General features: G+C 72.1%; 68 protein-coding genes and 2 tRNA genes. 9 read left to right on the top strand and 61 right to left on the bottom strand.

Annotated elements, in window-relative coordinates; translation table 11 throughout:
• Together APR03_RS14945 and APR03_RS14940 are read left to right on the top strand one after the other, a co-directional pair.
• Positions 1–1935: polymorphic toxin-type HINT domain-containing protein (locus tag APR03_RS14945; RefSeq protein ID WP_253836845.1), on the top strand; the 1935-nt coding region annotated here is incomplete at its 5' end.
• A gap of 11 nt (positions 1936–1946) precedes the next feature.
• The gene (locus tag APR03_RS14940) at positions 1947–2480 is read left to right on the top strand and encodes a hypothetical protein (protein ID WP_253836844.1); all 534 of its coding nucleotides are present in this window, start codon (positions 1947–1949) and stop codon (positions 2478–2480) included.
• A gap of 62 nt (positions 2481–2542) precedes the next feature.
• Here the strand turns inward: APR03_RS14940 and APR03_RS14935 are convergent, their stop codons facing one another.
• The gene (locus APR03_RS14935) at positions 2543–3187 is read right to left on the bottom strand and encodes a hypothetical protein (protein WP_253836843.1); all 645 of its coding nucleotides are present in this window, start codon (positions 3185–3187) and stop codon (positions 2543–2545) included.
• A 67-nt stretch (positions 3188–3254) separates the two neighbouring features.
• A complete protein-coding gene (locus APR03_RS14930) occupies positions 3255–3557 on the bottom strand; it encodes a hypothetical protein (protein ID WP_253836842.1) in 303 nt (100 codons plus the stop codon).
• Between the two features lie 146 nt (positions 3558–3703).
• On the opposite strand from APR03_RS14930, the gene APR03_RS14925 reads away from it, so the two are divergent.
• Both APR03_RS14925 and dinB read left to right on the top strand, forming a co-directional pair.
• Entirely contained in the window at positions 3704–6250 is a 2547-nt protein-coding gene (locus APR03_RS14925; RefSeq protein WP_253836840.1) for a DUF1963 domain-containing protein, read from the top strand.
• Between the two features lie 47 nt (positions 6251–6297).
• The gene (gene dinB, locus APR03_RS14920) at positions 6298–7554 is read left to right on the top strand and encodes a DNA polymerase IV (protein ID WP_253836838.1); all 1257 of its coding nucleotides are present in this window, start codon (positions 6298–6300) and stop codon (positions 7552–7554) included.
• A 7-nt stretch (positions 7555–7561) separates the two neighbouring features.
• On the opposite strand, the gene recQ is transcribed toward dinB, so the two are convergent.
• Both recQ and APR03_RS14910 read right to left on the bottom strand, forming a co-directional pair.
• Positions 7562–9433 carry a DNA helicase RecQ gene (recQ, locus tag APR03_RS14915; RefSeq protein WP_253836836.1) on the bottom strand — a complete coding sequence of 624 codons (1872 nt, stop codon included), beginning with the start codon at positions 9431–9433 and terminating at the stop codon, positions 7562–7564.
• A 99-nt stretch (positions 9434–9532) separates the two neighbouring features.
• Positions 9533–10696, bottom strand: a complete 1164-nt coding sequence (locus APR03_RS14910; RefSeq protein ID WP_253836834.1) for an aminotransferase class I/II-fold pyridoxal phosphate-dependent enzyme — start codon at positions 10694–10696, stop codon at positions 9533–9535.
• A gap of 251 nt (positions 10697–10947) precedes the next feature.
• On the opposite strand from APR03_RS14910, the gene APR03_RS14905 reads away from it, so the two are divergent.
• Positions 10948–11035: transfer RNA gene (locus APR03_RS14905), tRNA-Leu, on the top strand.
• A 119-nt stretch (positions 11036–11154) separates the two neighbouring features.
• Here the strand turns inward: APR03_RS14905 and APR03_RS14900 are convergent.
• Positions 11155–12387 carry an NsdA family TPR-like regulatory protein gene (locus APR03_RS14900; protein WP_253836832.1) on the bottom strand — a complete coding sequence of 411 codons (1233 nt, stop codon included), beginning with the start codon at positions 12385–12387 and terminating at the stop codon, positions 11155–11157.
• A 104-nt stretch (positions 12388–12491) separates the two neighbouring features.
• Here APR03_RS14900 and APR03_RS14895 point away from each other — a divergent pair, with 104 nt between their 5' ends.
• On the top strand, positions 12492–13274 hold the full coding sequence (locus APR03_RS14895) for an HAD family hydrolase (protein ID WP_253836830.1): 783 nt from the start codon (positions 12492–12494) through the stop codon (positions 13272–13274).
• Here APR03_RS14895 and APR03_RS14890 read toward each other — a convergent pair.
• Positions 13271–13561: a hypothetical protein gene (locus APR03_RS14890; protein ID WP_253836828.1), complete on the bottom strand. Its 291-nt coding sequence runs from the start codon at positions 13559–13561 to the stop codon at positions 13271–13273. The two genes, APR03_RS14895 and APR03_RS14890, sit on opposite strands and share 4 nt — an antisense overlap.
• Positions 13562–13636: 75 nt before the next feature.
• Between APR03_RS14890 and APR03_RS14885 the strand changes: the two genes are divergently transcribed.
• Complete coding sequence (locus tag APR03_RS14885; protein ID WP_253836826.1) at positions 13637–13975, top strand: hypothetical protein; 339 nt, start codon at positions 13637–13639, stop codon at positions 13973–13975.
• A gap of 121 nt (positions 13976–14096) precedes the next feature.
• On the opposite strand, the gene APR03_RS14880 is transcribed toward APR03_RS14885, so the two are convergent.
• The 26 genes from APR03_RS14880 to APR03_RS14755 form a co-directional block, all read right to left on the bottom strand.
• Complete coding sequence (locus APR03_RS14880) at positions 14097–14393, bottom strand: hypothetical protein (protein ID WP_253836824.1); 297 nt, start codon at positions 14391–14393, stop codon at positions 14097–14099.
• Positions 14390–15196: a hypothetical protein gene (locus APR03_RS14875; protein WP_253836822.1), complete on the bottom strand. Its 807-nt coding sequence runs from the start codon at positions 15194–15196 to the stop codon at positions 14390–14392. Before APR03_RS14875 ends, APR03_RS14880 begins: the two co-directional genes overlap by 4 nt.
• Positions 15196–15564, bottom strand: coding sequence for a phage tail fiber protein (locus tag APR03_RS14870; RefSeq protein WP_253836820.1), 369 nt, complete (start codon positions 15562–15564; stop codon positions 15196–15198). The genes APR03_RS14875 and APR03_RS14870 overlap by 1 nt, the downstream gene beginning before the upstream one ends.
• Position 15565: 1 nt before the next feature.
• Positions 15566–15934, bottom strand: a complete 369-nt coding sequence (locus tag APR03_RS14865) for a hypothetical protein (protein WP_253836817.1) — start codon at positions 15932–15934, stop codon at positions 15566–15568.
• Positions 15935–15937: 3 nt separating this feature from the next.
• Positions 15938–16732 (bottom strand): N-acetylmuramoyl-L-alanine amidase, encoded by a 795-nt coding sequence (locus APR03_RS14860; protein WP_253836815.1) that lies wholly within the window; start codon positions 16730–16732, stop codon positions 15938–15940.
• 4 nt (positions 16733–16736) lie between these two features.
• Positions 16737–17030, bottom strand: coding sequence for a hypothetical protein (locus APR03_RS14855; RefSeq protein ID WP_253836813.1), 294 nt, complete (start codon positions 17028–17030; stop codon positions 16737–16739).
• Entirely contained in the window at positions 17027–17431 is a 405-nt protein-coding gene (locus APR03_RS14850; RefSeq protein ID WP_253836811.1) for a hypothetical protein, read from the bottom strand. Before APR03_RS14850 ends, APR03_RS14855 begins: the two co-directional genes overlap by 4 nt.
• A gap of 4 nt (positions 17432–17435) precedes the next feature.
• On the bottom strand, positions 17436–17612 hold the full coding sequence (locus APR03_RS14845; RefSeq protein WP_253836809.1) for a hypothetical protein: 177 nt from the start codon (positions 17610–17612) through the stop codon (positions 17436–17438).
• 110 nt (positions 17613–17722) lie between these two features.
• Positions 17723–21469, bottom strand: coding sequence for a phage tail protein (locus APR03_RS14840; protein ID WP_253836807.1), 3747 nt, complete (start codon positions 21467–21469; stop codon positions 17723–17725).
• Between the two features lie 11 nt (positions 21470–21480).
• Positions 21481–22308, bottom strand: a complete 828-nt coding sequence (locus APR03_RS14835) for a hypothetical protein (RefSeq protein WP_253836805.1) — start codon at positions 22306–22308, stop codon at positions 21481–21483.
• Complete coding sequence (locus APR03_RS14830) at positions 22308–26411, bottom strand: phage tail tape measure protein (protein ID WP_253836803.1); 4104 nt, start codon at positions 26409–26411, stop codon at positions 22308–22310. The genes APR03_RS14835 and APR03_RS14830 overlap by 1 nt, the downstream gene beginning before the upstream one ends.
• 2 nt (positions 26412–26413) lie before the next feature.
• On the bottom strand, positions 26414–26719 hold the full coding sequence (locus APR03_RS14825) for a hypothetical protein (RefSeq protein ID WP_253836801.1): 306 nt from the start codon (positions 26717–26719) through the stop codon (positions 26414–26416).
• Between the two features lie 26 nt (positions 26720–26745).
• A complete protein-coding gene (locus tag APR03_RS14820) occupies positions 26746–27255 on the bottom strand; it encodes a hypothetical protein (protein ID WP_253836799.1) in 510 nt (169 codons plus the stop codon).
• Entirely contained in the window at positions 27252–27749 is a 498-nt protein-coding gene (locus tag APR03_RS14815) for a phage tail tube protein (protein ID WP_253836797.1), read from the bottom strand. The genes APR03_RS14820 and APR03_RS14815 overlap by 4 nt, the downstream gene beginning before the upstream one ends.
• 12 nt (positions 27750–27761) lie before the next feature.
• The gene (locus tag APR03_RS14810) at positions 27762–28055 is read right to left on the bottom strand and encodes a hypothetical protein (RefSeq protein ID WP_253836795.1); all 294 of its coding nucleotides are present in this window, start codon (positions 28053–28055) and stop codon (positions 27762–27764) included.
• Positions 28056–28068: 13 nt separating this feature from the next.
• The gene (locus APR03_RS14805; RefSeq protein ID WP_253836793.1) at positions 28069–28500 is read right to left on the bottom strand and encodes a hypothetical protein; all 432 of its coding nucleotides are present in this window, start codon (positions 28498–28500) and stop codon (positions 28069–28071) included.
• Positions 28497–28952: a hypothetical protein gene (locus APR03_RS14800; RefSeq protein WP_253836791.1), complete on the bottom strand. Its 456-nt coding sequence runs from the start codon at positions 28950–28952 to the stop codon at positions 28497–28499. Before APR03_RS14800 ends, APR03_RS14805 begins: the two co-directional genes overlap by 4 nt.
• Positions 28952–29533 (bottom strand): hypothetical protein, encoded by a 582-nt coding sequence (locus APR03_RS14795; RefSeq protein WP_253836789.1) that lies wholly within the window; start codon positions 29531–29533, stop codon positions 28952–28954. Before APR03_RS14795 ends, APR03_RS14800 begins: the two co-directional genes overlap by 1 nt.
• A 1-nt stretch (position 29534) precedes the next feature.
• Positions 29535–29756, bottom strand: coding sequence for a hypothetical protein (locus APR03_RS14790; protein WP_253836788.1), 222 nt, complete (start codon positions 29754–29756; stop codon positions 29535–29537).
• Between the two features lie 78 nt (positions 29757–29834).
• Positions 29835–31070, bottom strand: coding sequence for a phage major capsid protein (locus tag APR03_RS14785; protein ID WP_253836786.1), 1236 nt, complete (start codon positions 31068–31070; stop codon positions 29835–29837).
• 69 nt (positions 31071–31139) lie between these two features.
• Entirely contained in the window at positions 31140–31961 is an 822-nt protein-coding gene (locus APR03_RS14780; protein ID WP_253836784.1) for an HK97 family phage prohead protease, read from the bottom strand.
• Positions 31948–33189 (bottom strand): phage portal protein, encoded by a 1242-nt coding sequence (locus APR03_RS14775; protein ID WP_253836782.1) that lies wholly within the window; start codon positions 33187–33189, stop codon positions 31948–31950. Before APR03_RS14775 ends, APR03_RS14780 begins: the two co-directional genes overlap by 14 nt.
• Complete coding sequence (locus APR03_RS14770; RefSeq protein WP_253836780.1) at positions 33186–33356, bottom strand: hypothetical protein; 171 nt, start codon at positions 33354–33356, stop codon at positions 33186–33188. Before APR03_RS14770 ends, APR03_RS14775 begins: the two co-directional genes overlap by 4 nt.
• 11 nt (positions 33357–33367) lie before the next feature.
• Positions 33368–34837, bottom strand: coding sequence for a terminase large subunit domain-containing protein (locus APR03_RS14765; RefSeq protein WP_253836778.1), 1470 nt, complete (start codon positions 34835–34837; stop codon positions 33368–33370).
• A 52-nt stretch (positions 34838–34889) separates the two neighbouring features.
• Entirely contained in the window at positions 34890–35417 is a 528-nt protein-coding gene (locus APR03_RS14760; protein ID WP_253836776.1) for a phage terminase small subunit P27 family, read from the bottom strand.
• Between the two features lie 160 nt (positions 35418–35577).
• A complete protein-coding gene (locus APR03_RS14755) occupies positions 35578–35883 on the bottom strand; it encodes a hypothetical protein (RefSeq protein ID WP_253836774.1) in 306 nt (101 codons plus the stop codon).
• Between the two features lie 54 nt (positions 35884–35937).
• Here APR03_RS14755 and APR03_RS14750 point away from each other — a divergent pair, with 54 nt between their 5' ends.
• Positions 35938–36132 carry a hypothetical protein gene (locus APR03_RS14750; RefSeq protein WP_253836772.1) on the top strand — a complete coding sequence of 65 codons (195 nt, stop codon included), beginning with the start codon at positions 35938–35940 and terminating at the stop codon, positions 36130–36132.
• Positions 36133–36135: 3 nt separating this feature from the next.
• Here APR03_RS14750 and APR03_RS14745 read toward each other — a convergent pair.
• The 28 genes from APR03_RS14745 to APR03_RS14610 form a co-directional block, all read right to left on the bottom strand.
• Positions 36136–36212 (bottom strand) — tRNA-Met (locus tag APR03_RS14745).
• 58 nt (positions 36213–36270) lie between these two features.
• Positions 36271–36483, bottom strand: coding sequence for a hypothetical protein (locus APR03_RS14740; protein WP_253836770.1), 213 nt, complete (start codon positions 36481–36483; stop codon positions 36271–36273).
• A complete protein-coding gene (locus APR03_RS14735) occupies positions 36480–37286 on the bottom strand; it encodes a hypothetical protein (protein WP_253836768.1) in 807 nt (268 codons plus the stop codon). The genes APR03_RS14740 and APR03_RS14735 overlap by 4 nt, the downstream gene beginning before the upstream one ends.
• A 122-nt stretch (positions 37287–37408) precedes the next feature.
• Entirely contained in the window at positions 37409–38380 is a 972-nt protein-coding gene (locus APR03_RS14730; RefSeq protein ID WP_253836766.1) for a hypothetical protein, read from the bottom strand.
• A 122-nt stretch (positions 38381–38502) separates the two neighbouring features.
• Positions 38503–38826 carry a hypothetical protein gene (locus APR03_RS14725; RefSeq protein WP_253836764.1) on the bottom strand — a complete coding sequence of 108 codons (324 nt, stop codon included), beginning with the start codon at positions 38824–38826 and terminating at the stop codon, positions 38503–38505.
• Complete coding sequence (locus APR03_RS14720; RefSeq protein WP_253836762.1) at positions 38823–39014, bottom strand: hypothetical protein; 192 nt, start codon at positions 39012–39014, stop codon at positions 38823–38825. Before APR03_RS14720 ends, APR03_RS14725 begins: the two co-directional genes overlap by 4 nt.
• On the bottom strand, positions 39011–39391 hold the full coding sequence (locus APR03_RS14715; protein ID WP_253836760.1) for a hypothetical protein: 381 nt from the start codon (positions 39389–39391) through the stop codon (positions 39011–39013). Before APR03_RS14715 ends, APR03_RS14720 begins: the two co-directional genes overlap by 4 nt.
• Positions 39388–39609, bottom strand: coding sequence for a hypothetical protein (locus tag APR03_RS14710; protein WP_253836758.1), 222 nt, complete (start codon positions 39607–39609; stop codon positions 39388–39390). Before APR03_RS14710 ends, APR03_RS14715 begins: the two co-directional genes overlap by 4 nt.
• Entirely contained in the window at positions 39602–39931 is a 330-nt protein-coding gene (locus APR03_RS14705; RefSeq protein WP_253836757.1) for a hypothetical protein, read from the bottom strand. Before APR03_RS14705 ends, APR03_RS14710 begins: the two co-directional genes overlap by 8 nt.
• On the bottom strand, positions 39924–40328 hold the full coding sequence (locus tag APR03_RS14700) for a hypothetical protein (protein WP_253836756.1): 405 nt from the start codon (positions 40326–40328) through the stop codon (positions 39924–39926). Before APR03_RS14700 ends, APR03_RS14705 begins: the two co-directional genes overlap by 8 nt.
• Complete coding sequence (locus APR03_RS25455) at positions 40328–41380, bottom strand: DNA translocase FtsK (protein WP_372494884.1); 1053 nt, start codon at positions 41378–41380, stop codon at positions 40328–40330. Before APR03_RS25455 ends, APR03_RS14700 begins: the two co-directional genes overlap by 1 nt.
• Entirely contained in the window at positions 41377–42357 is a 981-nt protein-coding gene (locus tag APR03_RS14690; protein ID WP_253836755.1) for a hypothetical protein, read from the bottom strand. The genes APR03_RS25455 and APR03_RS14690 overlap by 4 nt, the downstream gene beginning before the upstream one ends.
• The gene (locus APR03_RS14685; protein WP_253836754.1) at positions 42354–42602 is read right to left on the bottom strand and encodes a hypothetical protein; all 249 of its coding nucleotides are present in this window, start codon (positions 42600–42602) and stop codon (positions 42354–42356) included. The genes APR03_RS14690 and APR03_RS14685 overlap by 4 nt, the downstream gene beginning before the upstream one ends.
• Positions 42602–42805 (bottom strand): hypothetical protein, encoded by a 204-nt coding sequence (locus APR03_RS14680; protein ID WP_253836753.1) that lies wholly within the window; start codon positions 42803–42805, stop codon positions 42602–42604. The genes APR03_RS14685 and APR03_RS14680 overlap by 1 nt, the downstream gene beginning before the upstream one ends.
• Complete coding sequence (locus APR03_RS14675) at positions 42802–43197, bottom strand: DUF4326 domain-containing protein (protein WP_253836752.1); 396 nt, start codon at positions 43195–43197, stop codon at positions 42802–42804. The genes APR03_RS14680 and APR03_RS14675 overlap by 4 nt, the downstream gene beginning before the upstream one ends.
• A 2-nt stretch (positions 43198–43199) precedes the next feature.
• The gene (locus APR03_RS14670) at positions 43200–43559 is read right to left on the bottom strand and encodes a hypothetical protein (protein WP_253836751.1); all 360 of its coding nucleotides are present in this window, start codon (positions 43557–43559) and stop codon (positions 43200–43202) included.
• Positions 43556–45283: a DNA cytosine methyltransferase gene (locus APR03_RS14665; protein WP_253836749.1), complete on the bottom strand. Its 1728-nt coding sequence runs from the start codon at positions 45281–45283 to the stop codon at positions 43556–43558. The genes APR03_RS14670 and APR03_RS14665 overlap by 4 nt, the downstream gene beginning before the upstream one ends.
• Positions 45280–45522 carry a hypothetical protein gene (locus tag APR03_RS14660; protein WP_253836747.1) on the bottom strand — a complete coding sequence of 81 codons (243 nt, stop codon included), beginning with the start codon at positions 45520–45522 and terminating at the stop codon, positions 45280–45282. Before APR03_RS14660 ends, APR03_RS14665 begins: the two co-directional genes overlap by 4 nt.
• Positions 45519–46034, bottom strand: a complete 516-nt coding sequence (locus APR03_RS14655; protein ID WP_253836745.1) for a hypothetical protein — start codon at positions 46032–46034, stop codon at positions 45519–45521. Before APR03_RS14655 ends, APR03_RS14660 begins: the two co-directional genes overlap by 4 nt.
• Complete coding sequence (locus tag APR03_RS14650) at positions 46031–46462, bottom strand: hypothetical protein (RefSeq protein WP_253836743.1); 432 nt, start codon at positions 46460–46462, stop codon at positions 46031–46033. The genes APR03_RS14655 and APR03_RS14650 overlap by 4 nt, the downstream gene beginning before the upstream one ends.
• A gap of 88 nt (positions 46463–46550) precedes the next feature.
• On the bottom strand, positions 46551–46703 hold the full coding sequence (locus APR03_RS14645) for a hypothetical protein (RefSeq protein ID WP_253836742.1): 153 nt from the start codon (positions 46701–46703) through the stop codon (positions 46551–46553).
• Positions 46700–47023: a hypothetical protein gene (locus APR03_RS14640; protein WP_253836741.1), complete on the bottom strand. Its 324-nt coding sequence runs from the start codon at positions 47021–47023 to the stop codon at positions 46700–46702. The genes APR03_RS14645 and APR03_RS14640 overlap by 4 nt, the downstream gene beginning before the upstream one ends.
• Positions 47020–47364 carry a hypothetical protein gene (locus APR03_RS14635; RefSeq protein WP_253836740.1) on the bottom strand — a complete coding sequence of 115 codons (345 nt, stop codon included), beginning with the start codon at positions 47362–47364 and terminating at the stop codon, positions 47020–47022. The genes APR03_RS14640 and APR03_RS14635 overlap by 4 nt, the downstream gene beginning before the upstream one ends.
• Positions 47361–47849 (bottom strand): hypothetical protein, encoded by a 489-nt coding sequence (locus APR03_RS14630; protein WP_253836739.1) that lies wholly within the window; start codon positions 47847–47849, stop codon positions 47361–47363. Before APR03_RS14630 ends, APR03_RS14635 begins: the two co-directional genes overlap by 4 nt.
• Positions 47849–48004, bottom strand: coding sequence for a hypothetical protein (locus APR03_RS14625; protein ID WP_253836738.1), 156 nt, complete (start codon positions 48002–48004; stop codon positions 47849–47851). Before APR03_RS14625 ends, APR03_RS14630 begins: the two co-directional genes overlap by 1 nt.
• Positions 48004–48162, bottom strand: a complete 159-nt coding sequence (locus APR03_RS14620; RefSeq protein WP_253836737.1) for a hypothetical protein — start codon at positions 48160–48162, stop codon at positions 48004–48006. Before APR03_RS14620 ends, APR03_RS14625 begins: the two co-directional genes overlap by 1 nt.
• A 91-nt stretch (positions 48163–48253) precedes the next feature.
• Positions 48254–48529 (bottom strand): hypothetical protein, encoded by a 276-nt coding sequence (locus APR03_RS14615; protein ID WP_253836735.1) that lies wholly within the window; start codon positions 48527–48529, stop codon positions 48254–48256.
• Entirely contained in the window at positions 48526–48759 is a 234-nt protein-coding gene (locus APR03_RS14610) for a hypothetical protein (protein WP_253836733.1), read from the bottom strand. Before APR03_RS14610 ends, APR03_RS14615 begins: the two co-directional genes overlap by 4 nt.
• Positions 48760–48935: 176 nt before the next feature.
• Between APR03_RS14610 and APR03_RS14605 the strand changes: the two genes are divergently transcribed.
• Positions 48936–49208: a helix-turn-helix transcriptional regulator gene (locus tag APR03_RS14605; RefSeq protein ID WP_253836731.1), complete on the top strand. Its 273-nt coding sequence runs from the start codon at positions 48936–48938 to the stop codon at positions 49206–49208.
• Positions 49209–49485: 277 nt separating this feature from the next.
• Here the strand turns inward: APR03_RS14605 and APR03_RS14600 are convergent, their stop codons facing one another.
• On the bottom strand, positions 49486–50751 hold the full coding sequence (locus tag APR03_RS14600) for a tyrosine-type recombinase/integrase (protein ID WP_253836729.1): 1266 nt from the start codon (positions 50749–50751) through the stop codon (positions 49486–49488).
• Positions 50752–50986 lie beyond the last annotated feature (235 nt).

The raw sequence follows: 50986 nt of genomic DNA, 5'->3' as shown, positions 1-50986 counted from the left end.
GTGCTTGCCGGTGGGCAGGAGTACCAGGAGGTGGCGCGTTCGATCGACAACGCTGCAGGGGCGATGAGTCGGTTGGATGTGGCTGGGACGGTGTCCAAGGCGGTGGATGCGTTGATGGGTGCCAAGGAGGACACCATCAGTGATATCCGTAAGGCGCACTCGCGGTATGTGGCTGCGGGTGACGCGTTGGTGGGGTATGCGGGGGCGTTGGAGCGGGTGCAGGGGGAGACTCTGGCGGCGTTGGATCGTGCCCGGGATGCGCAGGATCAGGCCCAGTCGGCGTCGGGGTCGCGCCAGCGGTGGCAGGAGCTGGCTGATTCGGCGAGGGACGAGGCGCAGAAGCAGGAGTATGAGAGCAAGGCGCGTCAGGCCGGTGATGATGCTGATCAGGCGGCGGGTGTGATCGCGGGGGCGAAGTCCACGATCGAGTCTGCGGTGTCGGACCGGGACCGGGCTGCGGGGGCGGCCATGGATCGGATCGAGGAGATTACCTCGTCGGATGATTTGAATGATGGGTGGTGGGATGACTGGGGTTCGAAGCTGGTGGCTGCGATTGCTGATATCGCGGACATGATCTCGACGATCGCGGGGATCTTGGCGATCGTGGTGGCGTTTATCCCGGTGGTGGGTCAGGCGTTGGCGGGTGTGTTGATCGTGATCGCTGCGGTGGCGGCGATCGTGTCGGCGGTTGCGAATATCACTCTTGCTGCGACGGGTGAGCGGTCGTGGGCGGAGGCGGGGATCGCGATCGCGGGTGCGGCGTTGTCTCTGATCGGTCTGGGTGGTGCCGCCAAGGCCGCGATGGGGCTGTCCAAGACGATCGCGAAGGCGGGCGGGTTCCGGCAGGCGTTGGGCAAGGGGTGGTGCAAGTTCGGGTTCGGGAAGTGTTTCGTGGCCGGGACGTTGGTGCATACCCCGGATGGTCCCCGCCGGATCGAGGACATCCGGGTGGGGGACAAGGTCTGGGCGCATGACCTGGTCACCGGGCGTGATGAGCTGCAGGTGGTGGTCGAGACCTTCGTGCGCTCGACCGGCGAGCTGTTCCACCTGACCATCGGCGGGCAGCGGGTCTCTACCACTGCGGAGCACCCGTTCTGGGTCCAGGGCCGTGGGTGGGTGGACGCGGCGTTCCTGCGCGAGGGTGACCTGCTGGTCACCTCCGCGGGGGCCACCACCCCGGTCCAGGGCATCCAGATCGAGCAGCGTGCCGAGCAGGACGTCGAGACGGTCTACAACTTCCACGTCCAGACCCACTCGAACTACTACGTCTACGCCGGCACCACCCCCGTCCTGGTCCACAACGCGGGACACACCGGAGGCATCAAGCTCCCGATCACGCGCAAGGCCGGGGCTCAACGGCCGCGGGGCGACGTGGCCCGCACCGAGGGCAAGGCGACGTACCGGACCGAGAAGGTCGAGTTCGACGGCAAGACGATCGAGCGCCCCTCGGGTGTCAGCACCACTCTCGAGCCGCCCGTCAGCGGCCGCACCGGCGTCCCGGAGCGCATCAAGCCGCTGGGCTACGAGGGTGCGGCGGGCGGCCACAACAAGGGCCACCTGCTCGGGGCGCAGCTCGGCGGTGACACGACGAACAGCATCGACCAGAACTTCGTGACACAGTTCAGGGACTCGAACGACCCCTGGCAGAAGGCGATGGAGAACGAGGTCAAGCGTGTCGTCAACAAGGGAGACCAGACCGTCTCCTACGAGGTGACGCCCGTCTTCGAGGCCGACCCCAAGACGCTGAGCGACGTGGAGATCCCGAAGGAGATCCACGTCAGGGGTGAGGGCAGCGGGGGCTACCAGCTCGACGTCATCCTCAAGAACGAGGCGGACCTCGACCTCTACCGTGATGCCGTGAAGGCCGGGCTGCTGCCCGACGTCAACGGGGTCCGGTTCGGGGAGAGTCCGGTGAACATCCCACGAGGCAGGTGAGCGCGAGAAACATGAACACCGATCTGGAACAGCTGGTCATCCTGGGCAACCTGGAGCCGAGAGACGGCTTCGACTGGGAGCGCGCGCAGCGCGAGCTCGAGATGGTCGTCCCGCAGGACTTCCGCGAGCTGGTGGACGCGGGTGGTGCGGGCGTCTGGTTCGACCACATCGCCCTCTACGCACCCGACCCGCGGTACAAGAACCAGAACCTGCTGCGCTCGCTCGGCAGGTTCGGCGACCTCGAGCAGTTCTGGGAGGACGGGGACGAGATCCCGCCGGAGGACCTCCCGGCGGGGGCACGCCTGATCGCCTGGGCGGACACGCCCGCGGGCGACGTCCTGTACTGGGCGGTCGAGCAGGGCGTGAGTCCGGAGGACTACCCGATCTACGTCGGCCACCCCGACGGCGAGGAATGGCGCCGGTTCGACCTGCGGACCACCGAGCTGCTCGCGGGGATCGCCCGCGGCGAGCTGTCGAACCCGCTGTTCTCGGAGGACGCCTACCTGAAGCGGGACACGCCGTACCAGCCGTACACCTTCGTGTGACGGCGGCGGCGCAGGGCCGGAGGTGTGCGCCTCCGGCCCTGCGCCGTACGTGTCGACGGGCGTCAGCCCGCGGTGTGCTCCGCGACGTCACGCACCCAGGCCGGGCCCTCGGGCCGGAAGCCCACGCCGCGCAGGTATGCCGCGTCGCCGTGCGCGGCGTCGGGCACGACGACGCGCGCGAACCCCTTCGCCGCGAAGATCCCGCTGCGCCGGTACACGAACTCGCCGGGCGTGAGGTCGCGGAACCGCTTGGACACCCAGTCGAGCTCGACCACGGCGGAGCCGTCCCCGCCGTCGCGCACCTCGACGACGCCCACGGTCTCGTCGCCCCGCTGGACCAGGAACGCCGACCGTTCCTCGCCCGGCTCGGGCAGCGCCACGAACCGTGGCGCGAAGGTCGCGATGTCCGCCGCGTGGGTGCGCAGCACGTGCAGCAGGTACGCGTCGTCGGGGGCCACCTCGACCACCTCGTAGACGGCGGCGTCGTGGCGTTCGCGGTTCAGCCGCCACAGCCAGTAGATGTTGATGAGGCTGATCGCGGCGTTCATGGCGACGAAGGGCCAGATGCCGAGGATCGCGTTGTACGTGGTCGCGACGAGCGAGCCGATGAGGTTGAGCCAGCGGAAGCGCAGCACGCGCGCCTGCGTGAGGGACAGCACGACGAGGGCCGAACCGAGCCACCCGCCGATCTCGAGCCAGGGGAACATGCCCCGACCCTAGGCGACCACGGCCGCCGGGGCCGTCAGGGTGGTCCGGGCCGTCACGGGGGAGCAGTCACCAGGACCAGCCGCGCGCGCTGAGCTCCAGCTCCTCCCGGAGCCGTTCGCCCGCGCCGGCGTGCCCACCCGCGCGCAGCGGGGTCGCCTCGGCCGGCAGGTCGGCCAGCCGGCAGGCCTCGCGCAGCAGCGCGTCGTAGGCGCTCTGCACGGCGAGCCAGTGGTGGGCGCGCGCGTACAGGTCGGTGTCCTCCTCGATCCGGCGCAGCTCGGTCGCGAGCTCGCCCAGGCGGATCTGCAGCCGGAGGGTGGCCAGAGGGTCGGGTGCGGGCTTGCGCCGCGCCAGGAAGGGCCAGGTCATGTCATACGCCGCCACGTCGTCGTCGCGGACCCGAGGCCCGGTCCCCGCGTCGAGGCCCTGGTCCCGGAGGCTGTCCCTTCCAGGGTAGGGGCGGGCCCGCCCGGTGGCCACGGGGGCGTGTCAGAGGGTGTCCATAGACTCCCGATATGCACACATTCGAGGGTGAAAGGGCTGGTCAGGACGTCGCCGACGGCGCCATGCCGGGCTGGCCGGACGCGGTACGGGACTGTCTCGCGCCGCTCAAGGTGTCCGAGGTCTACGACGCCGTGGTCGACCACGTGCTGCAGGCTGCCGGACCGGAGGTCCTGGACCTGCTGCGCGATCGGCCTCGCGGCGCGCAGGTGGTGGCTGAGCCGGGCGGTTACCACCCGCCCGACCTGGCGGAGGCCGTCGCCGCAGCGCATCCCGGCTGGACCCGGCGGAGCGCCGACGCCGCCCGGCGGACGGTCTACCGGTCCGCGCCGGCCGACGTGCTCGCCCGGCTCGGCCAGGTGACGCACGCGGCGTCCGGCCGGGCCGCGGACGGCGGCGAGCCGTCCTGGCTGCTGGTGCTCACCGACGACGTCGTGCGGCTGAGCCGCTCCACGGACGCGCCCGGCGCGTCGGACGTGCGGCAGCGGTGGACCGCGGACCTGGTCGAGGAGGTCGCCGTCGCGGGCGGGGTGCCGGCCGGTTCCGCGGCCCGGTTCACGCTGTCGGCCCTGCTGTACGTGGAGCCAGGCCGGTCGATGCGCGGCCGCGACGTGCTGCTGGACGGCGACGCAGGGGCCGCGTTCCTCGCCCGGCACGCCGACGTGCTCGCGGACGTCGTCACGGGGCTGCCGTTCTTCGCCCGGAGGGATGCCGCCGTCCGCTGCGCGCACAGCCCGCAGGCGCACGTGGACCTCCTCGGGCGGCTCGCGGTGGACGTCGACGGAGGCGTGCGGGCGCAGGCGCTGACCGCGCTGTCCGGTCTGGACGGTGCCCGCCAGGTCGAGGTGCTGCGCCCCCACCTGCGGACCGCCCCGGCCGACCGGCTGCCCGACGCCGTCGCCCGGCTGACCGACCTCGACGGCGGCGTCGAGGCGGTCGAGGAGACGCTGACCGGGACGGGGGTGGACGCCGAGGCACCGGACCCGGACCGGGAGCGGCTGCTGCGCCGGGCCGTCGTCCGCGTGCGGGAGCTGCGCCCGGCGGGCGGTGTCGTGGGGCCGACGACCGCGGCGGTGGCCGTGCCCCCGGTCGCGCCGCCCTCGGACCCGGACCTGGCGCGGGAGCTGGACGCCCTGGTGGCGCTGCCGCCGGGCAGCGGACGGGACGCGGACCGCGCCTGGCAGGCGGCCGGGGACCGGCTGTCGGCCCTGCCCGACGTGCGGGCCCTGCGGGACGCGCGCCGCGCCGCCGGAGCGTCGGACGCGGACCGGTGGACGGCCGAGCTGCTGGTCACCCGGATCGGCCACGGGGGCCGGAAGATCGGCGCCCTCCTGACGCCCGCGGACGCCGAACGCTGGTGGCCGCTGTTTGCCGAGCGTCTGGACCTCGCCGACGAGTATCTCGACGGGCCGGACGGGAAGCGGCACCCGGACGAGGACGCCGTGGACGCCACGGCGATGATCCTGATGGTCCTGGAGCGGTTCCCGGCGGCGCCCGAACCCCTCGTCCCGCGTCTGACGGCGCTCGCCCTGGGGGCGAGCCGCCACCGGCTTGCCGCCCGCCGGGTGCTCCGCGACCATCCGGTCGCCCTGACCGCGGCGCGTGCCGCGTGGGCGGGCGAGGACGCGACGGCGCGGTCGTCGGCCGCCGAGTGGCTCGCCGGCCTGGGCGAGCCAGGGGTCGCGGCGCCCGCCCCGGGCTGGGAGTTCGGCGGGGACGCGCTGCCCGCCGCGATCCGGCAGCTGCCCGCCGACGCGCTGGGGGTGCTGGACCGGTTCCGCGAGCAGGCGCTCGACGAGGGCGTCCCGGCCGACGACGTCGACCGCTGGCTCGGGCTCGCGCGACCCGCGCTCCGCACCGCGCCCGGCGGCGACGGCCCGGTCGTCGGCCGGCTCGGCACCCCGCTGCTGCTGCCGCCGGACGCGCCCACCCCCGCCGCGGGGTACGGCCCCGTCCGGTCGGGCGACCAGCAGCTCGTCGTCACGCTCGACCTCGCGACGCTGCCGCCGGGCGCGACCGACCTGCCGCTGCCACCGGACGGTCACCTGCTCCTGTTCGCGAACGTCGAGCTGGAGGACGAGCTGGTGGCCGGCGGCGCCGTGCACGTGCCCGCGGGCACGCCGGTCGAGGAGCGCGTCGTCGCCCCCGACTACGAGCCCTACGGGTACGCCTCCCCGGCGGCGCTCGACGAGGCGCTGCGGCGCAGCGGCGACCTCCGCCTCGTCCCCGCGGTGTCCCTGCCCACGTGCTCGCTCGACCCCGAGGCCGACGACGAGCACCCCTTCGCCGAGACGCTGCAGGAGATCTGGTCCGACCTCACCGAGGACGGCGGCGAGTGGCAGGTCGGCGGCCACGCCGACGACTTCGACGGGTACGGCGACCCCGCCCGCCGCTCCGCCGACCACGGCTCCGGCGAGCACGACACCCGCCCGGAGGACTGGGTGCTCCTGGCGCAGTGGTACGGGGTGCCGATGGGCCTGCTGTACTGGACCATCACCCGCCAGGACCTGCGGGAACGGCGTTTCGACCGGGTCGTCGTGCAGATGTACGCCAATCCCTGACCGACGGCAGCATCCTACTCGAACAGGCGTTCGAGTAGGATGCTGTCATGTCCGCACCCGGCGCCACGATCCTGCACGCCGACCTGGACGCGTTCTACGCGTCGGTCGAGCAGCTGCTGGACCCCGCGCTGCGCGGGCTGCCGGTCGCCGTCGGCGGCGGGCCGCGCGGGGGAGTCGTGCTCGCGGCCTCCTACGAGGCCAAGGCCCGCGGGGTGCAGGGCGGGATGCCGGGCTGGCGCGCGGTGCGGCTCTGCCCCGACCTCGTGTTCGTGCGCGGCCACTTCGGGGAGTACCAGCGGCTGGGCGACGCGGTGATGGGCGTCCTGGCCGACGTCACGCCGGTGGTCGAACGGATCTCGATCGACGAGGCGTTCCTCGACGTGTCCGGGGCGACGCACCTGTTCGGCCCGCCCGCCGCGATCGGGGCGCGGATCCGGGAGCGCGTCCGTGCCGAGGTGGGGCTGCCCATCTCGGTGGGCGCCGCGCGGACCAAGCACCTCGCGAAGATCGCCTCCCAGGTGGCCAAGCCCGACGGCCTGGTCGTCGTCGACCCCGGCGCCGAGCGGGCCTTCCTCGACCCGCTGCCGGTCGGCCTCATCTGGGGTGTGGGGCCCGTGAACGAGCAGCGCCTGGCCGACCTCGGCATCCGCACGATCGGGGAGCTGGCGCGCACGCCCTCGTCCGCGGTCGAGCACATCCTGGGGCACGCCGTCGGGTACAAGCTCAGCGCCATGGCGCAGGACGAGGACCCGCGCCGCGTCGTCACCAGCCGCCGCGCCCGTTCCGTGGGCGCGCAGTCGGCCCTGAGCCGCCGCACCCCCGAGCCCGACGACGTCCGGGCCGTGCTGGCGCACCTGGCCGACCGGGTGTCCCGCCGGCTGCGCGCCAAGGGGCGGGCGGGGCGCACCGTGACGGTCGCGGTCCGGTGCGCGGGCATGCACCGGTCCACACGCTCCCTCACGCTGCCGGTGCCGGTCTCCGCCACCCTGACGCTCACCGAGGTCGCGGTGCGGCTGGCCTGGTCCGCCATCGACGACGCCGCACCGTGCGAGATCACCCTGCTCGGCGTCTCCGTCTCGAACATCGCCGACCAGTCGGCCGTCCAGCTCGAGCTCGACCTCCAGCCGCCCGACCCGTGGCGGCCCGGCTCGGCGCCCGGGGCTGCCCGCAGCGCCGTCGACGAGTCGATGGACGCGATCCGGACGCGGTTCGGCACGGACGCCGTCGGCTACCTCCCCGTGGTGCTGCGCCGCGGCGGCGCCGTCCCCGACGAGTTCCGCGAGCTCGCCGAGCACGACCTGTGAGGTGCGGTCACCCCGTCGCGTGCAGCGCCGCCAGGATCCCCTCGCCGTACCGCTCCAGCTTCGCCTGCCCGACGCCGCTGATCCCGCTCAGCGCGGCCACGTCCGCGGGGCGCTCGGTCGCGACCGCCCGCAGCGTCGCGTCGTGGAACACCACGTAGGCGGGCACACCCTGCTCCTTGGCGGCCGCCGCCCGCCAGGCGCGCAGCCGCTCGAAGACCGCCAGGTCGTCGTCCGACAGCGCCGCCGCCTCGGGACGTGGCCCGGCCGACCGCGCGGGACGGCGCGCGCCGCCCTGCGGACGCGGGTCGTGCCGCATCCGCACCTCCCGCCGCCGGCCCAGCACGTCCCCGCTCGCCTCCGTGAGCAGCAGCGTGCCGTGGTTCGCGTCGACCTCCAGCAGTCCTTGCGCCAGGAGCTGGCGCGCGACCGACCGCCACTCGCCGTCCGACAGGTCCTCGCCCACGCCGAACACCGTCAGCTCGTCGTGCCTCCACTGCGTGATCTTGGGCGTCGCGCGACCCCGCAGGATGTCCACCACGTGCCCGACGCCGAAGCGCTGGTTGCGTTCCCGGTCGAGCCGGTACACCGCGGACAGGAGCTTCTGGGCAGGCACGGTGCCGTCCCAGGCCTGGGGCGGGTTCTGGCACGTGTCGCAGGCGCCGCACGCTCCCTGGTGCTCCTGGCCGAAGTAGCGCAGGAGCTGGGCGCGGCGGCACTCGACGGTCTCGCAGAGCGCGAGCATCGCGTCGAGGTGCGCCGAGAGCCGGCGCCGGTGGGCCAGGTCGCCGTCGGACTCGGCGATCATCTTGCGCTGCTGCACCACGTCGGCCAGCCCGTAGGCGAGCCACGCCGTCGACGGCAGGCCGTCCCGCCCCGCGCGGCCCGTCTCCTGGTAGTAGCCCTCCACGGACTTGGGCAGGTCGAGGTGGGCGACGAACCGGACGTCCGGCTTGTCGATGCCCATGCCGAACGCGATGGTCGCGACCATGACCACGCCCTCCTCGCGCAGGAAGGTCGCCTGGTTCGCGGCGCGCACGGCCGGCGGCAGGCCCGCGTGGTACGGCAGCGCCCGGAACCCCTGCTCCGAGAGCTGCTGCGCGGTCTTCTCGACCGATGCCCGCGACAGGCAGTACACGATGCCCGCGTCGCCCGGGTGCTCCGTGCGCAGCAGGTCCACGAGCTGCCGGAACGGGTTGTCCTTGGGCACCACCCGGTAGGTGATGTTCGGCCGGTCGAAGCTGGCCACGAAGTGCCGGGCCTCGGTCAGGCCCAGGCGCGTGGCGATCTCGTCGTGCGTGTGCCGGGTCGCGGTCGCGGTGAGCGCGATGCGGGGGACGCCCGGCCATCGCTCGGCCAGCTCGCCCAGCCGCAGGTAGTCCGGCCGGAAGTCGTGCCCCCACTGGGACACGCAGTGCGCCTCGTCGATGGCGAACAGCGCGATGGTGCCCTCGTCGAGCAGCCGCGCCGTGGCCGGGACGCCGAGCCGCTCCGGCGCGAGGTAGAGCAGGTCGAGCTCGCCCGACCGGTACGCCCGCTCGACCTCACGCCGCTCGTCCGGGTTCTGCGTGGAGTTGAGGAACCCGGCGCGCACGCCGAGCGCCGCCAGGGCGTCCACCTGGTCCTGCATGAGCGCGATGAGCGGCGAGACGACCACGCCCGTGCCGTGCCGCACGAGCGCCGGGATCTGGTAGCACAGCGACTTGCCGCCGCCCGTCGGCATCAGCACCAGGGCGTCGCCGCCGCGGGCCACGGTCTCGATGATCTCCTGCTGGTCGCCCCGGAACGAGTCGTACCCGAAGACGTCACGGAGCACGTCCAGGGGGGTGGGCGCCACGTCGAGCGCGGCGGCGGCCGGGGTGGTGCCGTCCGGGAGCGTCATGGCGGCCAGTGTGCCAGCAACCACCGACAGTCGCGGCGAGGCCCGGCCGCCGGCCGTGCTGTCAGGGGCTGGCAGTGGCTGGCTGTCAGTGGCTGGCTGTCAGGGGGCGAGCTCCCGCAGGGCCGGCAGCGCCCGCTCCAGCATGTCGCCGGTGGCCGTGAGGCTGATCCGGAAGTGCCCCGGCCGGGCGAACACCGTGCCCGGCAGCACGTGCACCCCGCGCCGGGCGAGCGCGCCCGTGAACGCCGCGGCGTCGCCGCCCGGTGCGGCGCCCCACAGGTAGAACGTGCCCTCGGGCACCGTCAGGTCGTACCCGGCCGCGCCCAGGGCGCCCACCATCAGGTCCCGCCGGCGCGCCAGCTCGGCCACGTCGATCGACACCGTCTCCAGGGCCGGCGCCGAGTACTGCATCACCGCGTCCGGGAACCCCCAGCCCAGGCCCATCTGCAGCGGCAGCAGCGCGGCGCGCAGCTCCGCGCGCTCGGTGTCCGGGACCCGGGGCGACAGGGCGAGGTAGCCCAGCCGCTGGCCCGGCGCCAGCAGCACCTTGCCGTAGCTGTAGTCCACCAGGGTCCACGGGTAGCACTCGGCAGGGCTCGTGAAGCCGATGCCGTCGAACCGGATCCGGCGGTACGGCTCGTCCGACAGCAGCCAGATCCGGCGCCCCGATCGCGCGGAGGCCGCCTCCAGCACCTCGCCGAGCTCGGTGAGGCGGTCGCGGCCGTACACGCGGCCGGTCGGGTTCGCGGGCGAGTTCACGACGACGACGCGGGTGCGCGGCGTGATCGCCCGCGCGACCGCCTCGACGTCCAGGTCGAACGTGTCCTCCGTGAGCGACGCCCGCACGGGCACCAGGTCCGCCGCCCGGAGCATCGGCGCGTAGAACCAGCCGGGCTCCGGCACCACCACCTCGTCACCGGCGTCGGCCACCAGCCGCAGCGCGACGGCGATCGCCCCGAAGGCCCCCTGCGTCATCGCGACGTCCTCCGGCGCGAAGGGCAGCCCCAGCTCGGCGCGCAGGCCCGCCGCCACGGCCTCCTGCGCCGGCGCCAGGCTCGACTTGTAGGCGAACCAGTCCGCGGACCGTGGCTCCACGTTGGTCCGCAGCGCGTCCACCAGCGCGGGCAACGGCATCTCGTGCGGGTCGCCGAACGTCAGGTCGACGACGTCGGGCTGCCCGTCCAGCGCCCGCAGCGACAGGAAGAACGACGTGACGGGCTCGATCGCCTCCTGCGCCGCCTGCGCCCGTCGAGACAGGGACATGCCGTGCTCCTCCCGTGCGATCCGGCCGCCCCCTGCGCTCCTCATGATGCCCCCGGACCGCAGCGCGCGACATCACGGGGCGGCACGATCGCCCGCGGATCAGGCCCGGGGCCGCGGCGGTGTCGGAGGCGCGGAACGGCCCCTGGGTCGAGCGGCCCAGGTCACACGCTTTTCGATTCGGAGCCGACCGCTCTTGCGTGCTATGTTTTTCCACGCACCGGGAGGGCGGAAACGCCCCGAACGGTCCACCTGTCCGGGTGGCGGAATGGCAGACGCGCTAGCTTGAGGTGCTAGTGCCCTTTATCGGGCGTGGGGGTTCAAGTCCCCCTCCGGACACCACCTCTGACCTGCGGAAACGCAAGGTCGGAGCCGCCAGGTACGCACCCCGTGTACGCACGGTCCCCTGGAGGCAGCACACGAAGGCCCCCGCCAGACTAGGCGGGGGCCTTCGTGCGTACTCAGCGGCCGAGGTCTGCCAGGGCGTCGGTGTACTCGCGAGCGCGCGGGTCGTCGGTCATCTTGGCCCGATCGAACTCGCGCGCGAGCTCGTGGGCGACCAGGGTCAGGCTCGGCGCGGAGCGGCGGTCGCCCTCCAGGGCGCGCAGCCCGTAGTCCAACGCGGCGTCGGCGTCGCCGGCGCGGGCTGCCGCCACGGCGAGCGTGATCCGGGCCTCGGCGTTGCGCATCGGGCTGCGCTCGGCGCCGTCGGGCCGTACGCCGGCGCGCAGCACCTCGTCCGCGTACAGCGTGGCCAGGTCGTCGCGGCCCACGTTCCGGTAGACGTCCATCTCGTAGTAGTGCCACTTCGCCGGGTCCACCACGAAGTGGTCGTCGGGGTTGGCCGGCATCGGCAGCGCCTCCAGGACCGCGCGGCCGCGCTCCAGGCTCAGCTCCACCTGCCGGCCGTTGCCCAGACGCGCCCACGCCTTGGCCGCCTGCGCGGCCAGCTGCGCGCTGACGCCGCGAGCGCCGGCGACCTCCAGGCCGTGCTCGGCCGCGGCCACGACGCGGTGCAGGTCGCCGGAGGTGAGGGCGAACCAGGCGGCCATCTCGTGGCCCCACCCGGCGACGTCGTGGTCGTCGACCTCGTGGGCCAGGTCGAGGGCGTAGCGGCGGGTGGACTCCGCGGCGGCGTGCTGGCCGGCGTCGTACTCCACGCAGCCGACCAGGAGCGCCAGGCGGCCGGACAGCGACAGGAGGTCGCGGTGCTGGCGGAACGAGAGCCGCTGGTCCAGCAGGCGGGTGATGCGACCGAGCCAGGTCAGGCCCTCCGCGCGCAGCTCGCTCGTGGCGCGGTACCGGTACTCCGTGCACAGGCGCTCGACGGTGACAGCGACGGCGGTCACGGTGGCGTCGCTGATCGTGGAGCGCTGCAGCCGGGCCACCAGCTCGGCGGTGTCCATCCCGGCCTCGGCGAGCAGTGCGGTGTCGCCCGCCGGGGCGGCGGGCGGGAACAGGTCGTCGGTGACCGTGCCCAGGGACGCGGCGATGTGCGGCGCCCACACGCTCGGGCGGGTGCGGCCGGCCTCCCACTCCTTCCACTGCCGCACCAGCGACTCGGCCGACGGCGGCGCCTTGCCGGTGGTGCGCGCGTAGACCGCCTGCAGGTTCGCCACGGCGCGCGCCTGCGACCAGCCGCGTGCCTCACGCTCGCGCCGCAGCCGGTCCGCCCAGGATGGCCGTTCGCTCATGACCTCATGTTGCCCCAGGGGAGGTACGGGGAGCCAGAGGGGAGGTGAACATCTCCCCACCTCTCACCTGGTGCTCCACCTGGCGGTGAAGAATTCTTCCCTGCATGAGAACTACCGCGCCGGTCCTGATCGCGTCCGACATCGACGGCACCCTGCTGCGCACCGGCCAGTTGCCGAGCGCCGAGGTGCGGGCGGCCGCGAGCGCCGTGCGGGCCGCTGGCCACCACCTGGTGCTGTCCACCGGGCGGTCGCTGGTCGGCGCGCTGCCGGTCGCGCTGGCGCTCGGGCTGGACGACGCGTGGATCGTGGCGAGCAACGGCGCCGTCACCGCTCGGCTGGTCGGGGACCGCTACCAGGTGACCGAGCAGCACGACGTCGACGCCGAGGCCGTCGTGCGCGTCGCCGTGGCGGCCGCGCCCGGGGTCCGGGTCGCGGCCGAGATGGTCGGGGACGGGTACCGGGTCAACACCGCGTTCCCAGAGCACGAGCTGAACGGCGCGCAGCACCGCGTCGTCGGGCTCGAGCAGCTGTGGCAGCACCCCACGCCGCGCGTGGCCCTGCACGGCCCAGAGGCCTACCGCCTCGTGTGGCCTCTGCGTGCCCTCGGGCTGACGGCCATTGCCACCCGCACGGACTGGGTCGACGTCACCGCGCCGGAGATCTCGAAGGCCTCGGCGCTGGAGAAGATCCGCACCGGGCTCGGCGTCGAGCTCGACGGCACCGTGGCGATCGGCGACAGCGAGAACGACGTCGAGATGCTCGGCTGGGCCGCGCACGGCTGGGCCATGGGGCACGCGCCCGCGTTCGTCATCGCCGCGGCCGACCACGTCACCGGCTCGATCGACGACGACGGCGCCGTCGGCGCTCTGCTGTCGGTGCTCGCCTAGTCCCGCCGGCGCACGTCGGAGACGTGCAGCCACACACCGTGCGTCAGCCGGCGGTCGTCGAGCACCTCGACCAGCACCAGGCGCCGCGGGGCCCAGGCGTAGGCGAGCGTGTCGCGGTACTCCTCGCCGTCGATCTCCCACACGATCCGCGCGGTGACCAGCACCCGGCAGTCGCGCTGCAGGCCCCGGCGCGGGATCTCGCGCTCGTTCAGCACCGCCTGCCAGCGCGCGCGGTGCGCGTCCCACCCGTGCAGCGAACCGTCGTGATGCGTCGGGCCGAACTCCATACCCCCAGTGTGCATGACGCATCGAACAGGCGTTCCAGCGAGCATGGTCGAAGCCGGGATGAGACGCTGGTCAGCATGGCTGAGCATCGAAAGTTCATGAGGTTCCTCGTCGACCTCGAAATCGAAGTCACCGACCCGACAGCGGCGGCCGCCTACACGATGGACTTCCGCAGGGACGACGAGGGCAACATCGCCATGGCGCCGTACCCGACCGTGGAGGACCAGATGCAGGGCACGCTGTCTCGCGTTCTCAGCGCCGCCCTGGTCCAGGGCGGCGCGGAGGCGGGCTTCAAGTACCTGAGCGCCAGCGTGCTGCCGCGGTTTCTCGCCGAGGGCGGGGAGAAGTACACGCAGGTCACGCTCCCCGAGATGCCCGCGCGACGCGACGACGGGACGTTCCCCGACATCGACTAGGACGGATGCGAGCCTGGCACCACGAACGGCCCCCCACCGCACGAGGCGGTGGGGGGGCCGTTGCTTCGAACATCCTGGGCGATGTCGGGACCAGGTTACCCGGAGGGTCTGACACTCAGGGCTACGGGCGGTCCTTCACGGTCAGCGGCAGCGAGCCTGCCTTCGCGTCAGGGTAGGTGACCCGCTTCCCGTCACGGGTCACACCCAGCACGACGCCGTAGAAGCCGACGGCGAGCGTCCCGGTGAGGACGTGGGTCACGACGTCGCCCACCGCGGTGCACTCCAGCGCGACCGCGGGGCCGCCCGAGAGCGGAGTCGCGGTCAACTCCAGGTCGGCGCCGTCCAGGTCGACGACGCCCTCGGTCGAGGTGACCCGCCAAGACACCGGGAACTGGTCGCCCTCCCACACGCTCGTCATAGCGCCTCCATCCCTCGTCGTGGTGTCGTGTCGCTCATGCCCCGACCAGGGGTGAGCGGGATCAGCGTCCCGGAGTCAGGCAGCGGCGGCAGGGCGCCGGCCACCGTCACCGCGCCGAACGCGCCCGAGGTCGCGAGCACCATGCCCGCGACGCGACGCCGAGCTGTGACCGCGCCGGCCGCTCCAGCCACTGCCGCGGCCGCCCCGTCCACGCCTCGGCGCGCGGTCACGCTGCCGAGGGCGGCCGACGACGCCGGGACGAGGCCGGAGACCTCGTGGACGGTCCCGGCGTCCGGATCATCGGTCACCAGGATGTCCAGGCCGTAGTGCGCGGCCGTGCGCGTCGTGATGTCCGACCCGATCCGGTAGGCCGCCCGGCCCTGGATGCCCGACTCGGCGAGGTACAGGTCCGCGCCGTCGGACGCCTGGGTGAACCCCGGGTCTGGCGGCTCGCCGAACACGTACCCGCTCACGGCGTCCGCGCTGATCCACGCGACGGTGACCGGCGCCAGCTCGACCGGCGCCCACCGGGCCTCGACCCAGCCCTCCGCGACGTCGGCCACGCCCGAGGCGACGAGCGCCGTGGACAGGTCCACGAGCGTCTCGTACGCCGCCGTGCGCAGGCCCAAGGTCACCTGCTCCGGCAGCGGGGCGCCGGCGGGCACGTACAGGCGCCCGCCGACGACCCACCACGTCGTCGCCGTCGAGTAGAACGCATTCGCCGTGACGATCGGGCCGCCGTTGTCGAACCCTGACAGCGGCCACGGCGGCGGGCTCGACCCGAAGACGCTGTGCTCGGCCATCAGGTCAGCGTCACGGCCAGGGCGCCCACGGCCGCGCGCAGCTGGTCGCCGACCACGACCGCGCGGGGAGCCGCGAGCGCCGTCCAGTCGGTGCGCTGCGTTCCGCCGGAGGACGCGGAGAACACGGCGAAGTGGGTGACCGTGCCGTCGGCCGTCGCCGCGGCGGTCAGCAGCTCGACGCCGTTCGCCTTCACCGACGGGTCGGCCAGTGTCGCGCCCGCCCACCCGGTGGCGCCGACGGCGGTCCGGGCGAGCCCGGCGAACTCCGTCGCGCCGCCCGCGGACCAGGCGATCCAGTCCGCGGCGCCGGAGGTGGGGAACCGGGCGTTCAGGGTGGCCTGGGCCTCGGCCGGTGTCAGCCCGGCCACGTCAGCGGCCCTCGGTGGCGCGCACGTCCTCGATCAGGCGGCGCTCGGCGGGGGTCAGCTGGGTGATGGTGTGGACGCCGTCGCTCGAGACGGGAGCGTAGGTGGGCATCTTGGCCGAGCCGAGGACCAGGCGGGTGAGCCAGTCCGGGATGTACGGCTCCAGCTTGCGCCAGCCGAGGTACCAGGCGGCGAGCACGAGCGTGACGACGCCGGTGGTGAAGGCCGTCGACGTCGGGTCGATGTTCAGGAGTTCGAGCACGTCGAGCACCCACCCGGCGTGCACGGCCAGCCACGCCAGGACGGTCCCGATGACGGCGGACCAGACGGTGGGTACCACGGTGCGGAGCCAGGAAGCGACGAGGTCTGACATGGTTCAGACCCCCAGCTTCTGGGCGATCTTCGGGAGCTGGGCCACGGCCCACTTGAGCGCGGACCGGAAGGTGTACTTCGCGGCCTTGCCCGTCTTCTTGTCGGTCCAGGGCATCTCGACCTGCAGGCCGTGGAACTGGTCGTGCAGGTCGCGGACCTTGTCGAGCAGCTCGTGCTGCTCCTTGTCGGTCAGGTCAGACATGAATCCGTCCTCCTTCTTGGGCGGGGTCGGGTCGAGCTCCTCGCGGACCATCGCGAGGAAGCGGGTCCAGGGGAAGTTGGCCCCTGGGTCGGTGCGGCGGCCGGGGTCGGTCTCGCCGTGGCCGGTGAAGCCCGGCTTCTTGGCGCGGGCGGCGTCGCCGCTGATGTGCGCGATGGGCACGTCGATGCCGAACTCGGTCTTGAAGTCGCGCACGGCGTCGGCGGCCGCGCGGGCCGCGTTGCGCAGCACCTTGGTGACGTAGTCGGCGGGGTACTTCGTCCAGTCCCCGGCCTCGACGGCCATGCTGATCCCGACCGACCACGGGTTGGTCTTCGTGCAGTGCCACGTCTCGTAGCCCAGCGGCGCCATCTTGATGATGCTGTCGGCGTCCACGAGGCGGTGGTAGGCGCCGTAGTCGCCGCGCGTGGTGCAGTACCGGGCTACGCTCTCGGCGCCGAGATCCGCGCCGATCTGGTCGGCGACGTTCTCGGCGGTGTGGATGATGATGGTGCCGGTCGGCTTGTTGCCGCCGCGGCGTACCTTGCCGTACTGCTGCACCCGGTTCGGGTGGTCCAGCAGGTAGAAGCCGGTGGCCATGGGGTCAACCTCCAGTGGTTCGCGCCCGCTGCGGGCGGTCGGGGATGTCGATGCCGCGCACCGCGAGGGCGCGCTCCAGGACGCGGGTGTAGGCCCGCTCGTCGTCCCGGTCGGCCTCGGCCTGGTCGCGCTCGTTCTCGGCGCGGGTGCGTTCGGTGACCAGCCGCTCCCAGAGCTGGTTCTCTGTCTCGCGGCGCACCTTGCGGCCGCCGGCGAAGTAGTTCAGGAGCGCCGTGAGGCCGCTGCCGCCCACCGCGATGGTGGCCAGCGCGGTGAGCAGCGCCTCGGTTGTGGTCATGCAGGACCTCCGTCGTCGAGGCGGTGGAGCAGACGTCGGCGACGAATGTCAGCGAGGATCTGGAGCAGCAGGCGGATCCACTGCCGCACCAGCGCGGCCACGAAGGCGAAGACCATCCACCAGACCACGTTCGCCGGGCCGGCGTCGATGAGGACGAGGGCCATGAGCAGCGCCGAGGCGAGCGGCACGAGCGCGACCGACTCGACTTCCCAGCGGCCGGTGATCGCGCCGAGTACGCACGGGATCGAGGAGGCCAGGATCACCCAGCCCACCAGGCTGATCCCCGGCTCCTCGCGGATGAAGACCGCCAGCAGGCCCATGCAGACGCACGCGGCGTACTGCAGCGCCAGGACGGTCCGGTCGAGCACCTTCGCCCACGGCGGGGTCTCCAGGTAGGGCACGGGCTCACCCCTCCGGGTCGGGGGTGGGTGTGACCTGGCGGACCCAGTCGCCTCGCTCGGACGCCTGCACCGTCCAGCCCAGGGGCACCAGGACGACCTGGAGCTCGTCGAGCGCGGCCTGCGTGGCGGCGAGACGGTCGGCCCGAGTTCCCCCGTCGACCCCGATGGTCCCGGACAGCATCAACCTCTGCCCGGATTCGTGTTCGGGGGCCGCCAGACTGACTACGAAGTCCCCGTTCTCGACTATCTCAGGAACCGTAATTGCCATGTGCGTTCCTTTTCTCAGAATGGTCAGTTAGCCGTTATCCACGTGCCAGTACCGCGAACGACCCCGTTGGTGTCGGTCCCGTACCAGTTCAGGACGAGTTCCCCGGTCGGAAGCGCTCGACCGAATATGCGCACGGGATTTCCAGAGTTCAGGTCCATAGCAATTGGCGCCTCTTGAATGGGGCGGTAAATGCTCGGAAGCATGAAGATCGTGGTATTGGTGGCAACTTCCAGGGGTTTGTTAAACACCATCATTACCCCGGCCATATCTCCCCGACGCCACACCGTGCAGGCGGTCGCGGTCACGCCGCCGATCAGAACCATGGCCTGGCTCGCGTTGCGGGAGTCGGTGACGTTCCCTGCCCCGTCGACCTGGAGAGAGCCCCACCAGCCCGACCCGTCGCCACGCACGTCGAGGATCCGGCGGGTCGCGTCTCCGGGCATCGTCCGCTGAGACAGCAGCCGGGCCGGTGACGCGCCGGGGAAGTTCGAGGTGGTCGGCGGCGCGGTGCCAGAGGTGGTCAGCAGGGTCGAGCGGTCCCGCACGAGCACGTTGTAGGCGCCGGACTCCTGGAGCACGAGGCCGGCGCCGTCCACGCCCGGCGCCGTGCCGGTCTTCCCGTAGAGGCGCCACTGGTTGGGGTCGTCGGTGCCACCCGCGTACGGCACCGGCACCGGCTGGATCCGTACCCACGAGCGCTTCTTCGGGTTGAAGGTTCGGACTGCGCCGATCTTCGTCTCGTGCAGCCCGCCGGTGACCTGCCCGTCGTAGAACGTCTGGGCCAGGTGCCAGGTGTCCAGGCTCGGATCGGTCCACGTCAGCGACGAGTGGCGGTACAGCCGGCCGTCCTGACCGAAGGTGCGCCAGCGCGACGAGGTGGGGTCCCAGAAGCCGCCCGACTTCGAGACCGGTGGTTCCCAGCTGTTCGCCGCTTCATACGCCCCGGTGGAGGAGTACACCCGCATCGATGACGTGCCGAGGTAGCTCACCACGAACTTCGGCACGCCCAGGTCCAGCGTGCCCCGGTAGAACACGTACGGGCTGGCGGATCCGGACGGCGCGCCCGAGGAGACGATCTCCTCGGCCACGGTGACCGGGGTGGTGTTCGTCGTCACGCGACGGAACCGTGGGCCTGCGGCGAACGACTCGGCCACCCAGATGTTGTTGCCGTCCATCGTGAGCATCGGCTCGCGCAGCGTGTTGCCGGGCAGGTACTCGCGCTGGGCCAGCGCCGCTGTGGAGCCGCGGGAGTAGTCCCAGATCCACCACTTGTCGTTCCAGGAGTACATGATCCGGAACTCGCCGTCGGCACCCACCATGACCGAGGTGACGTGCCACGACGCGGGCAGGTCCCACACGAGCGGGTTGCCGCCGCTGGTCACGAGGGTCCCGTTCGGGTTGTAGTACCAGACGCGAGCGCCGCCGCCGGAGACACGCTGGAGCAGGTGGTAGCAGCTCAGCCCGGGGTTCCACGAGGCGTGCACGACGGCGGACGGGTCCAGCGCGAAGGTGCCCAGCGCGCCGGTGACCGGGGTGCGGGTGGTGGCGAACCACTCCCAGAAGCTGGACACGTTCGGTGACGTGATCGGCGCGGCGACCTGCTCGGCCAGCGAGATGACAGAGTCCTTGGCGAACTCGTTGAGCGTGCTGAAGAACTGGGCGCCCTGCCGGACCGTCAGCCCTTCGGCCTCGATCCGGCCACGGAACTCCGGGTCCTGCTCGGGGTCGGTCGGAAGGTTGACCCAGCGGTCCTCGTCTGCGGTGTAGAGCTGGATGCCCTCCTGGCCGATCTCCACGCGCTGGCCGGTCTCGGCGGGGCTGACGATCCGGGAGATGAGCGCGAGGACGCCCGCGAGCTTGTCGCCGGTCACGACGCCCGCCTGGAGGGCATTGGTCGTGACGGACTCGGCTTCCAGGTCGGGGCCGGTGACGCCCTGCACCAGGATCGGGTCCGACGGGTCGGACCAGGCACCCTCGTTCCCGGAGGTATCGACGGCGCGCAATCGGGCAGTGCGCATCTCGCCCAGGGGCTGGTTCTCGACGGGCAGCGACCCGGCCGCCGTCAGCCGGCCGACGACGGTCGTGGGGGTGACCGTGTCGTCGAGGGCCACCTCGACGTGGTGGAAGTCGTCCTCCATCGGGCCCCCGACGTTCGTCAGGCCGTCCCAGGTGACGGTCACCGTGCCCAGCCGGGACGCGATCGTCGGGGTGGACGGTGCCGTCGGGGCCGTCACGTCGCCCGTGATCGGCACGGTCACAGTGCCTGACCACGCCGACGGGTTGACGGTGCGTGCGCCGACGGCGCGCACCCGCACGGTCACGCTGTCGCCCGGCGTCAGGGCTGGGATGTCGGCGGAGAGCTCGGGCGTGACGGTCGTCTGCCAGTCGCCCGGGACGCCGGTGCTGGCGGGCGTGACGCGCCACTGCAGTTCATAGGTCGCGACCGTCAGCGCGCCGTCGTCGGTCGCCGTCGTGACCGCATCCCACGAGGCGGTGACCACGCCGCGAGGGATCCCGGCGTCGAAGTACAGCCCGGCGACGGCGTCCAGGCCTGTGGGCGTGGACGGGACGCGGGAGGCCTCCGGGTCGGTGTTCGCCGGCGGGCCGGACGGGGAGACCTGGCCACCGGTGGTGAGCGCCGCGAGGTTCCGGGCGCGTCGCAGGTCGGCGTCCAGGAGTCGGTCGTTGAGCACCAGCGACCCGGACCACGACCCGTCAGAGGCCATGGTCAGGTTGATGTCCTGCGTGCGCAGCTTCTCCGGCGCGCCGCCGGCGCCCGGTGCCGTGATCCAGGCGCCGGACTCGAAGTCGACCAACGGCCACGGGGTCTCGTCGGTGACGGTGAAGTCGCGGGTGTACTGGCCGCGCGGCCGGCCGGTGTGCTCCAGCTCGGCCTGCCCGACGGTGACCGCCGCGCTCTCGTCGGCCACAGACCCGATCTGAAGGTACCCCTGCCACACGCCCCACGGAGATGGTGTGCTGGGCTCGGTCACCTGGACGCGCCCGCCGGCGTCGGTGGCCACCAGCAGGCGGCCCACCATGCCCTCCAGCGTCTCCTCCTCGGGGGCGTTCACCAGCCACGCCAGGTCGACGTTCACGCCGTCGGGGCCGGACAGGTCCGGGGACAGCACGGGGGAGTCGGCGCCCCAGGCGTACAGACCGCGCGCCTGGGTACGCCAGTCCAGGGCACCGGCCTGCACCAGGGTGTCCAGGACGGTCGCGAGCGTCGTGCCCTCGTCGAACGCGATGTTCTCCAGCACGGGCCACGGGTTACCCGCCGAGTCGTTCACGGCGTCGAAGACCGGCGTCAGCGGCACCCCGTCCAGCACGGCGTTCTCGGCCAGCAGCGTGAGCAGGATGAACCCCGCGGTCTTGCCCTCGAACCCGCGCTTGCCGGCCTGCTTGTGCTCCGGTCCGTAGAACGGTCCGGTCAGGATCCGGGCCACACCGAGGAGCCAGCCGTACGACGGCAGCGTGAGCGTGACCGTCCCGGACTGATCCTTGCGGTCACGGTTGCGCTTGATCGCCAGGAACCGGCACCCGCGCGGCTCCACCCACGCCCCGGACCGGTCCTGCACCTCCAGGGCCACCTCGAGCCCGGAGCCCAGTGCCCGCTCGACCAGCGCGCCGCCCGAGGCCAGCGTGTTGTAGGTGAGCGTCAGCGCGCCCCGGTCGTTGTGCGGGGCAGCGATGGACGCGGCCGCCGGAGTGGGCAGGAAGCCGGCCGCAGCGCCGGCAGGCTCGTAGGCACGCAGGCGAGCAGCGAACACGTGATCTCCCCTCAGAGGTAGGACGGCTGGGCGCGGACAGCGAGCGCCGTGGTGGCGTCGAAGCCGGTCCCGGTGACGGTGAGCTTCACGCGGCGGTCGGCGGGGTCGGCGCCCTCCATGGCTGGCCACGCCTGGAGCGGGCCGGGGCCGGGGTAGTCGAGCTGGCCGGTGACGTTGCTGCCGCCGGAGGCCCAGGCGGTGGCGCTGGTGCTGCGGCGGGCGGTCAGGGTCGCGGCGTGCAGGAAGAGGTAGTCGGTGGCCGCGAGCGCCGGCCCGGCCCAGGACAGGCCGGTCCCGGTGACGACGTCGACCACGTGGACGCTGGTGGCGGCGCCGCGGATGCGTAGCACGGCGTCCGGGACGGGGCCGGTGGACCCGGCGAGGGTGGCCACGGTGACGGTGGCGCCGTCGGTGACGACGACGGGCGCGGAGTCCGCGCTCGCGCCGCGCATGAAGACGCCGGGCACGGCGAGGCTCACGGTGAAGAACGCGCCGACGTCGGGCACGAACTCTCCGGGGCTGAGGGAGACGAACTGGGCGGGCGCGGAGGTGACCAGGCCGCCGGAGTAGCGCCCCAGGGTGAGAGCCGGGTGGGCGAGGATGCCGAGGAGCTCGTTGGCGAGTGCCTCCAGGTCGGCCTGGTTGCCCTCGCACAGCAGCTCCAGGGTGACGGTCGGCTCGTCGAAGACGGGCGGCCGGCCGGTGACGGTCACGCCGTGGCGTCCTGGCAGGGTCAGGACGTCACGGCGGACCGTGACCGGCGGGCGCCACAGCGACCCGCCCTGGATGCGCCACCGGACGGTGTCGATACCGGACAGCGACCAGCCGATGTCGGCCATCACACCCCCAGTGCTGCGGCGTGGTTGAGCGCCTTGTTCGTCGTGACCGAGGACGGCTCGGCCAGCGGGTGGACGTTGGTGACGTTGACGACGACGGTGCGGGTCGGTTGCGTCATCGCGTACTTCGTCTGGCGCGCGGTGAGCATGTACCCGTTGTCACGGGGCATGTGCAGCTCGGGGCCCTCCTCACCGACGAGGTAGGCGCGGCCGGCCGCGGTCGGGCCGCCGACCGCGCGGGCCTTGATCCCGAGGGCCTTGGCGAGCTCGCGGCCGAGCACCTTGCTCCAGTTCTCGATCCGCTTGTCGATCGCCTTGGCCTGCGCCTCGGCGGCCTCGACCGCCTGCTGCGCCTCGTAGAGGCCCTGGCCGCCGCCGACTGAGCGCGCCACGGAGGCGCCCGCCCAGCCGCCAAACTTCTCGATGTCGGCGTACGAGGTGTTCAGGGACTGCAGCGCGGGAAGGTCCGCCAGCAGCGCCTCCGCGATCGGCACGCCCTGCTCGACGCCGTACGCAGCCACCTCCTGCAGGACCGCGGCGGAGGCGCCCTTCTTGCGCAGCTGCTCGATCAGGTCCGCGAAGCGGCGCGCCTTGGACGCGTACGACTTCGCCGAGGCCGCGAGCGCCTTGGCGGTCGGGGTGCCCTGGGCGCCCGACCACGGGTCGACGGCGCCCTCGACGCCGGCCAGGCTGAACCCGCTCGTCACGGTGTTCTGGACCGACTCCTGTACGGCCTTGAGCTTCTCGTACCGCTCGACGGCGCGGGCTGCCTTGAGGTCGATCTTCTCGGCCTGCTTGTACAGGCTGGTCAGTGCCTTCTCTGCGTTGCCCGCGACGGCCCGCAGCCGCTCGCGCCGCCACGCGCCGACGTCACCGGACCCTGCCAGGTCGCGCAGCTGGTCGGTGATGGACAGCGCGCCGGACAGGCCGCCGGTCACGCTGGAGCGGATCTCGCCGCGCCGCAGCTGGGTGGCGACGTCGACCCTCTCCGAGTTGAGCCTCTCGCGTCGGGCCCGGGCGTCCTGCAGGGCCTTCTCGGCCTTGTCGAGGCGCTTCTCGGCAGCGTTGACCAGCCGCTCCGCGTCCCGCTCGGCGCGGGCCGCGACCCGGTCGTCGCGCTCCGTCTCCGTCCGCTGTGCGCGACGCTCCATCGCCGCGGCCGACGCGGCCGCCTGCCGGGCACGCTTCATCTGCGCGCGGGCTCGTTCGAGCTCGCGCGCCGCCGAGGACACCTGACGGGTGGCGGCGCCGACCTCGCCGCCGGCGGCGAGCCCGGCCAGGCCCTGCAGCACCTCGCGGGGGATCGCGCGGGCGTTGATCGCGGACATGAGGCCGTCGCCGTAGTAGTCGGCGGCGCCCTCGTTCACGACCCACTCACGCGAGCGGACCAGCACCCGGGGCATGCCCGAGCCGTCGACCCCGACGAGGTTGTCCTGCATCGTGTTGGCCGGCGGGGTGCCAGGCAGCCGACCACCGGTCGGGAACCCGGTGAGCATCGGCCCGCCGGTCGCGAGCGCCGCCTGCCCGTACTGCTTGATCGCTACGCCGGCCGTGACGACCTTGCCGTCGATCCGGTTCAGCGTGCTGTCGATCGACGACAGGCGCGCGAGCGCGTCGGTCGTGCCGGTCACCGCGACACTGGTGCGGATGTTCTTCGGGATCAGGCCGAGCTGGTCGGCCAGCTCTCGAGCCTCGGTCTTGCTGGCGCCCATCGCCTGCGCGGTCTTGATGAAGCGGTCGCGCGTGGTCTCCATGACCCCGCGCAGCTCCTTCTGCGAGGCGCCGTTGGCCTGCATCGACTCGATGACGTCGAGGCCGGCCGACGCGATCCCGTCCAGGGCGGCCTGGTTCGCGCGGCCCTTGGCCGTGGTGACGTCGAGGGTCGCCCCGTTCTCCTCCAGGGCCTTGCGGGCGTCGTCGTAGGCAGCCTCCATGCCACGCTGCGCGTCGCGCAGGGACAGTGCCTGCCCTGACGCGTCGAGCATCGCCTTGAAGTTCTCCTCCAGGGCCGCGGTCTGCTCCTGCACCGTGGTCGTGGTGTTGGTGAACTCCTCGGCCGCGCCGGCCTGCTCGTTCTCGACCTGGGCGAGCGCCTCCGCGTAGGCGGGCATCAGCTCCTTGAGCTGCTCGACGCTGTAGCCCTGCTCCTCCGCGGCGGCGGCGATGTCGTCGAAGATCTGCGCGGCCTCGGCCGAGCGGCCGGAGTCCACCAGCTGCGCGAGCGCGAGTCCCACGGTCTTGAACTGGTCGGCGGTCTGGGCGACCTGGGAGGACACCCCGGTCCAGCCGAGCGCCGCGTCCGCCGTGCGCTCGATCCAGCTGTCGAACCCGCCGCCGAGCAGGAGGTCAAGCGCCGAGTCGAGGTCGGTGACCGAGCTGGAGATGCCCGAGAACGCCGCGTTGACGTCGGTCCCGTTCAGCGACAACAGCGCGGAGAGGGTCTGCTCGACGCCGAGCGCGGCCGGCTCGGCGCTGGCGGCGATCGAGTCGAGGATCTGCACGGCTGCGGCCGCGGCGGCCAGCGCGCCGGCGCCCTTCGAGATGCCCTGCAGCGCGGGGCCGACCTTCTTGAGCTTGCCCGTGGTGGTGTCGGAGATGACGCCCAGGTCGCGCAGCGAGTTGACCATCTCCACGGCGCGCGGGTACGCGAGGAGGAACCCGCCACCGACGATGCCGACCGTGGCCGCGAGCCCGCCGAGCACACCGACAGCGGTCTGCACCGGGGCCGGCATGGACGCGAACCCGGCGACCAGGTCCGAGACCGAGGTGGCCGTGTCGGACAGGACCGGCAGGAACGTCTCACCGATGCCGATGGCGGCATCGATGATCGTGTTCTTCGCGATCTGGAGTTTCGCCTCGGTGGTGTCGTACCGCTTGTTCGCCTCGTCCAGGAGCGCGGTGTTCTCGTCCCACGCCGTGTTTGCGAGCTCCAGGGAGTTGGTCAGCAGGTCGCCCGCGCCCTTGAGCTGGAGCAGCACCCGCACGTCCTCGGTGCTCTTGAAGCCGAGGTCGGACAGCGTGCTGATCACGTTGCCGCCGGACGCCTCGACGCGGTTCAGGCCGTTGGTCACCAGGCCCAGGGCCGCGATCGGGTCGCGCCCGAAGGCGGCGGCGAAGTCGGCCGCGCTCATGCCCGCGACGGACGCGAACTCCTGCAGCTCGGCGCCGCCGGACTGCACGACGGAGTACAGCTTCGTCAGCACCCGGGAGGCGACACCGCCACCAAGCTCGGCCTCGATGCCCATGGACGCCAGGGAGGACGCGAGCGCCAGCGTGTCAGCGCTGGAAGCCCCGATCAGCGCCGCCGAGCCGGAGATGCGCTGCGCGGTCCGCAGGATCTGCGACTCCGTGGAGGCGCCGTCGTTGCCGAGCGCGACGAGCGTGGCACCGAAGCGCTGCACGCCGTCGCCGCTCTTGAGCATCGCCGGGTCGATCACGGTCGCCATCTGGGCGATGGACGTGGCCGCCTCCTCGGCGGTCAGGTCCGTGGTCTCCCCGAGGTCGACCATCGTCTTCGTGAACGAGGTGACCTGGCCGGCCGAGACGCCCAGCTGACCCGCGGCCTCGGCCACGCCCGCGATCTCGCCGTGCGTGGCCGGAAGAGTGCGCGCCAGACCGCGCAGCCCGCCCTCAACCTGGGCGAGCTGCGCGGGGGTTGCGTCAACGGTCTTGAGGACGCCGGTCCACGCCGACTCCCACGACACGGCGGCCTTTGCCGAGATGGCCAGGCCGGCCGCGATGGCGCCGCCGGAGGCGAGCATGACCGTGCCGGTCATGGTCATGACCTTGTGGGTGCGCTCGATCTGCTCCTGGATCTCGCGCTGGGCCTTCTCGTGCGCCTCGGCCGACGCTCGGGCGGCGGCCTCCTCGCGAGCCTGGTTCTCGCGCAGCGCCGCGGTGTGCGCCAGATAGACCTGACGCTCCTTGCGCTCGTTCTCCGCGAGCGCCTCGGCGTGAGCCTTCTGCAGGGCTCGCCACTTCCGCTCGGCGATCTCCTGCTGACGCAGCATCTGCTTCGTCTGCCAGGTGACCTGCTGGGAGCCCTTCTCGTACTTCGAGGGGTCCATGCCGACGCGGACGTTGACGTCGCGGGGGTTAGCGCTCACGGTCACCCCCTCTTGCGGTTGGCCTTCATCTCGCCGATGCAGCGCTCACAGGTGCCCTTGGAGCCGTGGGCCGCGGCGATGTGCGCGCCGCGGACCTTGGCGTCCTCGGACTCGCGGGTGTGGTCCAGCTGGACGCACGTCGGGCACACGTCCACGTGGAAGTGCTTGGTGCCCTCGTCGGGGTGGGTGCCGCAGCCGGGGCACCGCTGGGCCTCGTGCGCCTGCCAGGTCAGGGCGGCGTCCTGGTCGGCCTCCGGCCAGGACAGGAACTGCGACAGGGGGATCCCCTTGGGCCCGCAGTAGGCCATCCGGGCCGCGAACAGCTCGTCAGCGGTCAGCCTTTTGGGAGTGCCTCCGGCGGCATCGTGACGTTGATGCTCAGGAGCGAGGTCCAGAGGCGGCCGTGCTCGCCGGGCGACCAGGTGCCCGAGGCGAGCTGCTCGGTCCACCACTGCTCGTCGCGCAGCTCCTCGTCCTCGGCGCACAGGGCGGCCAGCGGGCCGCAGGCCGTGGACTCGTCCCAGTTGCCGTCAGCGTCGAGGTGCGCGCCCAGGACGCGTTCCACCTCGGCGGGGGAGGCGGCCAGGAACCGCACCTCCTCGAAGTGTTCGAGGTAGTCGGCACGGGCCTCGTCGCGGGCCTTCTTCGCGTTGGTCAGGCGGCGCTTGAGCGCGGCCCGGTCCTTGCTGCCGTCGTCGTCGCCCGCGTCGACCGTGAGCTGCAGGAGGGTGGCCTGCCGGTCGGCCTGCTCATACACCTCACGTGCCGGTCCAGGATCACTGATCTGGACCGGCACGATGACGGTGCGCCGCTGCTTGGCGGCCAGGCGCTCCTTGAGGCTCACGGGGTCTCCGCCGCCGGGATCGGGAGGTCCTCGCCCGGGATGCCCGTGACCGAGAAGTTGACGGTGAGCTGCCCCGCCTGGTCACCGGTCGAGCGGACCTTGCCCAGGGACGTGACCGTCACCGGGAAGACGTCCATGGGGTCGGCGGGCACGTCGCCGCCGTCCATGAACACGAGGAAGCCGGTCGTGTCGCGGGGGAGCACCTCGCGGGCGTCCACGCCCTTGCGGTCGGCGTACATCGTCAGGGACGACGCCTCGACGGAGGTGCGGCCGCCGATCTGCTTGGTGAAGCGGGAGCCGAGGTCCGGCGTGTCGATCGTGCCCGAGGACACGGTGAACCCGGACAGGTCCGCGATCTCGTTGGTGAGGTCGGTGCCGGCCGTGAGCTCGGCACGGGTCGCGGCCAGGTTCGCCGCGGCGATCGTGGGCAGGAACAGCACCTTGGAGATCTCCGGGGCGAAGAACCGGGTGCTGCTGGGGAGCGGGGTTGCCATGGGTGGCCTCCGTTACTTGCTCTTGGCCGCGGGCGCGGCCTCGGACTTGGTGCGCCCGGGCACCGGCACGGACGCCGGGGTCTCGGTCGCGGTGCTGACCTCGGCGGTCTCCGCCCGGTCCGCCGTCGAGCCGCCGTCGGCGGCGGGCGCGGCCGCCGCCTTCTCGGTGGACCACCCCTGCCGCAGCCAGCCGCGCACCGCCTTGGGCAGCACGCGGGTCTCCAGGTCGGACTTGTGGTGGTAGATCGGCACCAGGCCGTCGTCGCCCACCTCGAGCTCGGGGCGGGCGTCGTCGTTCTTCTGCATGGCAGTTCCTCTCTCAGGACAGCCCGGCTTGGGCGTTGACGTCATCGACGATGCGAGTCAGCTCGGCGACGATCTCTTCGGTCTGCCGCTCCACGGCAGGCAGCAGGTACGGGCGGGCGCGCTCCACGTACCAGTGGTCGCGGTCGCCGAACAGCGGGTGGCGGAAGGTGTCGCCGAGCAGCCCCTCGTACACGCGGGCGTGCGGCGCGGACTTGAGCGATGCGCGGATCGCGATGCCCGGCCGCGAGCCGCCCAGGGATACGCGCAGGGACAGCGAGCCGGGGATCCGGGAGGACCACGAGGCGTCGCCGCGGGCGTCGGAGAACATCTCCTGGCCGGCGGCGCGCATCATGCGGCGCGCGCGCGGATGGAAGGCCTTTGGGATCCGGGCCAGGCGCTGCGCGAGCCCCTCCACCTCGCTGAGGTCGAAGATTTCCTCGGTCACAACAGCGCCTCTCCCGAGACGTCGAACAGGATCGCGAGCGTCGCGCCCGCCGCACCCTGCAGAGGGATCCAGTCCATGTCGCCCAGCAGCGCGGCACGGTCCCAGACACCGTCCACGGTGTGGTCGTCGCGCATCTTGGCGTCGAGCAGGCCGAGCAGGGCTACAGCACGGGCACGGAGAGCCACAAGGTCGTTGGCGCCCGAGTTCAGGGACAGCAGGCAGTGCACCTCCCACGCCTCGTTCAGGCGCGGCCGGCCCATGCCCTGCTGCCGGGTGGCGGTGGTCTTGTAGCCCGGCTTGTTGCCGTCGGGCATGCCGATCAGCAGCACGTCGTCAGCGAGCTCGCCGACCGTCGGGCCGTCGAGCACCTGCAGCCGGTCGGGGTCGAGCGTCAGCGCGATCTCGACGACCTTGGCGATCACGGACCCGATCCGGGTGATCTGGTCGGCCATCACATGCCACCCGGGCGCAGGAACGGCTTGAGGAGCTCGGCAGCGCGAGACGGGATCGCGAAGCCCTTCGGCACCCCGGACGGGTCGCCCACGGGCGTCGCACCGCCCATGAGACCAGCGGTGGCCACGTTCGTCGCACGGCCGCGCTGGGTGTCGAACAGGTGCGAGGCGATGATCTTCACGGCCAGCCGGACAGAGCTGCCATGACTGCGGGCCTGGGCGACCACCGTCCACGTGCCGGTGATGATCCGGCCCCGGGCGGCGACCTCGATCACGCCCGCCAGGCGATTGATCCGCCGTGCGGGCACCTCGACGAGGTTGCCGTCCGGGTCCCGGACCTCGGTCACGGCGACCAGGTGAGTGTCCGGCAGCACCAGCGAGCGCCCCGACGGCCACACCTCGTAGGTGCGGGCGACGTCCTCGAGCGGGCCGACCTTGTCGGTCGTCCACTCCAGGGCGGCGTCCAGGCACTCCTGGAGGGCCCTCTTCTGCTCGTTGGTCAGCTGCCCGGCCCGCATCCACTCGACGAGGGCGTCGAGGGACACGAACGGGGTGGTGACCTCCGGTGCCGGCTCGGACACGTCAGTCCTTGTCGGCGGTCTTCTCGTCGTCGTCGGTCTCACCGATGACGACGTACCCGGGCGTCTGGTCCGCGCTGCCGTCCGCACGCCGGGACACGGCCGCGACGACGTCGCGGGCGTTCTCCGGGGTCTGGACGGCGGCCTTGGCCGCCTCGGGCGTGGTGTCCGGCGCCTTGGCCTTCTCGGGCGTCTCGGCGGCCGGCTTCGTCTTGCTCTCGGTCATGACCCCTCCCAGGGCTCGTCAGTTACTGGTGGACGACTCGCTGGGCGGCGGGGCACGACCGCCGCCCAGCGAGACGGATCAGGGGGTGACGGCCTGGTGCAGGACCGCGATGGCGGACTGGTTCTGGATGGTGCCGTCCATCCGCTGGAAGCCGAGGAACCCGACCTGCAGGTAGTCGGCGTACCGCTCGGCCAGCCGCAGGGTCTGCGCGCCGGCCACCATGCGAACCACGTACGCCTCCCGGAAGTCGCCGAACACGGCCGACTTGCTGCCCGCCGCGAGCGCCGGGAGCGAGTTGTCGACGGTGTAGGGGCGGCCGTTGATGGTGGAGGGCACGCCGCCGGCCATCGCCGGGACCCAGAGGGGCCGGCCCTGGGAGTCCTTGAGCTTGCGGACCGTCTTCACGACGTCGTCGTGCACGAGGTACCGGGCCCGCTCGCGCAGGGCCGGGTCGATCTTGTGCTCCAGGTCGACCAGGTTGTCGTAGGTGATCGCCGTGGTGGCGGCACCCGATGTGAGGATGTTGGTCCCCGTGTTGACGCCCAGCGGCTGGTTGGTCCCCGTGCCGGCAGCGAAGTGCGCGGCACCGGCGCGGCCGATCCGCTCACCGAACTTGCGTGCGACGAACGCGTCCAGGTCGAACGCGGAGTCCTGCAGGAGCTGCAGCGACAGGCGGATGATCTTGGAGGTGTACATGTACGCGCCGAGCTCGACGTTCCCGAAGGTCGTGTCCTGCTCGGTGACCTGCGTGTTCTCCCCGACGATTGCACCGACGTTGCCGGTGTCGTCGTTCGAGGGCCACTGCAGGTCGTTGCCGGTCGCGGTGTTGAGCACCTCGGCCAGGCTCAGGACACCGCCGTAGGCCTTGACGGTCTCGACCATGCGGGCGAGGAACCCCGGAGGCACGGTGTAGCCACCGGCCGACGGCGTACCCGCGGCACCCGCACGGGCTTCGTACCGGGACTGCATGAGGCCGCGGTCCTCGGGGGTGACGGCCTCCATGCCACCGCGCAGGAACGCGGTGAACGCGGTGGCGTACCGGCCCTCGTCGCCGGAGCGGTCCTCGCCCGTGGGGTTGGTGTCGCCCTGGCCGGGGGCCGGGGCGTTCATGACCGCGGACATGCGCTCGGCGCGCTCCTCGGTCTCGATCTCGTTCGAGAGCCGCTCGACGTCGGCCAGCGAGCGCGTGTAGCTCTCGCCGTCCTCCTCGGTCGACTCGTACCCGGCACGCTCACGGCGGGCCTGGATGTCCTGCACGGCGGACCACGCGGTGGCGCGCTCCTCGAGCAGGGTGCGCAGACGTGCGCTGGTCATGGTTGCCTCCCGGCATGACGAAGGCCCGCACAGTGGCGGGCCTGAGGAGTGGGGTTTCGGTGCTGCCGGTCAGAGCCGGAAGCGGGCCTTGAGCGCAGCGGCGCGGGCGTCCGCGTGCTGCCACTCGAAACCCCGGGTGGCGTCTGCCGGCGCGGGGTTCTGCTCGGTCTCGGCGGCAGGGGCCGGCGCGGGGTCGTCGCCCCGGGTGGCCCCCTGCTCGGCGGGCCGGTCCCCGGCGGGCGCCGGGGAAGTCTGGGTGCGGGTCGGGACACCGCGGGCCGCGCGGATCTCGGCGGCCTCGGCGGCGCGGACACCCGCGTCGGTGTCCTCGTAGGCGGGGAACGTCACACCGCTGACCTCCAGGAGGCGGACCTCCTCGATCACACGGACGTCGACCTCGATCTCGACGGTCTCGCCCTTGAGCTCGACCTCGATGGTCTCGGACTTCCACGTGTCGCGGACGACGTAGAACCCGAAGCTCATGCCGGTGATCCGGCGCTTCTCCAGGTTGCGGACGAAGTCGCGCACGTAGGAGAGCTCCTCGTCCAGGTCGGCGTCCACGGCCAGGCCCACCGAGTCGGTGGACAGGCGCAGGTCACCGGCCGACACACGGGCCAGCAGGAGGGAGCTGTTGTGGTCGATCAGGAAGCGGGCGTCGCCCTCGTCCAGGGTCTTGTCGAACGCCGTCGAGGCGATCTCCTCGTACCAGCCCCACCGGAACGGGTCACCGATCGTGGTTCGGCTGTTGAACACCGCGGCGTGCCCGGTGAAGGTGCGGCTCTCGCCGTCGTCGGCGCGCCGCAGCATGCCCGTGGCGTCGGCGAGCGTGCGGGTGCGCTGCTCGACGACCTGGGACGTGCCCGCCGCGCGGACGCCGCTACGCGTCGTCATCGTCCTCGTCATCGTTGCCTCCGGTCGTGCTGGGGTCGGCGGCGCCCTGCGACGCGGCGGACTCGTTGTATGGGCGGTACGGCTCGTTGCCCCACGGCACGGGGGGCAGGTCTTCCAGCTCGCGCGGCTCGTTCGGCACCATCCAGCCGTGCTGGATGCCCGAGGCGTAGAAGGCGGCGCGTGCGGTCGAGTCGCCGCGCAGCAGGCCCTCGATCTTGAACTCGGCCTTCTCGGTCTTCGGGTCGCAGATCTCGCGAGTGACGCGCTGCTCGATGCGGTGGAAGTAGGGCTTGAGGGCCAGGACCACGAAGGAGATGAACTGCTGCTCCATGCCGGTACCCCAGCTGGTGGACTTCTCCTGGTCGTTGATGATCCAGCCGGGCAGGCCGAAGATCCGGGCGATCTCGGAGGTGGAGAACTTCCGCGACTCCAGGAACTGGGCGTCCGACGGCGACAGCGGCAGGCGGTCGAACTTCGCGCCGTTGTCCAGGATCACGATGTCGCCGGCGTTGGAGGCGCCCGTCTTGGCCCGCCACCGGGCCCGCAGGATCTGCGACTGCTCCTCGTTGACGGCCTTGTCGGTGTAGAGGAAGCCGGACTGCATCAGGCCGTCCTCGAACATCCTGGCGGCCACGTCCTCGGCGGTCTGGGCGACCTGGAAGGTGCGGCGCAGGTTCTCGATCTTGGAGATGCCCCGCACGCCGTCCATCGACAGGCCGGGGATGTGCATGATCTCGTGCGTGGTCAGCGCGCTGTCCTGCTTGCCGTCGATCACGAACTTCTTGACCCACGGCATGCCGACCAGCGCGCCGTCGGCGACCTTCACCTCGACGCGGTCCGGGTGGATCGGCACGAGGCTGGTCAGGCGGCCGTCGCGGGTGCGCACCTTCCGGACGAACGCGTTGCCTCGGGTGGCCTGGTGGGCGACGACCGTCTCCCACATCTCGAACGGGGTCGTCACGCCACCGGAGACGTTCTGCTCCAGGGCGTCGATGTGGACCTCGGTGTGGTCGTCGCGCTTCGTTACGTTCAGCGGGCAGCCGGCCACACCGGAGGCCAGGATCTCCACGCACCGCAGGGCTGCTGCGATCCGCATGGGGTCGCCGCTGGTCTGCTCGGAGCCCCACAGGTCTGTGGCCGACGCCGAGGCGCTGCTCCAGCTCACCGGGTTGGCCGGGTTCTCGATCGAGCGGGCCACCATGCCCGCGAGCGCCTGGAGAGCCTTCACGGGGTCGTGCCCTTGCCTCGGGCGGCCGGCGCGCTGCCGGCCTCGGCGAGCACGGCGTACGCGACGAGGAAGATCCCGCCGAGCAGGACGCCCCACCACGGTCCGGCGAGGACGCCGACGGCGACCGTGACCAGCGCGAGGCCGAGCACGAAGCAGACAGCGTTCACAGGGTGTCTCCTCACCAGATGTTGAAGCCCTCGTCGGGCGGGTTGTTCAGCCACCACAGGGCCCGGTCGAGCGTGAAGACCGCGGTGACGGCGCCGTCGATCCGGCGGGGGGAGTCGGGGGTCTCCTTGACGATCCGGGCGAAGCCCTGGGACGTCGGCTTGGGCACTGCGTCGTTCACGTGCCGGGATAGCGCGGGGTCTCCGTCGTGCGTGAGGGCGGCGAGCGTGACGTGTTCGTAGAAGCCCTGGGTGGCCTTGCCCATGCGCTCGGGGGTCTGCGGGTAGGGCTCGATCGGCAGGCCCTCTTCCGTCAGCTCGACGGCGGCGTCCTGCCACAGGTAGTCGTCCCAGGGGTTCTCGCGGACGTTCCAGCGGCGGCTGGCTTCGCGCAGGGCGTTCTTCACCTCGGCACGAGGCACCCGCCAGTTCGGGTCGAACGGGTCGCGCTCCCAGATGCCCAGCACGAAGATGTGGGGCCGGTCCTCGACGGTGACGCCGATCAGCGCGGTGGAGTCGCCGGTCTTCGACCCGTCCAGGCCGATCACGACGTCCATGCCGTCCGGCGGCCCGCCCGGGTACCGGTCGACGGCCTTGCAGGCGTCCCACGCGCCGTGCGGGAGCCAGACCTTGCCGGAGGCCACCCACTGGTTGGTGCGCTTGATCCGGAACTCGTTCTCCTCGGTGCGTCGCACCACGGAGTGGAAGTCGGCCTCGCCGATCAGGTCGCCGTATCCCGGGTTGGACTCGCGCCACGTCTTGGGCTGGTCGTGCGGGGCCTTCACCCCGGCGGCCGGCTCCCACCACGCCATGAAGAACGTGGGGTCGTCGATGATGTTCTGCGCGACCTCGACGCCGTGCTTGTACAGCGCGTAGCAGATCGAGTCGAGGCCGGTGCGGTCGGTGCGGACGCCCGCGGTCGTGATCCCGATGATGAGCGGCTCGGGCCGGGCGCCCTGGGCCAGCTGCATGACGTTCCACAGCTCACGGGTGGGCTGCACGTGGAGCTCGTCGAACAGGACCAGGGACGGGTTCAGGCCCTCCTTGGTGTAGGCCTCGGCCGAGACCGCCTTGTAGACCGTGCCGGTGGACGGCACCTCGAGCACCTTGGCGTAGGTCTTGATGACCCCAGACAGGTGCGGGTCCATCTCCACCATCCGCTTGGCGGTGTTGAAGATGATCGAGGCCTGGTCCCGGTCGCCGGCGCACGAGATGATCTCGCCGCCCTGGGGTCCCAGGAGCATGTTCCCCACGGCGATCCCTGCGCCGAGCTCGGACTTCCCGTTCTTGCGCGGCATGCCGACGAGCTCGGTGCGGTGCTTGAGGTACCCGTCGACCCGGCGGGCGAACATCCGGCGCAGCAGCTGACGTTGCCACATCCGCATCCGCAGCAACTCGCCGACGCCGCCAGCGATCGAGTCCTTCGTGATCCGGCACGTCGTGTCGATGATCTCGGCGTACAGGTCGCCGTCACCACGACGCATATCGGCCTGGGAGACGGGCGTCAGCCACCGAGGGCGCGGCGCGCCCCAGGGGTTACGCCCCACCGGCGCGCGTCCCTCGGTTGGCCGCCGCCTGCAGGATCGCCACCAGCGGGTTGTCCGACTCCGGCTTCACCTCGGCCACGCCCAGCGAGCCGCGCGCCGACGGCGTCAGGCCGATCTCACGCTCCAGCTGGAGCATCTGGGCGGCCGTCGCGCGCATCTGCGACAGCAGCGGGTTCGGCCGGAGCTGCCCCTGGGAGCCCTTGACGTAGAAGCCCTGCTCCGCGAGCGCCCCGGCCATGCCCGAGAGCAGGTCTTCGGCCTCGCACAGGCGGGTGACGACGTCGATGTCGGTGGCCGGCGCGAGCCAGGTGGCCTCGCGCCAGATCCGGACCCAGCGGCGAGCGCCCTGCCCGTCCTCGACGAGCGTGGGCGGCACGTCCGGGATCCGGTCGCCGTCGATGCCTCGCAGCGCAACGACATTGGCCTCGTCCGGGAGCGGGCGGCCGCCGGAGTCGCGCCCGGGGGAGCGGCCCTTGCGACGGCGCTCCTCCAGGGGCGTCTTCGGGGGTCCAGGCACGGTCGACACCCCCGTTTCAGCGCGTCAGCCGACACCAACAAATACGAACCGACCAAAAAAACGGATCCAACTTGAGCGTGTGCGCGTTCAGCTGGGCGCGGGAGGTGGGATTCACCCCCTGGTGGACTTTTGACCACCCCCCGGGGGGTGTCCGCCCTGGTCAGCGGGGCGGCGCCGCGCGGTGACCGCGGTTGCACGGCCAGCACTGCGGGCCGATGTAGACGCTGCGGTCGCGGGGGTCGTGGCCGAGGTCCCAGTCACGGCCGACGAGCTGGTTCGGCGTCGGGCAGGTCACGCAGTAGACGACCTCGCCCGCGTCGATCTGCTCCTGGATCTCGGCACGTCGAGCGCGGTGGTCGGGACCGTAGCCACGCTCGTCGGCGTAGCCGCGGCGCCGCTCACGCCCTGCCTTGCAGTCGTCGCACAGGCGCCGCACTCCAGGCCGGCCGCAGTCGAGGCACGGCATGGAACCTCCGGTTCATCCTGGCCGAGCAGGGCGGCGTCGCCTACCGTGCCAAGCATGAGCGAAGAGACGAAGCCCACCAGCAGCTCGGTGCCTGCCCTCGTGGGCATCGGCGCCATCATCATGATCGCGGGGGTGTTCCTCGGTCTGCTCGGCGGCGCTGGCCCGGTGTTCACGCTCGTGGCCCTCGTGCTCGGCATCCCGTTGCTGTGCACCGGCCTGATCATCAAGGCGATCCGTGACCGGAGGTGACGTTGGTAGCGGTGGCCCGATTCGAACGGGCGTCTCTGACGAATGAGGCCAGCGAGGTGACCGAGCTCCTCCACACCGCGATGAGAACGACGAAGGGCCCGACCATGAGGTCGGGCCCTTCATCCGTTTTCGGGGTCGCTAAGAACCACCAGGCGTGACAGTACCCGATCCGCGCGCCAGTTGCATGTAGCGCTTGGTCGGCGGCGTGTCGAAACACCAGCGTTCGAGGGCCTCCACCTGCCACGGCAGGATGCCGGGCACGCGGCGCAGGATGCGGCGCACCCGGCGACGACGGCGATCACGGCGAGTAGCCAGCCGGTGCGCGGCGGGTGAGCGTCCCATGGTGCTCATGCGACCGAGCCTCCCTTCGTCTCCTCGGGCTGTGCCATGCGGTCGGCGACGTCGCCGAGCCGGTACATCGATTCGCCGCGCACGTCCGCGCTCACCGCGACCACGTGACCGCGCTGGATCCACTTCCGCAGCGTGGCCGGGTGCAGCTGCGGGTAGATGCGGCGGACCTGCTCCCGGGTCACCAGGGTGTCGGGGTCCGTCGCCGGCAGGGCGTGGAGCACCTGCATGTTCGTGTGCAGCAGCCGGGCCTCGTTCGGCCACTCCATCCCGCAGCCGGTGCAGCGCCGCAGGTCGTCGAGGCCGTCCTCCGTCCAGTCCCGCACGATCCGGCCACCGCAGTGCACGCAGGGCACCGGCTCGGCCACCGGGGCGATGCCCAGCAGCCGACGCACCGTGGCGCGCACCTGCCGGGCGTCGTCGATGTAGGTCTCCCACGCCGAGGCCTCCTGGTTCTGGATGGCCCACAGCGTGTGGTCGAGCAGGTACCCGAGAGGGTCGTCGCCCACGACCTCCTGGCGCTCGGCCGCCCACCAGGCCGCCCAGCTGTGCAGCCAGCGCACGGCGTCGTCGGGGTGCTTCGCCGCGGCGATCCGCCGGTCGTCCGGGTCCGTGACGATGGAGTCCAGCCCGAACGGCAGCCGAGCGTCGTCGGCGGCCGCGGGCCGGTCACGGTCGTAGCGCACCGCACGCAGCGACACCAGGTTGACGCCGTAGGTGTGCTCGGTCATCCAGCGCGCGACGTCGCCGACCACGCGCCGTGCCCGGTCCAGGCACGGATCGCACACCAGCAGCGACGTGTCCATCGCCCGCCCACACTCGCAGCAGCCATGGGTGGTTGCTGAGCAGTGGGCGCAGCCGTACGGCGTCGGGCCCTGCCCGGTGTCCTGATCCTTGAGCCACTGCCACTCGTGAACGCACGTCGAGGTCATGCTGCTCCCCCTTCCATCTCCTCCATCACCCAGGCCGGAGGGTCCTCCCTGGGCACTGCTGGACTGTCGTTCCTGCTCTTGCCGCCACGCTTCCCACGACGACGACGGCGCCCCCCTGTAGGGGCACCAGTAGGTGATCCCGACCCATCCCGACCCGACCCGGCAGAACTAGTTCCGTCGACCTGGGATATCGAGTTCGGGGCCGACTTCGGGGAGGCCTCAGGGGGCGGTTCGGCGCCCGCAGGAGGGTCGTCCAGCGCCGGACGGGCTGCCGGGGGCGCTGCGGGTCGCACAGCCTGATCAGGGCGTGCGGTGCCTGCTGCTGCCACAGTGGCGCTCTCGTCGTCGCTACGGACGTTCTCCTGGGTCGGCCAGCCGTTGTCCGTGAGGAACTTCGCCGTCCACTTCCCGTAGTTCGGTCGGGGCGGCTCCGGGCGGATCGTGTGGTTGTCCGCCCAGAGCTCGGCGTTGTCCTTCCTGGCGCTGTTGCAGCCCAGGCACGCCACGACGAGCGTGGCGACGGCGGCCGCCTCCCCGGGCACCAGGTGGTCCAGGGTGGCGGTCCGGTTGGTCTTCTTGCCGCGCCACTGCACCAGGACCCCGCACCACCGGCAGTTGTCGCCGTCACGGCGCCGCACCGGCACGGTGAGCGCGGGGTCCCTGGTGTCGTTGCGCTGCTGACGCTCCCACTCGATCTCCTGGCGGAGCCGGATGTGGATGAACTCCGGGTCCTGGAGCATCGTCCACGCGCGGATGCCGTTGCTCGTCGTCGTCTCGGTCAGCAGTCCGGCCGCGACGCAGAGACGCACGAGCTCATCCGTACGGGCCCCGCCCAGCATGTAGGCGGTGCCCGCGTCGATCACGTAGTCCGTGAGGTGCGCCGCCGACTGGAAGGCGCACCGCATGATCCACCCGAACACCTCGTTCACCGTGCGTTCGTCGGCGCCAGGCGCCCCCTGCAGCTGCATCAGCGCTGGGTATGTTGCGGCGGAGTCGCCAGCACGGGTCCAAGGCACTCGGAAATCTCCTGTCGATCAGTGGGGCATGGTGGTGGTGCGCGGCGGTCCGCGCGCGGGTCTCAGGCCGGCCATCAGCCCTGCCCTCCCCTCGGGTCCGCGAGCGCCGAGCGGTAGGTCTGGAAGTCGGGCATGAGGTAGCCCCGGGCGATCTCCAGCCGCACGGGACGGTCCTGGACCTGGCGCCATCCGGTCCACGGGAAGACGTCGTCGATGCCCTTGTCGAGGGCGATCGAGTACGGGCACTCGCGCAGGTCGCGGCCCGAGTTCCTGCACTCGGCCGAGTGCAGAATGAACACGATCCCGTCGGCCGACACGGCGCGCCCGTAGTGCTCGGTGGGGTGCCGGTTGGCTCCGACGGCGAGCTCGATCTCGTCGGGGTTCACGAGGTCCGTCATGAGAGCACCGCCAGCCAGACGGCGGCGAGCACCGCGAGGACGCCGAGGGCGAACGTGGTCCACCCGACGGCGACGATCCGGCGCTCAGCCCGGTACGTCAGCGACGGCTCAGCGGCGAAGGAGCACACGAGAGCGACGAGGATCAGCACCACGCCCGTCGCGGCGAGGCCCTCGGCGATGGCGCTCACCAGTCGTCCTCACTCTTGATGAGGCCCGCGCGGATCCGGGCATTGCGGTAGTCGTCCTGCAGGTTGTAGGTGAGACCGTCCAGGCGGCTGCGGCCCTTGCCGATGACGCCGCGACCTGAGCCGGGGGCGGCGAGCACGACGTAGCCGAGCTTGACGATCGCCTCCTCGCAGTGCCGCGCGCCGTGGTACGCCTCGACACGGGCCGACGCCGCATCGTCGATCCGCTGGCGGACCGCCTTCAGCTCAGCCTCCAGGCGATCCAGCTCGACGATGTTCTCGTCAAGGACGCGCGCGAGGGTGCGGTTCCCCTCCTCGAACGCGGCGAGCTGCTCGTTCAGCGCGTCGTCCAGCGGCGCGATGTGTGCCGGGCGGCTCACCGGAACTCCACCTTCATGAACTCGAGCACGGTCTTGTCGTCCACCGAGTCGTACGTCGCCACGATGGGCGCGACGACGCCGTGCCGCGGCGAGTGGTAGACCATCGGCTCGGCCTGGCGGACGTCGCCCGGGTATGTCAGGCGGCCCACGAACTCCAGGCTGTCGAGGTCCGGGACCGCGGGGGTCTCCGGGGTCTCGGGGGTTGCGGTGTCAGCCACGGTTGGGCTCCCTCGTGTCGTAGTAGTCGCCGATCGCCAGCGCGTCGAACTGGGCGTTGCTCACGTCGAGCCACGCCTCGGTGCCCTCCTCGTCCCGGACCTTCACGTCCCAGTCCGGCGGGATCCACGTCGTGATCGGGACACAGGTCGTGGTCCGGCCCGCGCTCGTGCACGACTGCGTGACGGAGTAGAAGCCCGGGCTCGACTTCTTCTCCAGGACCGTGCCGTGGTCCGTCGCCGGCCCGGCGCACGCCGCCAGGGCGAGCACGACGGCGACGGCCAGCGCGGGGCCGCGAGCGCCGCGGCGGATCTGGTCAGCCACGGTCGTCGTCCTCCGGGTCGTCGAGCTGCGCGCGGGCCCACGTGAGGTCGGCCTCGGTGACGAGCGCGCGCATCTTGGCCACGCGCTCCGGGTTCTCGACCCGCCACTGCTCCCACGAGTCGTCCACGAGCTGCCAGGCCGTCCAGTGGCCGCTGTCCGGCTTCGGCTTGACCGTGTGGTGGTCGCTGGTCTCGTACCGGTGCTCCTCGCAGAAGAACAGGCCGCAGCCCTCGACCTCGCTCTCGGTGCCGTCGGCGGTGTACTCGACGTGCTCCTCGCACTTCCAGCCGAGGCCGCGGTCGATCTCGGCCTCGCAGCCGGGGTAGTCGCACGGGGCGGGCACCATGTACCCGGCCCAGCGACCGTTCCCGGGCTCCTCGTAGACGCCGTAGCCCATCAGCCCTCCTCGGTTTCGGTGGCGAGCAGCTCGCGGGCCTTGTCCAGGTCGACGACGAGCACCTGACGCGCCTTGTCGCTCTCGTACGGGCCGACGATCCCCGCCGCCTCCAGGCGGTCCATCAGGTGGCCGGCCTTCGCGAAGCCCACGCGGAGCTTGCGCTGCAGCATCGCCACCGACCCGTACTGGGTCGGCACGACGAGCTCGGCCGCCGCCAGCACCAGGGCCGCGTCCTGGTCGACGGCCGCCTCGGCCGCCTTGCCCAGGTCCACGACGTCGACCACGCCCGTCGCCGTGCGCAGGTCGAACGTCTTCTGGCCGTCCTCCTGCGGCGGCGTCGGGTCCTTCACGAACGGCGACCGGCGCGGCTCACCCCAGGAGTTCAGGTCGTGGCCCCAGCGCACGGCCTCGTCCTCCATCTCGCGCAGGGTCTCCTCGTCGAGTCGGGCCGCCGACATCACGCCGACGAACTTCGACCCGATCGCGACCGCCAGGCCCGTGCCGCACGCCTTCACGCGCAGGAAGTCGTCGTACGCCTTCGCGGCCTTGAGGAACGACGAGATCCGCTCCGGGCCGAGCTGCCACGCCGAGCGGACCACGGGCGCGGCGATGAACGTCGCCATGAAGGCGGGCACGTTCGGGTACCGGTCCTCGCCCGTGTGCTCCACGAGCGGGACCTGCAGCACGCTGCCGTCGACCAGCGATCCGACCTCAGACACCGTGAGCTGCTTCGCCAGCGGCGACACGTCGAGGCGGATCTCCTCCGCGTCACGCATCGCCCGCTCGTCCTTCCCGCCCGTGGCGCGGAACACCTGCAGCACGTTGCCGGCGTCGAGCGCAGCCAGGTCGAACACCTCCCGGCCCGCGTCCTCGTGCTCGAACAGCCGGACCTTCGCGTGCGCGGCCGTGAAGCCGTCCGTCGCCCACACGCGCAGCGTCTGCTCGCCCGGCGCGAACCGGAGCGTGCCCCACGGGTGCTCCGTGCCCGCGTGCGGCATGACGGCCGCGAGCGCCGCGGTGAGGTCGCCGCGGGGGACCGTGAACGCGGTCACCGGGTCTCACCCCGCAGCAGGGCCAGGATCGAGCGGGCGTCGGACATGTACTGGCGGCGCGTGATGGGCTCCTCGATGGCCTCCAGGCTCTCGTGGTCGCCGTACTGCTGCGCGAGCGCAGCGGCCAGCTCCTCCAGCGTCGGCAGCAGGCGGGGCACGGCCGCGAGGTCCTGCACCAGGTGCACGACGGCGTCGGCGACGGCCTGCGAGGCGTCGATCCGCGCGCCGACGGCGCCCTCTGTGAACCACGGGGCGAGCGCGCGGTGCGCGGCGTCGGCGATCTCGCCGCGCTGGACGGCGCGGGCGACGGCTGGTGCCAGGCCCATGGCGGCCCGGATGCGGTCGCCGAGCCGCACGCCGAGCCGCGCGAGCTCCTCGTCCAGGTCCCGACGGAACTCCGGGGAGAAGGTCAGGCGCGGGTCCGGCACCCGGATGGTGGCTCCGGGCACGACGCACTCGGTCAGGCTCTGCTCGCTGACGATCCGGGGCGCGTCGGGCTTGACCCAGCCCCCGTTCGCCCGGAGGCCGACGCCGGGGTGGACGTCGCCGTGAGCGCGGATCTTCGCCAGCACCTCGCGGACGTCCTGGTGCATCTCCACGACGGCGCCCATGAGCGCGTGCGTGCTCTGCGCCACCGGGACGTTGTCGATGTCCGGGGCGTCGGCGATCTCCATGGGCACGAGCGGCGACTCGAACGCCGCCTGGCCGCCGCGGAACCGTCCCGCGGCGTCGGTGAGGCGACTGCCGATCGCCTCGATCTGCTCGTCGATCTGCCCGTCGCGCACACGGCGCTGCAGGTCGAACTTCGTGGGGGTGTGCTCGGTCGAAGGCCGCGCGCCGCGCATCGGCGTACCCGGCGCGCGCAGGACGCCCCGAGTGGACGAGGGCTTCTCGCGGATCGCGTCCGCGATGGCGTGGCCGGCCGCCGCGATGGCGTGCAGCGCCTCCGCGTGCTGCTGAGAGATGGACTTGCTCATCGGTCTCGGTTCTCCTCGGTGGGGTAGCTGGTGGAGTAGTGGCGGAGTCGGGCCGTCGCCTGGGCCTGGGCCAGCGCCGTGACGTGGTCGGCGCCGTCCACGATGGACAGCGCGACCCGCAGGGCATCGGTCCAGCCCAGGACGTACAGGGACTCCGGCGTGTCGGTGGGGAACCCGTCAGCCCAGACCTCGCAGTGCTCCAGCGCCGAGAGCACCTCCGCGCGGACCCGCGGGGACGTGGGCATCAGCTCTCCTCGGTCAGGTCGGTGTCGTGGGCCGCGAGCGCCGGGGCGTCGGGCATGTGGTCGGTGGTGGGTCGCTGACGGCAGGGGCGGCACGTGCCCGGGCGGGCGCCGTGGGGGTGGTCGCCCGCGCGGTGGTCGCCCGCGCACGACGTGCACGGGGCGCTCGTGCCGTGGTCGCGGCAGCGGGAGGCGTACTGGCTCATGCCGGGGCGCCCCCGTTCGCGATCTCGAGCAGCACATCCGCGTGGCACGGCTGGTCCAGCGGGCACCAGCACGCGAGGTCGCGTCCGGCGAGCTCGGCGCGGATCTCCTCCCAGGCGTAGGACTTCGGGTTGGTGACCCGGAGCCTGTAGCAGCGGACGGCGTTCGCCAGCGCTTCGCCGCGCGTCTTCCACCGGAGCGCGAGCACGTGCTGGTCGTCCGCCACCACGTGCCAGTGCGGGCCCACGAGTTCGCTGTAACCGTCGTCATGCAGGCGCCGATCGCACCGGACCGGACGGAAGGGGTTGCCCCACTTCGAGGGTCGGGCGACGACGACGGCGCCCTCGGGCTTCCGCCAGCCCTTCGTGCGGCGCAGCTGGATGCGGTCCGGCATGGTCAGGCCACCTCCTTGAAGGTCAGCGTCAGCCGGTAGATCCCCGGGACGGAGGTCTTCGGGCCGCGCTCGAACGAGACGTGGGTCAGGTGCTCGTCGTCGTCATCGGGCAGCACGCCGGCGAGCACGATGCCGTCGATGGCCGCCTTCACGACCGTGGACGCGACGTTGTGCGGGTCTGCGCGGACGGCGGTCGGGTAGTGCACCAGCACGGCGAGCTCGGCCCGCTCCAGCCGGGGCTCGTCCGCCGCCGCCGCGCGGGCGAGGGTCTTGACCGCGTTCTTCTTGCGGCGCACTGCCTGCCAGTGGAGCCGGTCGTTCGCCGACCACCAGGCAGAGCGGGGCAGGTCCAGGACGATCACGCGGCCACGTCCTCTCCGGTGATCGCCGCGGTGACGGTCGCGACCAGGTCCCGAGCGGCGGGCGGCGTGACGGCGTTGCCGGCGAGCTTGACCTGCTCGCGGCGGGTCCCGACCATGACGTACTCCCCGGGGAAGGCCATGGCCTGCTTGATCTCGCCGGGCTCCAGCATTCGGAAGCGCACGTCGTTGACGTCGATCGTCGGCCGGTCGGACTGCAGCACCGACTGGTGGCCGGCCGTCGTGATCGTGCGCACCGGCTCGCTGGCCGGCGTCGTCATCTCCGCGCCGCCGCCGTTGTTCCGGTGGATCAGCGCGTGGCGCTCGACCGTCGTCACGGTGGGCAGGGCGCGGCCGTCAGGCACCGCCTGTCCGTTGCCGTAGTAGGGCACGACGAGCCCGTACGCCTCGCGGGTGTGCAGCGTCCGCACCGGGTCGGACGCCGGGCGGGCGTCCTCGTTCCACGTCCCGCCGGACGGGACCACCAGGGCGTGGTGGTTGCCCGACGCCGTCACGGTGGCGAGCGCCTCGCCCGTCGGCCGGGCCGTCGACCCGCCGCCGCGCAGCTCCGCGATGAACGGCGGGTAGGCGATGCCGGTCTCGGCGCGCGTCGTGATGGCCCGGGACGGGTACATCATCGAGCGCGCGCGGTCCTCGGCGGCCCGGCCCTCGACCGGGATCAGGAGGGGGTGCATCGCGAGCGCCTTGGTGCCGTCCGTGGCGGGGATGGTGCGCACGACGTCGGAGGTCGGCCAGGCCCGGTAGTACGAGCCGGGGTTGCCGTAGCCGGGGTGGCGGGGGTCGGCGGCGTCGTACCCGTTGACCATCTCGACGGTCAGCGGCTGCCAGTACCGCTCGATGCCGACCTCGATGCGGCGCATCGTCTTCGGCGACAGGGGCTTGTCCCGGTCGCCGATGCGCACACCGGGGTTCGACCAGTCGATGATCGAGGACGCCGGGAGCCACGCCGGCTCGACGACCTGGTTGCGGCAGGCCGTGTTCGGGCACCGGTACAGGTACTGCTGCCGGTACCGGCCCGGGCGGCGGCCGTCGCCCTTCTTCCACCACTGCCGGGCCTCCACGACGCGCTCGCACGAGCTGCACCACGCCTGCGGGCGCAGCATCCACTCGAAGTCCGGGGCCCGCTCGCCGCGGCGCCAGAACACGATGTACACGCGGTCACGGGACTGGGGCGCGGGCAGGCCCATCCGCTGGGCGTGCATGCTGTTCAGCGAGATGATGCGGTGGTCGTAGCCCATGTTCCGCATGGCCAGCAGCCACGCGTCGAACAGGCCACCCTTCGCCGTGCCGTCGTCGCCCCAGTCGGCCACCTCGACGACGTTCTCCACGATGATCGCGCGGTACCGGTGCGCCTCGGTGAACCGGACGACGTCCCACATGGTCGCCCGCGAGCGCCGCACGGCGTCCTCGCTGATCGTCTCGCCGAACAGGTCGGGCTGCAGGGCCTGCTTGCGGCCCTTCGCGCGGGAGTGGTTGGTGCACTCTGGGGAGGCCCAGAGCAGGTCGGTGTGGGGGACGTACCGCGGGTCGGTGTTGCTGATGTCGGCCTGGAGGTGGTCGACGTCGGGGTGGTTGGTGTTGTGCGTCTCGATGGCCTTGTCCCAGTGGTTCGCGGCCAGGCGCACGGTCACCCCGGGCACGGAGACGGCGCCCGTGGAGGAGCCGCCGGCGCCGCAGAACAGGTCGGTCATGGTCAGGTTCGTCATGCGGCGTTCCTCCTGCGGTGGTCGATGTCGCGCTCCAGCGCGTCGCGGCGCTTCTTCTGGAGCGAGGGGGTATCGCCGTGGGCGGCGATGACGTAGGGCAGCAGGCGACGGGCCTCGGCCATGGTCATCGCCGTCTCGGCGATCGACAGGGCGTGGTGCCGAGCGCGGTCCTCCCGCGCCCGCCGTGTCGCCTCTAGCGCGTGCGACGCGTACGCGAGCTGCTGCTCCGTCGCGCTCATGCGCCCGGGTCCACGTCGTTCGGCGACGCGTCGCGGGCGTCGCGCTCCTGGTCGGTCAGGGCGTCGAAGCAGGCGTCGCACAGCGCGTTCTCGATGTGGCATGCGGCGCCGCACCGGTCGCACGAACCCGACGTCGCACCCGTCGCGGCGTGCTCGGCGAACATGCGACGTCGCGCGGTGCGACGTCGCGACGCCTCCTTGCGGTGGTTCTCGCTGCAGTACCGGGCGCCGAGCCGGAGACGTTCCTCCGGGATCGTGCCCTCGCACCAGTCGCACAGGGACGGGTCGTTCGCGATCGTTCGTGCGACGTCGCGCAGCGTGTGCACGACGTCGGCGGGGGCGACGCCCAGCTGCGCGGCGACGTCGCGCACCGCGGCGTGCGACGTCGGGTCCGGCGTCACGTCCTGCGACGTCGGCGTCACGGCGTCGCGCGACGGTGTCACGCCTGCGACGTCGCCTGTCACGTTCTCGCGCGACGGCGTCACGCCGTCGGGCGTCTGCGTTGCGCTCACGCGTCCGCTCCGGTCATCGCGCCGAGCAGGACCCCCGGCTCGGCGGAGCCCGTCGCCCAGATCGCAGCCGCGATCTCGGTGGCCGGGTGGTGCATGACGTCGTCCAGCTGCTCGCGCCGCGTCGGCAGGCACGGCGGCAGATCCTGCGGGTGGACGTCTGGCACGTCGTCCATGTCGAGGTGCTGCTCCACGACGTCGAGCGGGTCGAGCAGCGTGAGGTTCACGTCGACCCGCGCGGACGGGGCGGGCGCGGGCGCCGGCGGGGTGGCCGGGACGAGGGCGGCGGGGAACCACGAGTGCTTGATCCACACGCCGTCGCGGTCCGGGTCGATCGTGCGGCCGTGCTCCGGGAACGCGACGGAGAGGAAGTCGGCGGGCGTCGCCGCGAGCGCTGACGGGGCGGGAGTGATCTGGTCCAGGGGGATCATCGGTGCAACCACCTGTTCATGACGTGGACGGTCGCCCAGAGGGCGAGGCCCGTGACGGAGACGGAGAGGATGAGGAAGGCCTCGGGGCTCATGCCGCGATCCCGGTGGTCGGGGCAGGGCCGGGGGCCGGTGCCGGGTCGTGGGCGGGCGGGCCGGCCAGGAGGGCGTAGACGGCGAGGGACACCAGGAGACCGACGACGGCGCCGGCCGTGGCGGCCGCGGCGCGTACGGCGCGGCTCACTGGATGCCTGCCCGGCAGTCGGCCTCGGCCGCGTCGGCGTCCGGGGCGAGGGCGTTGAGCGATGCCAGGAGGTGGTTCACCTCGGCGTCGTGGATCGCGTACGTGTCCTTGTCGAGCGCGTCGCCGCGCAGGCGGACGGCCTCGTTCAGGTCCTTCATGATCACGAAGGCCTGGTCGTTGAGGTTGAACGCGGTCTGGCAGATCTGGGGCGTGCGGGTGACGGGCTCCTCGGCGATGAGCACGCCCGAGACGGTGCCGACGACGATGCCCGCGACGACGGCGAGGCCGGCGAGGTCGGTGCGGATCGTGTGCACGGTCACCACCACCCCATGCCGTGGGCCACGGGGCCGACGACACCGACGGAGAGGTACGTGCCTGTCAGGACGACGAGGTACGCGTTGCGGAACTGCCGCAGCACGCGCCGCACACGGCGACGCCAGTACCGCGGGTAGGTCCGCTCGTAGGCCGCGATCACGCCGAACTCATCGCGGATCGCGTCCCACTGGTCGACCGCCATGCGGTCCTGCAGCTTCATGGTCTCCAGCACGCCGAGCGGCGACGGCCACGGCACCGGGTCGAACTCGACCGGGACACCGACGACCACCGGCCAGGTGCTCCGGGGCTGCCCCGGGCGGCGGGCGTGACGCGCGCGGGCGCTCACTGGGCACCCGCCGCGCGGTAGTCGCGGACGGCGTCGTGCAGGCCGAGCCGCAACTCCTCCCACCGGTCCTGGCCCGCCACGTCGAGGCCGTCCTCGATGCGCTGCAGGTCGAGGCGGACGAACTCCGCGGCAGCCTCGGCCACCGCGTGGGCAGCCTCGTTGCGGTCGAGCTGGACCAGGCTCGGAGTGGTGCCCGCCGGCGGCGCGGGGTTCGGCTTCGTCACCGCGCCGCCGGGGGTGCTGGGGGTGGCCGGGCGCTCCAGGCGCGCTGCAGGCCAGGTCGTGTAGGTGCCGTCATCGTGCGTGACGTGCACCTGCTCGCCGGCGGCGCGCGTGGCGTAGACACTGCGGACCGATCCCTCGACGCCGTCGTACCGGTCGCCGCGGTCGGCCAGCCGGAAGCGGTCACCTGGGCGCCAGGCGCCGGGCAGGTGCGCGCCGAGCTGGGGCCCCTGGTCGATGTCGCCGTTGAGGTAGTCGTCCATCAGTACAGCCCGCCCTTCGAGCCCTCGGCCTCGACGCGGCGAGCGATCCGCTCGTCGCGCAGCTCGATGGCCTCCTCGGCCTCGGCCGGCGTGATGTTGGGGAGGTTCTTGCCGATGACGCGCTGCGGCAGCTCGGGCTGCTCGCCGCGGGCCATCAGAGGTCACCGTCCTTCGGCTCGTCGTCGAAGTACGCGCCGGCGAGGAGGGCCCGCGACTGTGCGGGCGTCGCCCCGGCCCGCTCGGGGTCGTAGGTCGACGGCTTGACCGTCGGCGGCTGCTCCGGCTCGGGGCTGTTGCTCTGGCTCTTCGCCATGGGATGATTCCTTCCGGTAGGGCCCCGCATATGCGTCGTGAGCGCGCGGGGCCTTGCTCTTGCCCGGAGTCCGTCCGGGCAGCGGGGGCTACTACTTGTGCCGGCGCCGGGACCGGGTCGACTGCGACAGCAGCGGGTCCTCGGCCGGTACGGCCGTAGGCGTTGCAGGTGCCGGGCCGTCGGTGACCTCGGTGCGGGTGGTGAAGCTCCGGATGAAGGTCTCGGCCTGGTCGTCGGTGAACCGCATCTCGCGGCCGACCCGGAGGTGCTCGTGCCCGGCTCGGATCACCTTCCGCTCGACCCAGTCGCCCGACTTGTTGATGAGGGCGCCGAGGTCGGCGGCGGAGAGGGTGGTCAGGGTCGTCATGCCGCGTCCTCGAAGAAGCGGCGAGGGTCCATGTCGAGGGCCTTGGCCAGGACGACGGCCTGCTTGAGGCGGATCGGACCCCAGTTCTCCTTACGCCATTCGACGAGCGTCTCGTAGCGGACACCGACGACGGTGGCCAGCTGCTCCCAGGTCAGGGAGCGGCGACGACGCTTGAGGTCGACGTACTCGGCGAGGGTGACGGTCTCACCGCCCACGGTCTGCTGTTCCATGCCCATGACCCTAATCCCACGTTCGTGGGAGACGCAACACAAACGTGGGAGGTGCGGTGAACCTCACCCCCGCGACCTTGGGAATCCGGTCGCTCTGATGGGGTTAGGGCAGGTTTCAGATGCTGAAACGGACAAAACGTAGCCAGATCCCAGGAACGTGGGGCATAATCTGCCGCATGAGCAGCAACCAGAGCGGCGAAACCGACGAGTTCGCGCTGTTGCCCGAGGCCTTCGGGAGCGCGCTACGGGTCGAGGCTGCCCGCAAGGGCATGACCCAACTTGCCCTGGTAGAGCGCACAGGGCTGAGCAAAGGCACCATCGGGAACTACTGGCACGGCCGGCAGACTCCGCGCCTCAAGGAGATGACTGTCCTGTCCCGCGCGCTCGGCGTCGAGGTCGGCGACTTCTACGACCGGATCATGGCCGAGCACGCCCGGATGCAGAGCTGATTACCCGGATTCACCCGCTAAGTGGATGATTGGTTGCCCCGAGCAGGGTTAGCGTGTGATCCCCGTCTCAGATCCATGCATCCACAGGGAGACAACGTGGACCCACTCCCGGCGCAACCCGCCAGCCACGACCACGACATCGACGAGGGCATCCGGCAGACCTGGCTGGAGCTCGTCACGGCGGGGGCGACCGTCCCGCTCACTCCAGGTGATCTCACGTTGCGCCACCTCGCGCAGGCGAGCGCCGACGGGATCGACGTCCGGGGGGCGTTGACCGCTATGCGCCGATCGCCACAGGCTGCGTGACCCCCGCGGCCGCCGCCGGCTGCGCTGCCGCCGCCGCGAGCGCCGCTCGAACCCGCCCAGGCGCACCGGGCATCATGTGCCGGTAGAGCTGATCGGTAGTCGCGAACGACTCGTGCCCGAGGTGGTCCTGCACGTCCGTCGGCGGGACGCCTTGGGCCAGGAGCCACGAGGCGCACGAGTGTCGGCTGTCGTGGATCCGGGGCCGCTTCCCGATCGGCGGGTCGAGGGGCTCGAGGACGTTCCCGTCAGCGTCCCGGCGGCGAGCGACCCGCTTCGCGCCCTTCTTCTGCGCCGGCTCACCGTTGGCCAGGCGCACCGCAGGGAGCCACACGTTGTCGTGGAAGGTCGCGTGCCGCACCGGGGTGCCGCGCTGGTTGAGGAACACCCATGCCTGGCCGACACGCCCCCGGGTCACCCGGGCCAGGACGGCGGCGAGCTCCGGCGACAGCGCGATGGTGCGCCGCGCGCGCTCCGACTTCGGCGGCCCGATCTTGCCGGACTTCTTCCACGCCCGCTCGATGCGCAGCGTGGGCGCCGGGTCGCCCGCCGCGTCGGTCGCCTTGAGGTCGAGGTCACGGACCTGGAGCGCCGTCGCCTCACCCCAGCGTAGGCCGGTCTCGAACAGGGTCTGCACGAGCGGTTGCCAGTACGGCGTGAAGCACTCCCGGAACCGTGCGTACTCGGCCGGCGTGAGGGGCGTCATGGGCTCCTTCACCGTGCGGGGGAGTGTGGTCCCGTGGAACGGGTTGGACGGCACGAGGCCCTTCGCCTCGGCACGCGCGAAGGCCGCGGACATGAACCCGTGCTTGTTCTTGATCGTCTTGCCCGACGTCGGGCGGCCGCGCCACACCTTCTTGGCGAGGTGGTTCACCCAGGCGGTGACGTCGTCGTCGGTGACCGCGGTGATCGGCAGCTCGGCGAGGCTGCCGAGGTCGTTGCGCACGAAGGCCTCGTACTTCGCGATGGTGTCGGCCTGCACCCCGGACAGCGACTCGATGTGCTTCGTGCACCACTGCGCGACCGTCGGCGTGGATTCGGTCGTGTGGGCCTGGCGCGCCTTGAGGATCTCGACGGCGCGCTTCGGGCCGACGTCGGAGAGCAGCTTCACGAAGGCGTTCGCGCCTGCGGCCGAGGTGAAGGTGATGCTGGTCTCGGGGGTGGCGCGGCCGCCGGGGCGGTACCGAACCTTCCACGTCTCGCTGCCGTCCTTGGCCCGGTGATACTGCGGTGTGCGCATGCCGAGAATGGTGCCACGACGTGCGTACTTGGTACGCACCGACTGCCGCGATTCACCCTCTTTGGCCCCGTCCGCCCTTGATTCACCGCTGGGGATCCCAGTGTTTAGGCCGATTCCCAGGCCAGCGCTTCTCGGGGATCGGGTTCAAGTCCCCCTCCGGACACCACCTCTGACCTGCGGAAACGCAAGGTCGGAGCCGCCAGGTACGCACCCCGTGTACGCACGGTCCCCTGGA

This window comes from Promicromonospora thailandica (assembly GCF_024171955.1).
Lineage (GTDB): Bacteria > Actinomycetota > Actinomycetes > Actinomycetales > Cellulomonadaceae > Promicromonospora > Promicromonospora thailandica.
This window is presented reverse-complemented; position numbering and strand designations above follow the sequence as displayed.

What these genes read in the sequence shown, in the direction of transcription:
- APR03_RS14940 (WP_253836844.1), top strand. Translation starts at nt 1,947, where the DNA reads ATGAACACCGATCTGGAACAGCTGGTCATCCTGGGCAACCTGGAGCCG.
- APR03_RS14935 (WP_253836843.1), bottom strand. Translation starts at nt 3,187, where the DNA reads ATGTTCCCCTGGCTCGAGATCGGCGGGTGGCTCGGTTCGGCCCTCGTC.
- APR03_RS14930 (WP_253836842.1), bottom strand. Translation starts at nt 3,557, where the DNA reads ATGACCTGGCCCTTCCTGGCGCGGCGCAAGCCCGCACCCGACCCTCTG.
- APR03_RS14925 (WP_253836840.1), top strand. Translation starts at nt 3,704, where the DNA reads ATGCACACATTCGAGGGTGAAAGGGCTGGTCAGGACGTCGCCGACGGC.
- dinB (WP_253836838.1), top strand. Translation starts at nt 6,298, where the DNA reads ATGTCCGCACCCGGCGCCACGATCCTGCACGCCGACCTGGACGCGTTC.
- recQ (WP_253836836.1), bottom strand. Translation starts at nt 9,433, where the DNA reads ATGACGCTCCCGGACGGCACCACCCCGGCCGCCGCCGCGCTCGACGTG.
- APR03_RS14910 (WP_253836834.1), bottom strand. Translation starts at nt 10,696, where the DNA reads ATGTCCCTGTCTCGACGGGCGCAGGCGGCGCAGGAGGCGATCGAGCCC.
- APR03_RS14900 (WP_253836832.1), bottom strand. Translation starts at nt 12,387, where the DNA reads ATGAGCGAACGGCCATCCTGGGCGGACCGGCTGCGGCGCGAGCGTGAG.
- APR03_RS14895 (WP_253836830.1), top strand. Translation starts at nt 12,492, where the DNA reads ATGAGAACTACCGCGCCGGTCCTGATCGCGTCCGACATCGACGGCACC.
- APR03_RS14890 (WP_253836828.1), bottom strand. Translation starts at nt 13,561, where the DNA reads ATGGAGTTCGGCCCGACGCATCACGACGGTTCGCTGCACGGGTGGGAC.
- APR03_RS14885 (WP_253836826.1), top strand. Translation starts at nt 13,637, where the DNA reads ATGGCTGAGCATCGAAAGTTCATGAGGTTCCTCGTCGACCTCGAAATC.
- APR03_RS14880 (WP_253836824.1), bottom strand. Translation starts at nt 14,393, where the DNA reads ATGACGAGCGTGTGGGAGGGCGACCAGTTCCCGGTGTCTTGGCGGGTC.
- APR03_RS14875 (WP_253836822.1), bottom strand. Translation starts at nt 15,196, where the DNA reads ATGGCCGAGCACAGCGTCTTCGGGTCGAGCCCGCCGCCGTGGCCGCTG.
- APR03_RS14865 (WP_253836817.1), bottom strand. Translation starts at nt 15,934, where the DNA reads ATGTCAGACCTCGTCGCTTCCTGGCTCCGCACCGTGGTACCCACCGTC.
- APR03_RS14860 (WP_253836815.1), bottom strand. Translation starts at nt 16,732, where the DNA reads ATGGCCACCGGCTTCTACCTGCTGGACCACCCGAACCGGGTGCAGCAG.
- APR03_RS14855 (WP_253836813.1), bottom strand. Translation starts at nt 17,030, where the DNA reads ATGACCACAACCGAGGCGCTGCTCACCGCGCTGGCCACCATCGCGGTG.
- APR03_RS14845 (WP_253836809.1), bottom strand. Translation starts at nt 17,612, where the DNA reads ATGCTGTCCGGGACCATCGGGGTCGACGGGGGAACTCGGGCCGACCGT.
- APR03_RS14835 (WP_253836805.1), bottom strand. Translation starts at nt 22,308, where the DNA reads ATGGCCGACATCGGCTGGTCGCTGTCCGGTATCGACACCGTCCGGTGG.
- APR03_RS14825 (WP_253836801.1), bottom strand. Translation starts at nt 26,719, where the DNA reads ATGGCCTACTGCGGGCCCAAGGGGATCCCCCTGTCGCAGTTCCTGTCC.
- APR03_RS14815 (WP_253836797.1), bottom strand. Translation starts at nt 27,749, where the DNA reads ATGGCAACCCCGCTCCCCAGCAGCACCCGGTTCTTCGCCCCGGAGATC.
- APR03_RS14810 (WP_253836795.1), bottom strand. Translation starts at nt 28,055, where the DNA reads ATGCAGAAGAACGACGACGCCCGCCCCGAGCTCGAGGTGGGCGACGAC.
- APR03_RS14800 (WP_253836791.1), bottom strand. Translation starts at nt 28,952, where the DNA reads ATGGCCGACCAGATCACCCGGATCGGGTCCGTGATCGCCAAGGTCGTC.
- APR03_RS14790 (WP_253836788.1), bottom strand. Translation starts at nt 29,756, where the DNA reads ATGACCGAGAGCAAGACGAAGCCGGCCGCCGAGACGCCCGAGAAGGCC.
- APR03_RS14785 (WP_253836786.1), bottom strand. Translation starts at nt 31,070, where the DNA reads ATGACCAGCGCACGTCTGCGCACCCTGCTCGAGGAGCGCGCCACCGCG.
- APR03_RS14780 (WP_253836784.1), bottom strand. Translation starts at nt 31,961, where the DNA reads ATGACGACGCGTAGCGGCGTCCGCGCGGCGGGCACGTCCCAGGTCGTC.
- APR03_RS14765 (WP_253836778.1), bottom strand. Translation starts at nt 34,837, where the DNA reads ATGCGTCGTGGTGACGGCGACCTGTACGCCGAGATCATCGACACGACG.
- APR03_RS14755 (WP_253836774.1), bottom strand. Translation starts at nt 35,883, where the DNA reads ATGCCGTGCCTCGACTGCGGCCGGCCTGGAGTGCGGCGCCTGTGCGAC.
- APR03_RS14750 (WP_253836772.1), top strand. Translation starts at nt 35,938, where the DNA reads ATGAGCGAAGAGACGAAGCCCACCAGCAGCTCGGTGCCTGCCCTCGTG.
- APR03_RS14740 (WP_253836770.1), bottom strand. Translation starts at nt 36,483, where the DNA reads ATGAGCACCATGGGACGCTCACCCGCCGCGCACCGGCTGGCTACTCGC.
- APR03_RS14735 (WP_253836768.1), bottom strand. Translation starts at nt 37,286, where the DNA reads ATGGACACGTCGCTGCTGGTGTGCGATCCGTGCCTGGACCGGGCACGG.
- APR03_RS14730 (WP_253836766.1), bottom strand. Translation starts at nt 38,380, where the DNA reads ATGCAGCTGCAGGGGGCGCCTGGCGCCGACGAACGCACGGTGAACGAG.
- APR03_RS14725 (WP_253836764.1), bottom strand. Translation starts at nt 38,826, where the DNA reads ATGACGGACCTCGTGAACCCCGACGAGATCGAGCTCGCCGTCGGAGCC.
- APR03_RS14700 (WP_253836756.1), bottom strand. Translation starts at nt 40,328, where the DNA reads ATGGGCTACGGCGTCTACGAGGAGCCCGGGAACGGTCGCTGGGCCGGG.
- APR03_RS14690 (WP_253836755.1), bottom strand. Translation starts at nt 42,357, where the DNA reads ATGAGCAAGTCCATCTCTCAGCAGCACGCGGAGGCGCTGCACGCCATC.
- APR03_RS14685 (WP_253836754.1), bottom strand. Translation starts at nt 42,602, where the DNA reads ATGCCCACGTCCCCGCGGGTCCGCGCGGAGGTGCTCTCGGCGCTGGAG.
- APR03_RS14680 (WP_253836753.1), bottom strand. Translation starts at nt 42,805, where the DNA reads ATGAGCCAGTACGCCTCCCGCTGCCGCGACCACGGCACGAGCGCCCCG.
- APR03_RS14675 (WP_253836752.1), bottom strand. Translation starts at nt 43,197, where the DNA reads ATGCCGGACCGCATCCAGCTGCGCCGCACGAAGGGCTGGCGGAAGCCC.
- APR03_RS14665 (WP_253836749.1), bottom strand. Translation starts at nt 45,283, where the DNA reads ATGACGAACCTGACCATGACCGACCTGTTCTGCGGCGCCGGCGGCTCC.
- APR03_RS14660 (WP_253836747.1), bottom strand. Translation starts at nt 45,522, where the DNA reads ATGAGCGCGACGGAGCAGCAGCTCGCGTACGCGTCGCACGCGCTAGAG.
- APR03_RS14650 (WP_253836743.1), bottom strand. Translation starts at nt 46,462, where the DNA reads ATGATCCCCCTGGACCAGATCACTCCCGCCCCGTCAGCGCTCGCGGCG.
- APR03_RS14630 (WP_253836739.1), bottom strand. Translation starts at nt 47,849, where the DNA reads ATGGACGACTACCTCAACGGCGACATCGACCAGGGGCCCCAGCTCGGC.
- APR03_RS14625 (WP_253836738.1), bottom strand. Translation starts at nt 48,004, where the DNA reads ATGGCCCGCGGCGAGCAGCCCGAGCTGCCGCAGCGCGTCATCGGCAAG.
- APR03_RS14620 (WP_253836737.1), bottom strand. Translation starts at nt 48,162, where the DNA reads ATGGCGAAGAGCCAGAGCAACAGCCCCGAGCCGGAGCAGCCGCCGACG.
- APR03_RS14615 (WP_253836735.1), bottom strand. Translation starts at nt 48,529, where the DNA reads ATGACGACCCTGACCACCCTCTCCGCCGCCGACCTCGGCGCCCTCATC.
- APR03_RS14610 (WP_253836733.1), bottom strand. Translation starts at nt 48,759, where the DNA reads ATGGAACAGCAGACCGTGGGCGGTGAGACCGTCACCCTCGCCGAGTAC.
- APR03_RS14605 (WP_253836731.1), top strand. Translation starts at nt 48,936, where the DNA reads ATGAGCAGCAACCAGAGCGGCGAAACCGACGAGTTCGCGCTGTTGCCC.
- APR03_RS14600 (WP_253836729.1), bottom strand. Translation starts at nt 50,751, where the DNA reads ATGCGCACACCGCAGTATCACCGGGCCAAGGACGGCAGCGAGACGTGG.